The sequence below is a fragment of the Accumulibacter sp. genome (genome assembly GCF_029255145.1).
Lineage (GTDB): Bacteria > Pseudomonadota > Gammaproteobacteria > Burkholderiales > Rhodocyclaceae > Accumulibacter.
Genome location: NZ_JAPUVQ010000148.1, coordinates 57,672 through 114,360, shown reverse-complemented (window position 1 = coordinate 114,360; position 56,689 = coordinate 57,672). Strand labels below are relative to the sequence as shown.

Sequence of the window (56,689 nt, the reverse complement as noted above, 5' to 3'; positions counted from 1 at the left end):
GCTCGACTCCCTGGGAATTGCCTGCAGCATCGTCGAGAACGGTCGGATGGCCGTCGAGCGGGCCTTGCGCGAGTCTTTCGATGTCCTCCTGATGGACTGTCAGATGCCCGAAATGGACGGCTTCGAGGCGACCGCGCAGATCCGCGCCCGACAGCGCGATGGCCGGCTGGCGCGCGCGCTGCCGATCGTCGCGCTCACCGCCAATGCCGTTGAGGGCGACCGCGAGCGCTGCCTGGCCGCCGGCATGGACGACTACCTGAGCAAGCCTTTCACGCGCGAGCGCCTCGCCGCCACGCTGCAGCGCTGGCTGCCGCGGCAGACCGGGTCGCCACCGGCAAGGACTGCAGCGGCCCCGGCACTGGCTGCTCCAGGGCCCGGCGCGGCGAGCGCACCGACCACCGCCGGAGCGCTCAACCCGCGCGCACTCGATGCCATCCGCCATCTGCCGGGTGCCAATGGGGCCCTGCTGGTCAACAAGGTGATTGGCGCCTACCTGCTCGATGCGCCGGTACGGCTGGCGCAACTGCGCTCGGCCGCCGAGGCCGGCGATTACCTGACCTTGCGCAAGGCCGCGCATGCGATGAAGTCGAGCAGCGCCAATGTTGGCGCCGAGCAGCTGGCGGCGCTTTGCAAGGCACTGGAGACAATCGGCCGCGAGGACACCGTCGATGGCGCCGAATGCCTGCTGGACGAGGTAGAATCGCAGATTCCGCGGGTCCTTGCGGCGCTGCAAAATACTCTTGCCGGGAGTTCAGACAATGCCTTCGCCTGATGCATCCCGATGGCCAACCGTGCTGGTTGTCGATGACGACCAGGTGATGCGCTTGCTGGAACGGGAAGCGCTGTCCGGGTTCGAGTTCGAGGTGAACGAGGCTGCAACCGGCGAAGAGGCACTCGAGGTGCTGACCGGAGCAACGCCGGACCTGGCCCTGCTCGACGTCGACCTGCCGGGAGTGGACGGCTTCGAGGTCTGCCGACGCATTCGCCAGCGCTGGGACATGAGCGAGCTGCCGGTGATCATGGTCACCGGCATGGACGATCTGGAGTCGATCAACCGGGCCTACGAATCGGGCGCCAACGACTTCATTGCCAAGCCGATCAACTGGCCGATTCTCGGTCACCGGGCACGTTATGTGTTGCGCTCGGCGCAGGCTGCCCGGCGCTTGCTGGAGCTTGAGGAGAAACACGCGGCGATCGTGCAGGCCATCCCCGACATGATCTTTCTGATGGACCGCGAGGGCACCTACCTGGACTTCAAGGGCGGTTACGGTACGGCGCCGTATCTCGCGCCCGACGAATTTCTGGGTCGCAAGGCGGCGGCGGTGCTGCCCGCTGACGTCGCCGAGCTGCTGCTGGGGGGAATCGAGCGCGCACTGGCGCACGCGGAACTGCAGTCCATCGTCTATGAGTTGCCGATGGCCGACGGCATCCACCATTACGAAGCACGCATCGCGCCAAGTGGAGCCGGAAAGATCGTCAGCGTCGTACGCGACATCACCCTGCAGAAGATCAACGAAGAGAAAATCAGGCGCCTGGCGTACTTCGACACCCTGACCGGCATGCCGAACCGCGAAAACTTTCTCGAGAAGCTCGACCACGAGTTGCGTCGCGCCGGCCGGACCAACCGTCAGGTGGCCCTGCTGTTCCTTGACCTGGACGGTTTCAAACGGGTCAACGACACGCTCGGTCACGGCGCCGGCGACTATCTCCTGCAAGCTGTCGCCGCACGCCTGAAGGAGAAGCTGCGCACCGGCGACTTCGTCGCCCGACCGGCACTCGACGAAACGGGCATGCACTTCGCCCGCCTGGGCGGCGACGAGTTCACCGTCGTGCTCGCCGATCTGGAGGACACGCAGACCGTCCAGGCGGTGGCCAGGCGGCTGCAGACGCTGCTCGGCCACCCGTTCCGGATCGGCGACCAGGAGATCAACGTCACCGCCAGCATCGGCATTGCCATTTTCCCCAACGACGGCGAGGACGCCGCCGCGCTGCTCAAACACGCTGACACGGCGATGTATCACGCCAAGGAACAGGGGCGCAATAACTGGCAGCTGTACGACAAGACGCAGACCACCGAAACGATGGCCCGGATGGCACTCGAGAACGACATGCGCAAGGGACTCGAGCGCGACGAGTTTTACCTGCTCTACCAGCCACAGGTGCTGACCGAAGACGGGACGATCGTCGGCATAGAGGCCTTGATTCGCTGGCGGCATCCGGACCATGGGGTGGTCTCGCCAGCGCAGTTCATTCCGGTCGCCGAAGACAGCGGCCTGATCGTCGCCATCGGCGACTGGGTGCTGCGCAGCGCCTGCCAGCAGCTACGCAGATGGCAGGCGAATGGCGTGCACGCGCCACGCGTCGCGGTGAACGTTTCGGCCCGGCAGCTCCGCGCGCACGACTTCCTGGGAAGCGTCGCGGCAATCATTGCCGAGACCGGCATCGACGCCGGCCGACTCGAACTGGAATTGACCGAGAGCATCCTGATGGAGCCGGACACCCGACTGATCGACGGTCTTCATCGTCTGCGCGCCATGGGCGTGCATTTCTCGATCGACGACTTCGGCACCGGTTATTCGTCGCTGTCCTACGTCAAGCGCTTTCCGATCGGCATGTTGAAGATCGACCAGAGCTTCGTGCGTGGTTTGCCCGACAGCGCCGATGATGCAGGCATCACCACGGCGATCATCGCGATGGCGCACAGTCTCGGGCTGGACGTAATCGCCGAAGGCGTCGAAAGGCGCGAACAACTCGAATTCCTGCGGCAGGCAAACTGCCATAAGGCGCAAGGTTACCTGTTCGGCCGGCCGCTACCGCCTGACCAGATCGAGTCCCTGCTGCGCCGCGGCTGCATCGTATTACCCCCAACAAGCTGCGGGGAATGAAGTAAACTCAGGCCGGCACAGCACGCCGACAAGAACCAGCAAGCGAGGATGCGGATGAAGTACCGTCACAGCGTTGCCCAGAGCGCTGACTATTTGCGGATGGCCGTGAAACGGATGACGCAGCAGGACGCAGGTCTGCATCCGATCAGCTACGCCATCTGGTACGAATACGTGGCGAGCCTCAACCCGGAGCTGCAGGCGGCGATCGACCGGCGGCTCAAGGAACACGGCAAGCTGGACGACGAATCCACCTGCGCGCTGTTTCACAAGCACGTCGCCGAACTGGACGCGAAAACCGCGCTGCGCATCGGCGACAGCGTCAGTCATCTGGTCGACCAGGTGTCCGAATCGGCCGGCCACGCGGGCGATCAGGCGTCGCGCTTTGGCAGCTCGCTCGAGACCTGGATCGACACGCTCCTACCGCCAGACGGCGTGGCAGACCTGGCACCGGGCCTCCAGGACATCCTGCGTGGCACCCGTGCCATGCAGCAAGCGATCGGCACGCTGCAGGAGAAGCTGGACGACAGCAGCCGCCAGGCGCAGCAGCTCAAGGAAGAGGTCGCGCGCGCCCGCGAAGAGGCCTTGCTCGACGGGCTCACCGGCCTGGTCAACCGCAAGGGCTTCGATCATGCGATCACCGCTTGCCTGCAGCAGGAACCCACGCCGTTCCCCGGGCCGTGCCTGATGATGATCGATGTGGACCGCTTCAAGCGGATCAACGACACGCACGGGCACCTGTTCGGCGATCGGGTACTGGCGCGGATCGGCGAGATCCTCCGGGCCAACGTCAAGGGCAAGGACACTGCGGCGCGCTTCGGCGGCGAGGAATTCGCGGTCATCCTGCCCGAGACACCGCGCGGCGGCGCGCTCGGCCTGGCCGAGACACTGCGCGCGCTGGTCGCTGCCAGCCGCGTCACGAACGGTACCCGCGACGAACTGCTGATCGGCAACATCACCGTCTCGATCGGCGTCGCCGACCACGTTGCCGGCGAGTCGGCCACGGCGCTTGTCACCCGCGCCGATCGAGCGCTGTACGCCGCCAAGGCACAGGGCCGCAATCGGGTCGCTCTGGCGCCGCGCCCGCAGACTGAAGCGGCCAAGTGAGGCCACCCCGCGTCGCCTCCTTGGACGTTCGCCGTTCCGGCAGGGCTGGGTTCCACGCTTCCCGGCGGCAGACCAATCCCGGTCATTGACCGGCCCTGGCAAGGCGAATGGGTAAATTGCAGCGACAACTTGTTTACCCCTCTCGAAGATCGTATACTCGCGCGCGCCGGGCGCCCGCGAAACAGGCGCCATGCCCATCTCCGGGCCAGCGCCCGGCGCCATCGAGGATCCGCCAGGGATGAACGAAGACGACTTGATCCAGACGACCCTCGCCGATGATGGAGTCATTCAAATGGCAGGGCTGCTGCCACTGCTGATGCACGTCGGAGGCGGTGTCGGTTTCGGCGTCAAGGGGCTGGACGGACGCTACCGGTTGGCCAACCCGGTGATGGAACGACTACTCTGCCACGACGGCGGGACGCTGGCCGGGCGATCGGAGAGCGAGCTTCTGCCGGCTGCCCTGCAGGCGCCGCTGGAGCGTTGCGACCAGCGCATCCTGAGCGGCGCCGCGGTGGCGTCCGAGGAGCTCGACCTGCCGCTGGACGGGCACCCCGGGCACTACCTGTGGCTCAAACTGCCGGTCCTCGGGGCCGACCAGAAACTGCAGTCGATCGTCTCGCTGGTCTACGAATCCCCCCCACAGCAGGCGAGCAGGACGGTGCAGCAAACGCTCGACAGCCTGCGGCAGGCGAATCAGGAACTGCAGCGGGCGGTCGTCGAGCTGGAGCAGGTGGCGAGCACCGACAAGCTGACCGGAGCCTGGAACCGGCGGCGGCTGGAGGAATGCGTGGGCAGCGAAATGGGGCGCTTCGAGAGATACCAGCACCCCCTGAGCCTGCTGATCGTCGACATCGATTTCTTCAAGGCGATCAATGACCGCTACGGGCACGGCTGCGGCGATCTGGTGCTGCAGTCGCTGACCGGCCAGCTGCAGGGAATGCTCCGTGGCACCGACTCGCTGGCACGCTGGGGCGGCGAGGAATTCGTCGTCCTCTGCCCGGACACCAACCGCGCCACGGCTGCGACCCTCGCCGAGCGCTTGCGCGCTCGGATCGCCGAAGCCCGTTTTCCCGAGGTAGGCCAGCTGACCGTCAGCGTCGGCGTCGCCGAATGCGGCGCCGGCGAAACGTGGGCCGAATGGTTCCAGCGCGCCGATCAAGCCCTCTATAGCGCCAAGGCCGGCGGCCGCAATCAGGTCCAGCTGGCCCCCGAAGCGCGCGGCGCAGGCGACGCGAGCGAGAACTTCGCCGCCAATTTCGTGCAGTTGATTTGGCGATCGGCATACGAATGCGGCGACGAAGCGATCGATCGCGGTCACCGACTGCTCTTCGCAGATGCCAACGAACTGCTGTCGGCGATCCTTTCCGGACAGGCGCCGGAGCTGGTCAACCCGATGGTCGACCGGCTGCTCGGCGACCTGCTCGAACACTTCCGCGCTGAAGAGACGGTCTTCGTCGCCGCCGGCTATCCCGGCGCTACGCAGCATATCGCCGAGCACCGCGAACTCGTCGCCAGGGCGCTCGCCACGGCCGCGGCTTTTCGCGCCGGCACCCAGGGAGTTGGCGATGTCTTCAAGCTCCTGGCCCATGATGTGATCACCAGGCATCTGCTGAATAGCGACCGCCAGTTCTTTGACCACCTGCGGCGGCACCGGTCGACCGCCGCCTGAAGCGGTGACCAGCGAAGGTGAGAGAACCCCTGGCAGACAGCGCGCCGGACAGGCGGATTGCCCGGCGCGTCGATCGGCCGGAAGCTATTTGCCTACCGCCTCCTTGGCCTTGTCAGCAGCCTCCTTGGTGGCGTCGGCGGCCTTTACGACCATCTCCTTGCTGGCCTCCCTGGTCACCTCTACCGCCTCCTTGGTGGCTTCCATGGTCGCTGCCGAGGCATTGACCACGCTCTCTTTGGCCGCGCTAGCGGCATCCTTTGCCGCGGTCTTGGTCGCCTCCGCGGCGCTGCCGATGGCGGCTTCCGCTTTTTGCGCAGACTCCCTGGCCGCCTTGGCGGCCGAATCGTCCTTCTGACTGCACGCCGAGACGGTAATGGCCAGCAAGGCGGATAGAACGAGCAGGCGGTTGTTCATGATCTTGCACTCCGAGGTAGCGGTTGAACGGGAAAGCAGGAAGGAAGGAATGCGACGACGGACTTCGAGAAAACATCGCGCACTGGTGTTATCAGCGCATCACAACATATCGGCGACCCGGCGTAAAGCCGGCGGTCGGCCCGGATCGCGAACCCGCAATGCCGCCGTGCAGGCCGCGTCACGAGCCATCGCGGCCGACGGCACCGACCTCCCGCGACTCCCGGAGCAAACAGGATGAGTCTCGCCCCGGCGCTGAACCCAGCGCTCGCTTCGGCACTGCGCGAGCTGATCGCCTCCGATGCGGCGGACGACAGCGGCCCGGCAGCCGACATCGACACCGTCACCGAGATCGGTGGCGGCTCGATCTCGCGCGCATTGCTGGTCGGGGCCGGCAAGCGGCTCTGGTTCGTCAAGGTGAATGACGCCGATCTGGCCGAAATGTTCGCCGCCGAAGCCGACGGCCTACAGGCGCTGGCTGGTTGCTCCGCGCTGCGCGTGCCACGCGTCGTCGGCCATGGAGTCCGTGGCCGGCAGGCCTACCTGGTCCTGGAATACCTGCGTCTGCATCCGCTGCGCGAACCACGCGACGCCGCCGTCGCCGGGCGCGCGCTGGCCGAACTGCACCGCGTCCGCGGTACGCAATACGGCTGGCAGCGCGACAACTACATCGGCAGTACGCCGCAGGACAACACCTGGCACCAGTCCTGGTCAGCGTTTTTCTCCCGCCGGAGGCTGCTGCCGCAGCTGACGCTGGCCGGGCGTCATGGCGACCACGCCAGCCTGATCGGCGGCGGCGAGCGCCTGCTGGAAAAGCTGGATCTGCTGTTCGCCGGCTATCGCCCGACCGCGAGCCTGCTGCACGGCGACCTGTGGTACGGGAACGCGGCGACCGACGAGTCGGGCCGCCTGGCGCTGTTCGATCCAGCGGTGCATTTTGGCGACCGCGAGGCCGATCTGGCGATGACCGAGCTGTTCGGCGGTTTTCCGGACCGCTTCTACGCCGCCTACCGCGAGTCATGGCCGCTCGCCGACGGTTTCGCGCTGCGCAAGACGCTTTATCAGCTCTACCACGTGCTCAATCACCTGAATCTGTTTGGCAGCGGCTACCGCCGTCAGGCCGAAGCGATGATCGCCACGCTGCTGGCGGCGCTCGGCGGCTGATCACCGGCCAGTACAGAGATGCGCTGCCTGGCGACCGCGGTGCTGCCTGACCGCTGTACGCCGCCGCCGGCAAGGCCACTGGCCTCTGCTGCACGAGATTGACGATCGGGGCGCGAGGACCTACGCTTGCCAGCCGGCAGGCTGCCGCGACAACGCTTCCGGAGACACCCATGGACCAGGCGACAAACGACGCAAACCAGCGGGTCAGACATTTTCGGCAGATCCTGATGTGGCCCCTGCAACTGATGCCGCTGACCACCGGCGGGCCCTTTCAGAACCACAGCCAGCTGCTTGATCGGCCAGACCCGGACAACCCGTGGCGGGAACTGGTCGACGAATTCTGCGGCGACCCCGGGCAGTTTCACGAGCGCCACTACAGTGAGTTCGTCACCTTTCTGCCTTACGTCCAGCGCTTTCTCTACGGCGAAGTCGGCAGCCGGGAAGGAAGCAAGGTGCACTACGACGAGTCGCCGATCCGTATCTTCCGTCGCCATGACGTGGCCAAGGTGCGGATGCGCTACAAGGACAGCGACCAGCCGATCGATTTCGACATCGTGCACCTCGATCTCTATTTCTTCTACGACATCGAGGTCGTCATCCTGGTCGTCGAGATCTTCGGCAACGACCTCGAACTGCGGCGGGTACACGATACGCTGTACCGTTTCGGGCGCGCCTACCCGCCGTCCTGGGACGACGACGGCAGCGGCAGCCACTGCCTGCAGAGCGCCGAATGGATCGCGCATGATGGGCAGGTGCTGGCTGTTTCAGACTACGAGAAACGCCGCAAGTACCTCTCCTTCGTCTCCCGCTTCCGCGCCCCGTGCATCGCGTCGCACTGGGAATTCCTGCTCAGACCGCTAGTCCTGCACCACTCCGACGCGGACGGACTGGTCCGCTACCGGCAGATCGAGTACCACCGCATGCCGCTCCTGGCGTACCTGGCGATGGACGACCCGCGCGCCCTCAGCCGTGACGACTTCGCCCGCCTGGTGCTGGTGACCGGACCGGGGAAGCTTGGTGCCCCGCCCGCTGCCGGACTGCAGCTCGACGATTTCGAAGCCCGCTACTGCTACGACCGCTACTGGCACCCGCACGCCGAGCAGCCGGGCACCCGTCTGCTCTCCTGCGGCCATGCGGTGGTGATGCTTGGCAGCGCCCGCGACCCGTATTTCACCGAACTGGAGAACGGCCTGCTCGGGCAGTTTCGGCACCAGTTCTTCCTGCTGGCACTGATTCCGCACTTCCACAAGGCAGCCTTGCTGATGCTCTCCGATCGGCTGGTGACGGCGCTCAATCACCTCCGGATCGGCGACGCCGAATCGGTCAAGGACTTCAAGCGTGCGATCCGGCAGATCCTCGAAGTCTTCCTGCGCTTCACCCATCGCTACTGGTTCTACGAGATCTCCGACCAGGCGCAGGCCCGCGCGCTGTTTGCCATGACCAGAGCACACCTCGGCACCGAGCGCCTATACACCGAGTTGCGCGAGGAGATTCAGGACATGAGCCAGTATCTCGACAGCGACAGCTTGCGCCGGCAATCCAACACGGTGGTACGCCTGACCGTCGTCACCACCGCCGGCCTGATCGCGACAATTACCACCGGCGTTCTCGGGATGAACCTGCTCGACGCCGCGCAAGCCCCGTTCGGCGACCGGCTCGCCCTGTTCCTGCTGGTCGCCGTCCCGTCGGCACTGCTCACCGGCTTCGCCATCGCCAAGTCGAAACCGCTCGCCGATTTTCTCGAAGCGCTGTCCGACGAACGTCTCGCGCCGCGCGCCAAACTCGCCGCGCTGACCGCTGTCTGGCGCCGACCGCGCCCGCCCGGCAAGGACTGAGGAGCACGGGCGGATGGCGCTGCCGCGCTGCCCGGACAACCCGATAAACCTCTTCCGGACGGGTGTCTTTTCGCTGCCAAAGGTGTAGATTGTCGTTGTCACGACGCTGCCGACTACCCGGCAGACCCTGGGCGCGAGCCCCGGAGCGGGTACCGCGGCAGCCGACCCGGCTTCAGGAATCCCTTCTCGTGCGTATCCATACCCTAGCCGTCGAACAGTCGCTGGCCAGCCTCAACACCGCGGCCGCGGGCCTGAGCGCCAGCGAGGCGGCACGCCGCCTGGCCGAGTACGGTCCGAACCAGTTCGAGGAAGCCCGCCAGCAGCACCTGCTGCTCCGTTTCGGGCGGGAGTTCACCCACTTTTTCGCGATCATCCTGTGGGTCGGCGCCGGCCTTTCGTTCACCGCGGAGCATTTCGATCCCGGCCAGGGAATGGCGCGCCTCGGCGTGGCCATCGTTGGCGTGATCATCATCAACGGCATTTTCTCGTTCTGGCAGGAATACAAGGCGGAACGCGCCGTCGCCGCGCTGCGCCAGTTGTTGCCCCAGAAGGTGAAAGTGCTGCGCGACGCGGAAATCGTCGAGGTTGTGGCCAGCGATCTGGTGCCCGGCGACGTCGTCCTGATCGAAGAGGGTGATTTCATTGCCGCCGACTGCCGGCTGACCGAAGCCTTCGGCTTGCGCGTCAACCAGTCGACGGTGACCGGCGAATCGCTGGCCCAGACGCGCAACACCGAACCCAGCGGCGAAGAATCGCCACTGCACGCCAGGAACACGGTCCTCGCCGGCACCTCGGTCGTTTCGGGACAGGCGCGCGCGGTGGTGTACGCCACCGGCAAGCATACCGAGTTCGGCCGCATCGCCCAGCTGACACAGACCGCCGGCGAAACCAGCTCGCCACTCCAGCGCGAGATCGCGCGACTGTCGCGTCTGGTCGCCGGCTTGGCAACGGCAATGGGTGTGGTGCTATTCCTGGTCGGCCAGGCAATGGGCCTGCCACCCTGGGAAAACATGCTGTTCGCCATCGGGATCATCGTCGCCAACGTCCCGGAAGGGCTGCTGCCGACGGTTACCCTGTCGCTGGCGATGGCCACCCAGCGAATGGCCAAACGCCATGCGCTGGTGCGCCACCTGCCCGCCGTCGAGGCTCTCGGTTCGACGACGGTGATCTGCAGCGACAAGACCGGCACCCTGACCGAGAACCGGATGTCGGTACATCAACTCTGGATCGGCGGCGCGTTCATGCCACGCGCTGATCTGGCGACGCGAGCGCACGTGGTATCCGACCACCGCCAGTTGTTCGTCAACGCCGCGCTCTGCCACAACCTGAAGGATGTCGGCGAAGAAGGCCGGCAAGTGCTGCGCGGTGACCCGATGGAAATCGCGCTGGTCGACCTCGGCCGAGCGATGGCCGGCGATCTCGGCGCCCATCGCCGCGTTGATGAGATCCCGTTTGACACCGACCGCAAGCGCATGTCGGTGCTCTGCGAGACGCCGCAGGGCCGCATGCTCTACTGCAAGGGCGCTCTCGAGACGGTCCTCGCCGGCTGTCGGCAAATCCAGTTCGACGCCGGCCTGGCGCCACTCGACCCGGCCGCGCGCACCCGCCTGCTGGCGGCGCAGGACGACATGGCCAGTGCCGGCCTGCGTGTTCTCGCCTTCGCGCATCGCACGGTACCCGAGGGACAAGCCGCCGACGAGCAGGGAATGACCCTTGCCGGACTGATCGGCCTCGAAGACCCGCCACGCGCCGAGGTGCCCGAAGCGATCGCGCGCTGCGCGGCAGCCGGCATCCGGATCATCATGGTCACCGGCGACCATCCACGCACGGCGCTGGCCATCGCCCGCCAGATCGGCCTGGTCCACAGCGAGCGGCCGGTGGTGATCAGCGGCGGGCAACTGCGGCTGATGTCGCCGACCCAACTGCAACTGGCGCTCGACGCGCCCGAAATCCTCTTCGCCCGCGTCGCCGCCGAACAGAAAATGCGGATCGTCGAAGTCCTGAAGAAGAAGGGCGAGATCGTCGCCGTGACCGGCGACGGAGTCAATGACGCGCCGGCGCTGAAGGCCGCGCACATCGGCATCGCCATGGGAATCAACGGCACCGACGTGGCCAAGGCAGCCGCTGACCTGATCCTCCTTGACGACAACTTCGCCAGCATCGTTGCGGCGATCGAAGAAGGCCGTGCGGTGTTCGATAACATCCGCAAGTTCCTGACGTATATCCTCAGCTCGAACGTCCCCGAGATCGTTCCCTACCTCGCCTTCGTCCTGTTCCGGATCCCGCTGCCGCTGACCATCATCCAGATCCTGGCCGTCGACCTGGGTACCGACATGCTGCCCGCGCTGGCTCTGGGCGCCGAACGACCCGATCCAGGGGTGATGCAGCAGCCACCGCGCGCGCGCAGCGAACGGCTGCTGTCGTGGGGTCTGGTCGCCCGCGCCTACCTGTTCCTGGGAGTCCTCGAAGCGGCGGCGGCGATGGCCATCTATTTCTTCGTGCTCGACGCCGCCGGGTGGCAGTACGGCCAGCTCCTGGATCGCACCGACCCGCTCTATCTGCAGGCCACATCGGCCTGCCTGGCGACGATCGTCGTGATGCAGGTTATCAACGTCTACCTGTGCCGCCATCCGCGGCACTCGTCGCTGGCCGGCGGCTTCGCTGGCAATCGCCTGCTGCAGATCGGTATTGCATCCGAACTGGCGGTGATTCTGCTGATCCTCTACACGCCCGCCGGCAACTGGCTGTTCGGCACGGCGCCGATCGGCAGCACGCCCTGGCTGTTGGCGGCCGGCTGCGCGCTGCTGATGTGGTCGCTGGAAGAGCTGCGCAAGGCCTTCCGGCGGCGAGCGACGAGGGGCTGAGCGATGCCGCAAGCGCTGCCGCCGTTGATCAGAGCCCTGCTCGACCCGAGGCGTTATCCCGATCCGGCAACGCGGGTCGATCTTGTCGAGACGCATGCCTCGTGGCTGCTGCTGGCCGGCTCCTTTGCCTACAAGATAAAAAAACCCGTGCTCCTGCCCTTCCTCGATTACGGCACCCTCGGCCAACGGCGCGCCTGCTGCGAGGCCGAACTGCGTCTGAACCGCCGCTTTGCGCCGGACCTCTACCTGGCAGTGGTGGCCATCACCGGCTCCCCGGAAGACCCACAGCTCGGCGGCGCCGGCACCGCCATCGAGTTCGCCGTCCGGATGCGCCGCTTTGCCGAGTGCGGCCGGCTGGACCACCTGTGCGCCCGTCGCCAGCTCAACGCCGCACATGTTTCGGCCCTCGCCACCGCCATCGCCGATTTTCACCAGCACGCGGCAACGGCGCCGACGGCGACGCGCTTCGGTGAGCCGGAACAGGTTCTGGCACCGGCGCTGGCGAACTTCGCCGAGTTGCCGACGCTGCTGACGGGCAACGACGAGCGTATACGACTGGCGCAGCTGGGCGCATGGACGCGCAACGAATTCGACCGCCTGGAACCACGTTTCGCTGCCCGCAAAGCCAACGGGCGGGTACGCGAGTGCCACGGCGACCTGCACCTGGGCAACCTGGTGCTGATCGACGGCCGCGTGCGGCTGTTCGACTGCATCGAGTTCAGCGAAGAGCTGCGCTGGATCGACGTCGCCAGCGAAGTCGCCTTTACCTACATCGACCTGCTCGATCACGGCCAGCCCGGCCTGGCCGGCTGGCTGCTCAACGAGTGGCTCTCTGACTGCGGCGACTACGACGCGGTGCCTGTCTTGCGCTTCTACGCCGTCTATCGCGCGCTGGTGCGAGCCAAGGTGGCGGCGATCCTCGCCACGCAGACCGGCGGCAATCGCGACCGCGCGCGCCACTACCTCGCTCTCGCCGAACGGCTGGTGAATCCACCGCCAGAACGGCTGATCATCACCCACGGTGTCGCCGGCTGCGGCAAGAGCCGTGCGTCGCGGCGCCTGCTGCTGCACGACCCGGCGGCAGCGACGTTACGCCTGCGCTCCGACGTCGAACGCAAGCGCCTGTTCGAGCTGGCGACTTCGGCCAGCAGCGGCTCGCCGCTCGACGCCGGGATCTACGCCGCCGAGGCCAGCGAGCGCACCTATCGCCGCCTGCTCCAGCTGGCGCGGGACCTGCTCGCCGCCGGCTGGTCGGTGATCGTCGATGCCGCTTTCCTGCAAGGTGCCCGGCGCGACGCTTTTCGGGCGCTCGCCACGCAGCTGCGGGCCGCTTTCTTCATCGTCGCGCCACAGGCCACGCCAGCCGTGCTGCGGGCGCGCATTCGCGGCCGGCTGGCCAAGTGCGACGACCCATCCGAAGCGACTCTCGCGGTACTCGCCAAGCAACTGTCGGAGCGCGAACCGCTGCGCGCCGACGAACTCGACTTCCTCTTGCAGGAACAACAGTTGCCGCGCCCGGTAGCAGCACCGCTCGCAAGCCGGCAGTACCGAGGAGACGATGTAAGCCCCGACCATTGATTTGCCAGAGGGCGCTAGGCCGCAGAAAGTGTCGGAAAATTTTACACATGGCTTCGTTGAAACCATTGCGCCAATAATCATGGCTCTGCTTTAATGAAGGAAGAAGCAGGAACACAAGGCTGGCAAGCTTCTTGCGTTCGGCTTGATTGGCGGCGCCTGATCGATAAGAGCGGCTGCGGAGCGTCGGGGCACGGCAGCTTCGACAGGGTCTTGGTGTCGGGCGCGCCTCGTCGCTCCCCCGCAAACCGCTTGCGACGCGCGCTTCGGGAAAAGCACCCCGCAGCGCCCAGGGCATCAAGCGGGACGCCGGGAACTACGGCCGGCAAGGCGCCCGGGCTGGCCGGCGGCGGGTTTCAAGAGCTACTTGAATCGACTTGCAAGCCTCTGAAGGAATTAATGATTGACTACACGATCACGCCTGTCGGCAGGTTGGGCCATAGCTTTGAATCCCTATCCAAAAGGCTGCGCGGAGTGGGTTTCTCGCGTAGAATGAAAGCTTGCTTCGGCACCACGCGTCGTCGACACGGTCGGGGAGTGCTATGAATATTCTCAATAACTGGAAAACTCTGGAACTTGTCACCCGCGACGGCGAAACCTTGGTGTGCATCGAGGGAAGAGTGTACGGCAAGAACCCGCGGTTCCCATCCTCCTCACACATCAGAACGTCACCGATCACCGGCTACAGCTTTGAGTCCAATTCGATGGTGGTCATGACCAGACGTGGCTCGGAGTATCTCTTGGGCAAGGCCGATTCGTCAGAGGCCTTTGCCCAGCAGCGCCTGATGCGACGTCTGTCACGGCTGGGACAGAAGCCGGCAGCAAGTTTCAACGAACTCGATACGCAACTTACCGGCTACTCCGAGTACCGCCATAAAGCCGCTGCCAAGGAAAACTGAGGTGGCCATTCGGCAGGGCAGTTCCGCGCCCCTCTGACCGCTGGCCGAAGACGCCCGGCGGCGTCGCAGGTAGTCCGGCCCGAGTGCGCCTGCTCACAGCGTCACCAAGCGCTTGGCGCTGGCTTCGACATGACGCAGGCGCTGTCAAACCCGACAGCAGCCAGTGACGCGAAACCACCACCGCGTCGCAGCCCGTCGGGTCGTCCCTGCGCCATCGCCAGCCGACACCGCGGCCTCCAGTCAGCCCGAAAATGACGGTGGGGACCGAAGTCCCCACCGATAGCCATTCTGTTTATTGGACGGCTACATCCTCAGCAGGCCTTAGGCGGCCATTGCGAAACGCTCATCGTTGGCGTTTGTGGTTTTGCGCGGATTACGTCCGTCGCCTCTCGAGTCGCCTGCTCGCCATCTGTCACCCTGTCGAAACCGGTGCACCCCCGCAGTGGTGGAGGTGGCGGGAATCGAACCCGCGTCCAGAACGCTTCCGGTTTGCCGGAATTACGACCATGCTTGACATTATGGGCGTACCAAGCGGGAAATTCAAGGCCAGGATGGCGGGCAGCGCCGGAGAAAGGCCACCGCCCCAAGCAGCCCAATGACTGGCGATCTTGACCTGGGCGGCCGGTCGGTTCATGGAATCAGCGGGATCGTGCCATCGGCTCAAATCGGCGCGCTAGACCTGCATGTTCATCACATCCTGGTAGGCGGAGACGAGTTTGTTGCGTACCTGAATCATTTCCTGAAACGACAGGTTGGCCGTCTGCAGGGCGATCATCACCTCGTGCAAGTTCTCGGTACCCTTGCCGGCGGCAAAACTTGCCGCCATCGCTTCCGCCTGCTGCTGTGTCTGGCTGACCTGAGCAATCGAATTCTGCAACACCTGCGCAAAGTCCGTCCCACCCGCAGGTGTGCTCTGCGCCTCGACCACGCGACCGGCAGCGGCTGTCGAAGTCGCTCGCAGCACGCTCAGCACCTGCTCGATCCCTTTACTGTCCATTCTCGTCTCCACGCACTGTCTGATTTGGCCACGCAAGAACCGCGCCCGGCGGCCCGTCAATCGCGCGCCGAGGTCAGCCCTTCAAGAAGCCGTCCAGGCGATACTGTCTGAGCTTGTAACGCAAGGTTCGCTCGGACATTCCCAAGCGCTGCCCAGCCAAGGTTCGGGAACCACCCACCGCGGCCAGCGTTTCCAGAATATGCTCGCGCTCCACTTCGCGCATGTTGTCGCCTGTCCGCGGAACTGGCGGTGGCCGCGCCGCATCCGTCGCCGAAGCGGCCCTTGCCGGTTCGCGCGCCGCCGCCGGATCAACAGCTGCCGTTGCCGCGAGATGCAGGGCATCCAGATCGACGGCATCGCCAGCAGCGAGGATGACCGCGCGCTGCATGACGTTTTCCATCTCGCGCACATTGCCGGGCCAGCCGTACTGCCGCAGCGCCGCCTCGGCGGATGCCGACAGGCGCAAGCCAGGGCGACCGGCACGCGCCCCGTGTTCAGCCAGGAAGTGACGCGCTAGCGGCGCAATATCTTCGCGTCGCTGGCGCAAGGCCGGGATCAGCAGCGGAAAGACATTCAGGCGATAGAACAAATCCTCGCGAAACAGGCCTTTCGCTACGGCGTCGGCGATATCCCGATTCGACGTGGCGACGACACGGATATCGAGCAACACCGGTTTCTTGCCGCCGACCCGTTCGACTTCGCGTTCCTGCAGCACACGCAGCAGCTTGGCCTGCAGAACAAACGGCATTTCGGTGACCTCGTCGAGCAGCAGGGTCCCTTGCTGCGCCTGCTCGAACTTACCGGCCTGTGCGTGCTGGGCGCCGCTGAAAGCGCCCTTTTCATAACCGAACAGCGTCGCTTCGAGCAGACTGTCGGGAATGGCCGCGCAGTTGATGGCGACGAACGGCCCTTTTCGACGTGCCGAATGCTCATGAATGAAGCGCGCCACGACTTCCTTGCCGACACCGCTCTCGCCGGTCAGCAGGACTGTGCTGTCGCTCTGGGCGACCCGCTTGGCGAGCGCAAACAGATTGATGCTCACCGGATCACAGGCGATGATCCAATCGTCGTCGTGCGCGTCCGGCAGGCGGTAGCGCTGAACATGATCGAGCAGCGCCTTCGGCTCGAAGGGCTTGAGCAGGAAGTCGCAGGCGCCCGCGCGCATCGCTTCGACGGCGCGGTCGACATCCGCGAACGCGGTCATCAGGACCACCGGAAGGTGCGCAAAGCGGCTGCGAATTTCCTTCAGCAAGGCGATGCCATCGATTGGCAGCATGCGCACATCGCTGACCACCAGCGACACCGCGCGCCTGCCGAGAATCGCCAAAGCCTCGTCACCGCCGCCAGCTGGAATCACCGCCTGCCCCGCCAGTTCGAGGGTATCGCAAACCGCTTCCCGCAAGGCCGGGTCGTCTTCAACGATCAAAATGGGCAATCCTGGCGCCATCCGCTCCACACTTCCTCAATAGTCCCGATCTGCCACCATCTGTGCCGGCAGCACAATCACGAATTCGGACCCTTTGCCTGGTATCGAATTGAGCTCCATGCCACCTCCGTGGGCGCGCGCCACGCCCAGCGCGATCGCCAGACCGAGCCCTGTCCCGTAGCCGCTGGTGGTGAAGAACGGTTCGAAAACACGCTCCTGGATCGCGGGCGCAATGCCGGGACCGGTATCACGCACGCCGATTCGCAATTGCCCGCCGACCAGAGTCGCAGCGAGGGCTACTTCGCCGTTGGCCGCGCAGGCCTGCAGGGCGTTCTCGAGCAAATTCACCACGGCGCCGACCAAAGCCTTGCGGCTGCCGGTCACGGTCGCGTCGCCGGCATCGCAGGCCACCCGGAAAGAAACTCCCTTGTCGACAAACAAGGGTTCGACGGTCTGTGCTGCGTCGGCCAGAAGCAGCCTGGCCGGAGTGATATCGCGGCCGATGCTCTCACCGCGCGCAAACAGCAACACCTCCTGAATCAGCCGCTCAAGGCGCTTGAGCTGGGCGGTTGCCTTGCTGGCGAAGCGGACGCGCGCCGCATCGCCAATTTCCGCCTGGCCCAGGTTGGCGCTATAGAGCAAGGCCGCCGCCAGCGGGGTGCGCAACTGGTGCGCCAGCGACGCGGCCATCTCGCCCATCGCTGCCAGACGTTGACTACGCTCCAGATCCGACTTGAGGCCATGCGCCGCGGTGACGTCGTGGATCAGCAGGATTCGCCCGCCCGCCGAATCGAGCGGGCTCTCGACAATCGACAAGCGTCGCGAATCGAGTTGCCACTCGTCCGGCGCCTCGGTCGCCACCAGCCTGGCGTGCGCCAGTTTCGGCCAGCCTTCGCCAACCATCTCCTGGCCGAACATTTGTGCCGCTGCCGGGTTCGCCTCGCTGACGCAGGCCGCGCTGTCCACCACCACCACGCCCGCCGGCAAGGCCTTGAGCAACAAGGAAAGGCGTTCTGACAGCGCCTCTTTCTCCTCGAACTGCCGACGCAACTCGCCATTGGCGACCGCCAACTCGGCGGTCAGCGATTCGACGCGACCCTGAAGCCCCTGGTAGGACCGCGTCAGCGCCAGCGAAACCTGATTGAAGGCGTCGAAGGCGCGTTGCAGTTCCTGCGCCTTGAGTTCCTGGCCCGGCATTGGTACGACTTGGTTCATCGGATGGGAAGTCCCGTGCAGTTAACAGCTACAATAGCAGAGTAATTGTCATCATTTCTTGCCTTCCGCCTGCTTGATCGCAGGCCCACACCGTACCACGCGCATGGCGGCAGCCGGAACCGAAACCACAGAGACCACGGGCGCGGACAGTCCGCTCGATCGCGTTCGCGAGGCGCTGGCGCGCTTGAGCGACCGGCAGAAGGTGGTGCTGATGGTCTCTCTCGCAGCCGTCGTTGCGCTGCTCTTCGCCGCCGCCACGATGCTCAGGCAAGGTGAATTCAAGATACTTTTCTCGAATCTCGGCGAGCGCGACGGCGGCGCGATCATTGCCGCGCTCGAACAGATGAATGTTCCCTACCAGTTCAGCGACTCGGGCGGCGCGATCCTCGTTCCCTCCGGCAGGGTTCATGATGTGCGCCTCCGCCTCGCTTCGCAGGGACTACCCCGAGGTGGAGCGGTCGGCTTTGAGTTGATGGAGAGCCAGAAGTTCGGCATCAGCCAGTTTGCCGAGCAGGTCAACTACCAGCGCGGCCTGGAGGGCGAACTGTCGCGAACCATCCAGTCGATTGCCGCCATTCAGTCGGCGCGCGTGCATCTGGCCATTCCGAAGCCCAGCGTCTTCCTGCGCGAAGAGCTGAAGCCATCGGCATCGGTGCTGCTCCGCCTCTATCCTGGCCGCTCGCTGGATCCAGCCCAGATCGCCGGCATCCAGAATCTGATCGCCGCCAGCGTCCCGCAGTTGGCGGCGAGCAGCGTCACCCTGCTCGACCAGAGCGGCGCCCTGCTGTCGCAAATGAAGAGCAAGCTCATGGAAGCCGGCCTCGACCCAACCCAGGTGAAGTACATCCAGGAAGTCGAGGCGAGCATCATCAAGCGGGTGGAAGACATCCTGGCACCGATCGTCGGACCCGACAACGCGCGCGTCCAGATCGCTGCCGAGATCGATTTTTCGCAGAGCGAACAGACCGCCGAAACGCATCGGCCAAACACCACGCCGCCGGAGATCAGCATCCGCAGCCAGCAGACCAGCGAAACGGCAAGCACCAACCCGACGGCACAGGGCGTTCCCGGCGCCCTCAGCAATCAGCCGCCGGTGCCGGCCAGCGCCCCACTGACCCAGCCTGCGGTCGCGGGCGCCGGGGCAGTCGCTGCCCCGGGGCAACCGGTACCCGGGCAAATCAACGCCGCCGGGGTGCAGGCGCCAATCGGCAGCGTCGGCCAACCGCTGAGCACCAGCAAGAACGCCACGATCAACTACGAGGTCGACAAGACCATCCGCCACGTCAAGCAAGCGGTCGGGACCATCAAGCGCTTGTCCGGTGCGGTGGTAGTCAATCAGCGCAAGGAAGCCGGCAAGGACGGCAAGGCGGTCAACAAGCCACTGCCCGACGCGGAACTGAAGCAGATCAGCGATCTCGTCAAGGAGGCCATGGGGTTCAAGCAGGACCGCGGCGACACCATTTCGGTGGCCAACGCGCCGTTCACGGCCGTCGAAAAAGCGGACGAGTTGCCGCCATGGCGGGATCCCGAAATGGTCACCCTGGCCAAGGACCTGATCAAGTATGGTGCGATTGCTGGAATCATCGCCTACCTGCTGCTTGGCGTCGTCCGCCCGCTGCTGAAGACCATCGTGCAGCCTGAGCCGGAAGACGCAGGAGCAACTGTCGGCGGCACGATCGACGTCCTTGCCGGTGATGCAGAAGGCGGCGAAGGCGAAGGCGACGAGAAAGTGCCCACCGCCGCGATGCTGCTGGAGAAGAAACTGGCCGCCGCGCGCGCGCTGGCCGGGCAGGACCCACAGGCCGTGGCCAACATCATCAGGGAATGGATGGGCACCAATGCCCACTGACGACGGCGTCGAAAAAAGCGCCATTCTGCTCATCGCTCTCGGTGAGGATTATGCTGCCGAGGTACTCAAGCATCTGGGCCCGAAGGAAGTGCAGAAGCTGGGCCACGCCATGGCAGCGCTCAGATCGGTGCCGCGCACCCGGGTCGACGAAGTGCTCACCGACTTCCATACCACCGCCGAGCAATCCGCCGCGGTACATGTCGATACCGATGCCTATGTCCGCTCGGTGCTCACCAAAGCGCTCGGTGACGACAAGGCGTCCAACCTGATCTCGCGAATCCTGCAACCCGGCGACACCAATGGTATCGAAGGGCTCAAGTGGATGGATGCTCCCACGGTTGCCGACCTGATCAAGAACGAGCACCCCCAGATCATCGCCACGATTCTCGTTCACCTTGCCCATGACCACACCAGTGACATTCTTAACCAGTTTACGGAGCGGCTGCGCAACGACGTGGTCTTGCGGATCGCAACGCTCGAAGGCATCCAGCCCGAAGCCTTGAGGGAATTGAATGACGTGATGCTGCGTCTCCTTTCGGGTTCCGCCAGCGTCAAGCAGTCGGCGATGGGCGGGGTACGGACGGTGGCCGAAATACTCAACTTCATGGGCACCGCCAACGAAACTTCGGTGGTCGACTCGATCCGCGAGTACGATCCGGACCTGGCGCAGAAGATTCTCGACGAGATGTTCGTCTTCGAGAATCTCCTTGACCTTGATGACCGGGCGATCCAGCTCCTGCTGCGCGAAATACAGTCCGAATCGCTGATCCTGGCGATGAAGGGGGCCACCGAATCGCTGCGCGAGAAGATTTTCAAGAACATGTCGCAGCGCGCTTCGGAAATGCTGCGCGAAGACCTCGATTCGCGCGGCCCGGTACGCCTGTCGGAAGTCGAAGGCGAGCAGAAGGAGATCCTGAAGATCGTCCGCCGCCTGGCCGACGAGGGCCAGATCGTCCTCGGCGGCGCCGGTGGCGAGGAAATGGTCTGACCCCGCGACGATCATGAGCAACTGGATCCCAAAGGAGAAGCTGACCGCCTACCAACGCTGGGAGGTCGCCGCCTTCGATGAACAGCAGCAGGCAGCAGCCGACCCACGGCCGGCCGACCCGCCGACCGCGGAAGCGCCAGTCGACGTCGCGGCCGAGCCGGACGATAGCCAGCCGGAAGCAGCGGTGATCCTGCCCACCGCCGAAGAAATCGAGCGCATGCATCACGAGGCGCACGAGTCGGGCTTTGCCGCCGGCTACCAGGAGGGGATCGCCGCTGCACGAGCCTCGGCGACGGCGGTATCGACACTGCTGAACAACCTGCAGCAAGCGCTGGCCGAAATCGACCAGGGCGTTGCCGAGCAACTGCTGACGCTGGCAATGGAAGTCGCCAGCCAGGTCTTGCGTCAGAGTTTGCGCGTGCAACCGGAGCTGCTGTTGCCGGTCGTCAGAGAAGCGGTGAGCGCCCTGCACCACCATCATGGACAGCCTCTGCTGTTTGTTCATCCCGACGACGCCAGCCTGGTCCGCAGCCAGCTGGGTGATCAACTCGCGCACGTCAACTGGCGCATCGTCGAAGACGTCACACTGACAGCAGGCGGATGTCGGGTCGAACTGGGCGCCAGCGAGGTTGACGCGACCGTCGAGACGCGCTGGCGCCGGGTCATCGAAGGCATCGGCATCAGTCAGGAATGGCTCGAGAGCCGCGCCGCGGGCATGCCATCGGACGCCGGCGGAGCAGCCGATGAGTAACTCCCCAGCCAACCAGCACCTCGCTGCCTGGTGCCGCTTTCTCGATGCCTGCGGACACGCCGCCGGCCAGGTCAGTTCGCTGCTGCCGAGTGGCCACCTGACGCGGATCAACGGCCTGGTGATGGAGGCCACCGGGCTCCGTTTGCCGCTGGGGAGTTCATGCCGGATCATGCCTCCTGGCGGCTCGCCGATCGAAGCAGAGGTGGTCGGCTTCAACGGCGAACGGCTGTTCCTGATGCCGTCCGAGGACGTCTATGGCCTGCCGCCGGGAGCCCGAGTGGTCGCCCTCGAGACGCCGAAACAGCCACCGCGAATCGATCAGCCGCCGCCCGCACGCCGACGCTCGATCGACCGTGCGAAACTGGTGCCGGTCGGCGAGTCACTGCTCGGCCGCGTCCTCGATGGCGCCGGTCGCCCGCTCGACCGGCTTGGGCCGCTGAACGCAAGAGCGCTTCGTCCGCTCCAGAGCCGACCGGTCAACCCGATGTCGAGAGCACCGATCGAGCAAGCGCTCGACGTCGGCGTGCGCGCCATCAATTCCCTGCTCTGTGTCGGCCGCGGACAGCGAATGGGCCTTTTTGCCGGATCGGGCGTCGGCAAGAGCGTATTGCTCGGCATGATGGCCCGCTACACCGAAGCTGACGTGATCGTCGTCGGGCTGATCGGCGAGCGCGGTCGTGAAGTCAAGGAGTTCATCGAACAGATTCTCGGCGAGGAAGGCCTGCGCCGGTCGGTGGTCGTCGCCGCACCGGCCGACGTCAGCCCGTTGATGCGCCTGCAGGGCGCGGCCTACGCGACCTGCATCGCCGAATATTTTCGGGATCGCGGCCAGCACGTGCTGCTGATCATGGACTCGCTGACCCGCTACGCGATGGCGCAGCGCGAGATTGCGCTGGCCATCGGCGAACCGCCGGTCACCCGCGGCTACCCGCCTTCGGTCTTCGCCCGCCTGCCGCAACTGGTCGAACGCGCCGGCAACGGCCCGGACGGGGGCGGTTCGATCACCGGCTTTTACACCGTGCTCGCCGAGGGCGACGACCAGCAGGACCCGATCGCCGATTCGGCACGCGCCATCCTTGACGGCCATATCGTGCTGTCGCGGACGCTGGCCGACGCTGGTCACTATCCGGCGATCGATATCGAACAATCGATCTCGCGGGCGATGGTCAACCTGGTCAGCCCCGGGCATCTGGATCAGATTCGGCGATTCAAGAACCTCTTTTCGCGCTACCAGCGCTCGCGCGACCTGATCAGCGTCGGCGCCTACGCTGCTGGTTCCGACCCGCAACTCGACCAGGCCATCGCCTTCTATCCGAAATTCGAAGTATTGTTGCAGCAGAGCCTGGGCCAACGCGCCGACTTCGACAGTAGCGTCGCTCAACTGCACGCGTTGTTTTCCACAGGCTCCTGAGCGGCCACGCTGCAGAACGCAGTTGCCGTTTGTCCCACCGCGTATTGAGTATTGATCCGCCAGGTTCCCTGTGCCAAGACCCTTCACCCTGCAAGCCGTGCTCGACCTGATGCAGAATCGCAGCGATCAGGCGACGCAGGGCCTCGCACGCCTGATTGCCAGCGAACGCGACGCGAAGACCAGGCTAGGCATGCTGCAGCAGTATCGCGATGAGTACGACGAGCGCTTCCGGGAAGCGGCACAAGACGGATTGCGGCAGGCCGAATGGCGCAACTACCGCGAATTCCTGAACCGCCTTGACGAGGCCATCAAGCAGCAGACCGAGGCGGTCGCCCTGCAGCAGCAGCACACCGCCGCCGGCCAGGCCAACTGGCAGCAGCAACGGGCTCGACTGCAGGCCTTCGACGCACTCCTTGAACGCCATCGCAGCAGCGAAGCCAGACGCGAACTGCGTCAGGAACAAAAGGCTCAGGACGAGCTTGCGGCGCGCCGAACGGACGACGGGCACGAACCCTAGTGTGGTTTGGGCACGTTACTTGCTTGACCAACGATAGCACCTGCCGGAGCGCGTCGACCATGAGCATCGCCATCGTTTCAAGCTTCCCAAGACCGCAACTTCCGGACGCTTCCCCCGAGAGTGTCGCCGCCAGGCCGGTGGCCGCTGACGCGGCGAGCAGCGGCGCGGGCTTCGCCAGCCTGCTGCTCGGCCTGCAAGTCAAGGCGAATGAAGCTCCACCCGACAAAGATGCAGCTGCCGACCGCAAGACAGCGTTCGGCGAGGCCGGCCCGGAGGTCAGCGCCGCGCCGTTCCTGACCGCCCTCGACCCCACTCAGCGCACCCTGGCGAGTCCGTCAACGATTCCAGAGCGGCCGCTGGCGGGCGGACCAGACCTGCCCGGCCTGTCCGTGACGACGGTGCGAAACGAGCCGATCGTCGTACCGGGAAACCTCGCATTGCCGACTGATCCCCTCAACCTGAAAACCCGGACTGCCGACGAAAGAGGGTCGTCGACAGCGCAATCGCTCGACGCTGCCAGCAAAGCGGCAAACATTGGCCACGAGGCGGCAAAAGTTGCCGTCGCCGAGGTCGCCAGGCGAGGCTTTGAACGACCCGAGGCCATGACCCCGGAGCCGGTATCGCCGGCCAGCAGTTTGGCCACTCTCGCTACCGCGCCGCACGCCCAGCAGCCGGTCGCGACAGCGCCTGCGGACGGCCCGCAGAGCCTGCAGACACCGTTGCGCGACCCATCCTGGGCGGGCGATTTTGGCCAGAAACTGTTGTGGTTCGCAAGCCACGACAAGCAGCTGGCGCAGCTGACACTCAATCCGCCGCAGCTGGGATCGCTGGAGATCACCCTGCGGATCGACAAGGACAGCGCCAATGCCCACTTCGCCTCGGCCAATGCGGACGTTCGCGGGGCCATCGAGACGGCTCTCCCACGCCTGCGTGAAATGTTCGCCAGCGCGGGAATCGATCTGGGACAGGTCAGTGTTGGCAGCGAGTCCTTCCGACAGCCGGGCGAGGGGCAGAACCAGCCAGATCGCCCACCCCTCCAGGTCGTCGATGGGACTATACTTGCCAATGATTTCGCCAGCGGCCTTCTGGCGCAGACCATCGCCACGCAGCATGGCAGCGCGCTGATCGACATCTATGCGTAGCAGCTACCGCGTGCGTCGCTTGAAGCGCACGCCCGCCGAACACAAAACCAACCGACAAGCAAACAGGAGACAGCTGGCGTATGGCCAACGATGCGAAACCCGGAGCTGATAGTGGCCATGCTGCGCCAGCGAAAAGCAGCAAGAAGCTGCTGATCATCATCGTCGCCGTGCTGGTGCTGGTGCTCGGCGTCGGTGGCGTCGGCGCCTTCTTGCTCTTGAAACCAGCCGCGGAGTACGACGAGGAACACGGCGACTCTCCCGCTGAAAAAGCCAAGCCCGTCAAGAAGAAAAAGGCCGACCGCAACGCAGCGCCAATCTATGTCGCCCTCGACGCGTTCACCGTCAATCTGGTACCCGAAACCGGCGACCAGTTCCTGCAATTGATCCTTTCGGTCGAAGTGGAAGATAGTCAGACCGACGAGCAGCTCAAGCAGTACATGCCGAAGCTGCGCAACGACGTGACCCTGCTGCTGTCGAGCAAGAAAGCCTCGGAGCTGGTCACCATCAATGGCAAGCGTGCCTTGGCCGAGGAAATCAAGGAGCAGATGAACGGCGTTCTGGATCCCGCCGGCAAGGGGAAGAAGCGTGACTCGCCGATCAAGGAAGTGCTGTTCACTTCCTTCATCATTCAGTGAACGACCATGAGCGCCGATTTTCTCTCGCAGGATGAAGTCGACGCCCTGCTCAAGGGCGTTAGTGGCGAGGCCGACGAACCGGAGCCGGTTGAGGAGACTGCTGGCGGAGCGCGTCCTTACAACCTCGGAACGCAAGAGCGAATCGTCCGCGGGCGCATGCCCACCCTCGAGCTGGTCAATGAGCGCTTTGCTCGTTACCTGCGTATCGGCCTCTTCAACTACATGCATCGCGCCACCGAGATCTCGGTGGGCGCCATACGAGTCCAGAAGTACAGCGAGTTCACCCGCAACCTGGTGGTGCCGACCAACCTCAATCTGGTCTCGGCCAAGTCGCTGCGCGGCACCGCCTTGTTCGTCTTCGACCCCAGCCTGGTTTTTCTGGTGGTCGACAACATGTTCGGTGGCGATGGTCGCTTTCACACCCGCGTCGAAGGCCGGGACTTCACGGCGACCGAGCAAAGGATCATCCAGGGCCTGCTGGCGGTCGTGTTTACCGAATACTCGCGCTCCTGGAAGCCGGTATATGAGATGACGTTCGAGTACATCCGGTCGGAGATGAATTCGCAATTCGCGAACATCGCGACGCCGTCCGAAATTGTCATCTCGACGACTTTTTCACTGGAATTCGGCGGCTCGAGTGCCGACATGCACATCTGTTTCCCGTACTCGATGATCGAACCGATCCGTGACCTCCTGTACAGCGCCATGCAGAGTGATCAACTGTCAACCGACCGACGCTGGATCATCATGCTACGCAAACAACTGAAGAACGCCGAGGTGGAGATCACCGCCAAGCTGGCGACCACCAGCGTCACGCTTCGCCAGATCCTGAAGATGAAAGTCGGCGATGTCATTCCGCTCGACATCCCCGAAAAAATTATCGCCATGGTCGACGATGTACCGGTGATGGAATGCCGCTACGGACAGCAGGATGGGCAATACGCACTCAAGGTCGACCGCTTCATGGCGGCCGACAACGAGGAAGCCCCTGCCGGAGAACGCAATGGATAAAGACGAAGACGATTTCGCGACCGCCGCTGGCGACAGCAGCGCCGATGACGACTGGGCTGCGGCAATGGCCGAACAGGCGATGGCCGAAGCGACACCCGCGGCCGGCGCCCAGGCTGCGAACATCTTCCCGAGTTTCGACGACCCCGGCAACAAGTCATCGCTGATCAACGAGTTGGACATGATCCTGGATATCCCGGTCCAGATCGCCGTCGAACTCGGCCGCACCAAGATCACCATCAAGAATCTCCTGCAACTGGCCCATGGCTCGGTCGTTGAACTCGACGCGATGGCTGGCGAACCGATGAGCGTGTTTGTCAATGGCACGCTGATCGCCCAGGGCGAGGTGGTGGTGGTCAACGACAAGTTCGGGATTCGTCTGACCGATATCATTACCCCCTCCGAGCGGGCTCGCAAGATCGGCCATTGAGCTGCCCTGCCGTCCAGGAATCCGCCCACGGCCCGTTCGACCCGCTCGGACGTTTGATCTTCCTCGCGCTTGCTTTAAGATAGCGACCAGCCCACAGAGCTGGCCCATTCTCTTGCGTCGACACCTCAAATCCATCGGTTCCGGTCCTGCACGTAGCTCGTGCAGTCTACTGTGCGCCCTATTTTCGAGCAGCGCCGCAGCGCAGGCCGCAGTCATCGAAACGCCCGGCGTGTCGGCGGCGGCAATGCTGCAAACGGTTCTCGCGCTGGCGCTGGTGGTCGCAATCCTGTTTCTTGCCGCGTACTTTCTGCGCAGACTCAATGGTGGCCGTGGCTTCGGCAGCAGCGGCCCGCTGCGCGTCGTCGGCGGTTTGATGATCGGCACCAGGGAACGCATCGTTCTCGTCGAGATCGAGGATACCTGGATCGTCGTCGGCCTGGTTCCGGGTCAGATCCGGACCCTGCACACGCTGCCGAAGGGCGATCTGCCACGAACCGGCGACAGCGAGCGGACTTTCGCCCAGTGGCTGAAACAGATTGCCGAGCGGAAGAATGAAGGCAGTTAGGCTCGCCCGCTGCCTGCTCGTACTCGCCTTGCTCGCTCCCCTTGCGGCCTGGGCGCAGGCTGGCGGCTTGCCGGCGCTGACCAGCACCCCCGGCGCGGGCGGCAGTCAGACCTACACGCTATCGATTCAGACGCTGCTGACGCTGACGGCGCTGACCTTCATCCCGGCAGCGCTGCTGATGATGACCAGCTTCACGCGCATCATCATCGTCCTTTCGCTGCTGCGACACGCGCTGGGAACGCAGACCTCGCCGCCCACCCAGGTACTGGTCGGCCTGTCGCTGTTCCTGACCTTCTTCATCATGTCGCCGGTGCTCGACAGCATCTACAGCGAGGCCTATCTGCCCCTGTCGGAAAACAGGATTACCTACCTTCAGGCGATCGAGCGCGGCGCCGTGCCGCTGCGCAAGTTCATGCTCAAGCAAACCCGCGAATCCGATATCGCCCTCTTCGCGCGGATGGCCAACGCGCCCCGCTTCGCGTCCGCCGACGACATTCCGATGCGTCTGCTGATCCCCGCTTTCGTGACCAGCGAGTTGAAGACGGGCTTTCAGATCGGCTTCATCATCTTCATCCCCTTCCTGATCGTCGACATGGTCGTCGCCAGCGTCCTGATGTCGATGGGCATGATGATGATGTCGCCGGTGATGATTGCCCTGCCCTTCAAGCTGATGCTGTTCGTGCTGGTCGATGGCTGGCATCTGATCCTCGGCTCCCTGGTGGCGAGCTTTGGCGCATGACGCCCGAACTGGTCATGGATGTCGGGCGGCAAGCGGTCGAGATGACCTTGCTGCTGTCCGGGCCCCTGCTGCTGGCGGCGCTGCTGATCGGTCTGGTCGTCAGCATCTTTCAGGCTGCGACCCAGATCAACGAGCAGACCCTGTCCTTCATTCCCAAGCTGGTGGGCGTATTCCTGACCCTTCTGCTGGCCGGCCCGTGGATGCTCGAGATGATGGTCGAATACGTCAGGCGACTGTTTGAAAGCATCCCGCTGCTGGTTGGCTAAGCGAACGAACGAGCGATGATCAGCCTGACGGCGGCGGAGATCAATGCCTGGGTGGTGGCGTTTTTCTTCCCGCTGGCTCGGGTTCTGGCGGTTCTGGTCAGCGCGCCGCCGTTCAGCAATCCGGCTCTTCCGGTACGCGTCCGGCTGATCCTCGGACTGGCGATCACCCTCGCCATTTCACCGATCCTGCCAGCGATGCCGGCGATCGACCCGGCGTCGGCAGCGGGCCTGCTGCTCCTGGCCCAGCAACTGACCATCGGATTCGCCATGGGTTTCGCGGTACGGCTGGTGTTCAGCGCGGCTGACATGGCGGGGACCATGATCGGCCTGCAGATGGGTCTTGGTTTTGCCACCTCGTACGATCCGCAGAGCGCCGGCCAGACGCCAGTTATTTCCGAGTTCGTCGGACTCGTGGCGCTGCTGGCATTCATGGCCATCAACGGCCACCTGATGCTGATCGCCACCCTGACCCACAGCTTCACCGCCTTGCCCGTCGGCGGCACGCAGCTGGCATCCGGGAGTTGGTGGAACCTGAGTAGTGCGGCGGCGATCATTTTCTCCTCCGGCTTGCTGCTGGCGCTGCCAATCCTGGTCGCGCTGCTGGTCACCAACCTGGCCCTGGCCATCCTGAGCCGTGCCGCGCCGCAACTCAACCTGATCGTGATCGGCTTTCCGCTGACCATCACCCTGGGCTTCGTCGCCTTGATGGTTGCCCTGCCGTACCTGAGCGTACCCCTGCAGCAACTGTTCGAATACGGCCTCGAGTCGATGCTCGGAAACTTCTCGCCAGCGCGGCCTTAAGGTTGCCCGTCAGGGTCCGCGCGGACCAGCCGAAACATGCCTTCCGCAAACCGATGGGTAAATGGCGTACTCGATTCGATCCCCTCCGAGTAATCGAGAATCCGGTAGCCAAGAAAACCCAGCTGACGCTGCAACTGCAGTGCCCGCCGCTTGAGAATCAAGCCCGATTCGCCGTCGCCGCCAACGCGGAAGCTCTTGGCACGCATCGAAAGCAGGTAGGTGTCCGTGGCGACGACCCTTTCCTCAATGGTCCAGTTGGGCGCCAGCGGGTCGTAGATGACATAGGCGGCGACTGCCGCGGCAGCGGCCAGACCGAGATTGGCGGCCGGACCGGTGTAGTGGTCGGCCGCGTAGCCGACCGCTCCGGCGAGGGCGATACCCTTGACCGGCTCGACGGTGAGCGTCGGATCAGGCGGCTGCCCGTACCTGTACGCGGGGCCGCCGGCATCGGCGTGCTGCCGCTCGTCCCGGCTGCCCGTGGCACACGCCGCCAGCAGCGCGATCAGTGCGCAGGCGCCGACGCCGCGCGTCGCGATCATTGCCAACGTAACCATCTTCGCCAGTCAAAGGTAGTTGAAGAGACTCAGGCCGCTGATCGTGACAAAAGACTTCTGCGCCGCTTCGAGACCGAGCTGCTGCCTGGTGAAGTCGGAAATGGCTTTCGCATAATCGAGATCCTGAAGATCCGACAAGGTCTGCTGGTACTGGACATCGAGCGCCGCGGAGTTGTTGCTCAGGCTGTCCAGCTCCTGCAGGTGCGCGCCGACCGTCGATTGAACGCGACTGACGTTGAGCAGCACCTGGTCGAGGTTGGTCAAGTGCGCCGACAACCGTCCGGAGAACTCGGTCCTGGCCGCGCCCGAAGCCAGCGGTGAACGCAGCAGGCCGATCAGTTCGTCGATGGTCTGAAACGCGCTCTTGTTGACGCTCGGCTTGATCGTGAACGTGTCACCCGCGGCCGGCTGCCCGCTGATCACCACTTGCGCACCAAAGTCGATCGCCGGCACCGTGGTGACCAGCGGAATCGCCTGCCCGGGCACGAATGGCACCAGCTCACCGACGGCCTTCGGTGGCAACGGCGCACTCGGCGCGGCCGGCGTAGAGGCATCGAACAACTGGTAACTGCTGCTCCCGGCCGCAGATGAAAAAACGATCTGCAGACTGTGATTGCTGCTCCCCTGCCAGGGGAAGGCCGTGTTCAGCGCATTCTGCCACTTCTGGTTATCGACCACCGAACCGGCTTCGACAATCCCGCTTCCCTGGTTGGCGAAGCCGCTGCCACTACCGCCGGCGGCGGTCGAGAAACTGCCGTTTCCCTCCCGGATGTTCATGAACAGGTCGCTGCCGGCGACGTTGCTGGCCATCCGCTGAGACGACGTCACCTGCAGCAGGTGCTGGCCATCGTCACCGAAGTAGGCCAACGACGACGGCTCCCCCGGTGCGGCCGCAGCGCTCCGCGCGAAAGGCGTCGTCCCGCTCTGGTAGCCCGAAAAAAGGTAATTCCCGTCGGCGCCTCGGCTATTGGCAATCCCCAGCATCTGGTCAAGGCGTGCCTCGAGCTCGCTGGCAATCGCCTGCCGATCACTGTCCCCGAGTACAGTATTACCGGCCTGGACGACCCGGCTGCGGACGCCCTGCAGGACATCGCTCAAAGCGCTCAGCTGACTATCAACCAGGCCAAGCCGGTCACTGGCGTTGTTCTGATTGCGCGCGTACTGCGAATTCGCGTCCTGGGCCTGGGTGACCAGCAGGGCTCTGGCAGAGGCCACCGGATCGTCCGCCGGGGTCAGCATCCGACGGCCGCTGGCCATCTGATTCTGCGACTTCACCAGCTGACTCTGGTTACGCTCCATGCCCCGCATTGCAGAATCGTAGATTTGACTGGTACTGATACGCATCTGAGTCTCCTGGCTAGCGCCCTAATGCGAGGATGGTGTCGAACAGACTGGTGCCGATCTCCAGAGCTTTGGCCGAGGCTTGATAGGCCTGCTGGTAGCGGATCAGGTTGGCCGCCTCTTCATCGAGATTGACCCCGGAGAGGGAGTCCCGGCTGGCGCGCGCCTGTTCCAGCAGCGCCGTTTGCGCGTCGGCGGAAACCTGTACCTGGTGGGTCCGGCTGCCGGTCGTGCTGACCAGCTGCGCGTACGCCTGCTGGAACGTTTCGGCCTTGCCCGACATCGTCGCCTGCGTCTGAAGCTGGGCCAGCGCCAGCGCGTTACGCCCATCGCCGGTGGCCCCGACGTTTGGAAGAATCAAAAACGTATCGCCGTTGTTCGGCAAGCCGGTGATCGCGACGCTGAAGCCGGTGGGCGGACTACTGACCACCGAGCCGACCAGGGTCACCGTCGCGCCACTCTTATAGGCCACGCCATCGGTGGGCGCGCCAATCAGCACCGGCACACCACCGTCGATCGAAACCTGTGAGCCGACCGGAAAGTTGCGCAGTTCTCCGGCCTGATACACCAGGCTGATGGGCATCGTCGCCAAGGCTGCCGGATAGCCCGGTCCGGCGCTACCCGCTGACACCTTTGCGGCGCCGCTATTGGCGCTCCCCACCGAGGTAGCGATTGGCCCGGCGGCCGTAATCAGGCGCGGGTCGGCGAGCACCGTGGAATTCACTGAAATGTTGCTGGCGGCGTTGCGCGTCGGCTGGATGCGATAGCTCGAACCCGCCACCAGCGGGCCGGCAGCAAGCGAGAACCCCTGCGGGTCATTGGCCAGTTGCGCATTGATCACGGCAACGTCTACCCCCGGCCCTGCCCACTGCTTGCCGTCGGACAGGCGCTTGAGGGTGACGCTGCTCCCGTCCGAGACGAGTTGATAGTCACTGCTGCCGAGGTCGGTGTAGTAGTTGCCATTGAACGGCGGCGGCTCAACAAAAGCAGCGCTAACCACCGGACTGCCCGGCGGGTTGTTGGTGTTGGCAATTACCGCCGGGGCCTGAACCGAGAACAGTTCTGGCGCAAAACTCGTTGGTGGCGACGAAAGCAGCGACTGGCCAAGAAGATCCTGACCGAGCGCGCTTTGCGCGTTGTAGTTCAGCGCCAGCGAGGCAGCGTTACGACCCAGATCATTGCTGGCCTGATCGAGCGACTCGCGGCGAAACTGCAGCAAGCCGCCGAGACTGCCGCCGGTGAGCAAAGCCTCGGGCATCTCCTGGACACCTGCCGCGGTTCTCAGGCCTACTGTCAGGCGGGAAGGATCGGCGGACGACGGCGTCGTCGTCAGTTCGATCGCCTGCGGGCCGACCACCAATTGCTGGCCGCTACCGATGAACAGGTTATAGCTGCCGTCGCCATTTTTGGTCGTTCTGGTCTTGGTCAGCGTGTTCAAAGCCGCCACCAGCTGGTCGCGAGTGTCCAGAAGATCGTTGGCCGGCTGGCCGGTGGAAGCCTCGGCGACACCAATCTGCTGGTTCAGCGAGGCGATCTGTTCGGCGTAGGCATTGATACCGCTGACCGTGGCCTTTATTTCCGCATTGACGCCGCCGTACATCTCGGCGAGCTGATCGCCGAGCGAGCGATAGCGCGCGCTGAGCGACTGCGCCGAGGAAATCATCGCCTGGCGGCTCGAAAGCTGCGAAGGATCGGTCGCGACATCCTGAACTTTGGCGAAGAAATCCTGCAGCGCCGGCGACAGCCCGGTGCTCGGATCGGCCAGCATGTTGTTGATCTGGTTGATTTGCGCGTAGTAGCTGTCCAGTTCGCTGGCAGTGCTCTGCGTACGATCGACCTGGTCGGTCAGAAAGCGGCTGTACATCCTTTGGATGGTCGCCACGTGCGTGCCCTGGCCAACAAAGCCGGCACCGGTCAACAACGGCGGATTGGTCGCCTGAACGCTGCGCTGCCGCGTAAACCCGACCGTGTTGACGTTCGCTATATTGTGTCCACTGGTCTGCAATCCGAGCTGAGCGGCCTGCAAACCGCTGACACTGGTACCGATGATCCCTGTGCCCATGGCCGAAGTTTCCTGTTCGATTACTCTGTAAACGGCGGCTTGGCCCAAATATTAAGGCGTAATGCCGAATCGTCGTCTCGCCACTAAGTGGCCAGGGCCTGCCGCAAGCTGGCGCCACCGATGATGCGCGCGATCTTCTCGGCGTACATCGGGTCGGTCGCGTAACCCGCCTGCTGCAGGGAGCGCGCAAACTGTGCGCCATCCTGCTGACCGATAACCCCGGCAAAACGCGGTTTGCTGCGCAGCAGGTTGGCATAGTCGCGAAAGGCCTCGGCGTACGACGCGTAGACCCGGAACTTCGCCCGCTCCGGCTGCGCGACGCCGTCGACGAACTCACTGGTCTGCACGTCGACGGTTGGTCCGGACCAGCTACGCCCCGCCTTGACGCCAAACAGGTTGAAGCTCGGCGAGCCATCGCTGGCCTTGATCTCGTGCTTCCCCCACCCACTCTCGAGGGCCGAATGGGCAACCAGAAAACGGGGGGGCACGCCGGTGGCCGCTGCGGCCTCGACGGCATGTGGCCAGACGCGATCAACAAACTCACGGGGTCCGGTGGGCACGGCGCTTGCCGATCCGGCCACGGCCGCGGCCCCGGGCAACGCTCCGGCCCTGGCCGAAGCCGGTACGCCGCGCAGTGAACCGGCGCCGGCAAGCTGTGCGGCGGCAGTGACCGCGTCCTGCGAACGCTGCGACGGCTGCACAGCTTCGAGCGACGAACCCGCCCCCTCGTCGGCCCGGTTGCCCTTGGTCGATCGCCCCAGCTGCTGCTCGATCAGGCCGGCGAAACCAAGCGGCATTTGCGGCGAGAGATTCAAGGCCATTTGCTGATCGCCGATGGCGGTAAACAAACGGCTCTGCTCGCTGTCCAGCAGGCCCGTACTGGCCGTCGCGTCGCGCATGCTTTTCAGCATCAGGTGCAACAGCATGCCCTCAAATTGTTGCGCCGCCTGTTTCAGCCCGCCTTGCCGGTCCTGGCTGAGGGTGGTACGCAGATCGCTGGCCGCGGCAGGGTCGAGAACCAGGCGATTGGTGGCAAGATCGATTGACTTCACGGGCGTCGTTCTGTGCTAGGCATTTCGTCGGTCGGCCGCTCAGATGATCTCGAGGTCAGCGCGCAAGGCACCCGCAGCCTTCATCGACTGCAGGATCGACAGCAGATCCTGCGGCCCGGCGCCGAGCGCGTTGATCGCCTTGACCACCTCGGCGAGATTCACGCCCGCTTTCAACTGCATCAGCGAACCGCCACCCTGCTTGATATCGATCTCGCTCTGCGTGGTCGTCACCGTCTGCCCAGCGGCCAGCGGATTCGGCTGACTGACTTTCTGTTCGGTGTTGATCACCACCGAGAGACTGCCATGGGCAATCGCGCACGATTCGATGGTCACCGTCTGGTTCATGACCACCGAACCGGTGCGTGGATTGATGATCACTTTCGCCATGCCCTTCGTCGGGCGCACCTCGAGCGCCTCGAGCCGCCCCAGGAACGCCACCCGGTCGTTGGCGTCCATCGGCGCGACGACTTGAATCCGCCGTCCGTCGAGAGCCTGCGCCGTGCCCGGCCCGATCTCGCGGTTGATCACCTCGACCACCCGCTGGGTGGTGCCAAAATCGGTCGTCGCCATCTCGTAGTGGATGAACGGACCCTGGCCCAGGGCCGTCGGAACCTCGCGTTCGACGGTGGCACCGCCGACGATCCGGCCGGCGAGCAAGTGGTTGACCACCACCTTGCTGCCGCCGGCTGACGCCCCGGCGCCGCCAACCAGCAGGTTACCCTGCGCCTGCGCGTAGATCTGACCGTCGGCGCCTTTCAAGGGGGTCATCACCAGCGTCCCGCCGCGCAGGCTCTTGGCGTTGCCCATCGACGATACGGTCACGTCGATTTGCTGGCCAGTCCTGGCAAAGGGCGGGAAGTTGGCGGTCACCATCACCGCCGCAACGTTCTTGAGCTGCAGCGACTGGGTGGTCGCCAGGGTGGTGCCGAGTTGCGCCAGCATGTTGATGATGCCCTGGGTGGTAAACGGCGTCTGCGTCGTCTGGTCGCCGGTGCCGTCGAGGCCAACGACAATCCCGTAGCCGACCAGCTGGTTGTTGCGGACGCCCTGCACCGACGCCAGATCCTTGATCCGCTCCGCGGCCGCCGGCAGGCTCGACAAGGCCAACAAGGCAAGGCCGGCCAGAATGGCCGTGCGGCGCAAGAAGCTGCCAGCTCGACGGTCGATGATCAGAAGCACTTCATGCTCTCCTCAGAATGGCAGGACCGTCAGGAAGAATCGTGCCAGCCAGCCCATAACTTGCGCCTCGCTGATGGTACCGCTTTCCTTGTACTCGATTCGTGCATCGGCAATCTGCGATGAGGGAATGGTATTGGCGGCATTGACGAAATACGGATTGACGATTCCGGAAAGACGGATGTACTCCTGTCCGTGACCGATCGCCACCTGCTTCTCGCCGGAGACCAGCAGATTGCCGTTTGGCAGCACCTCGATCACGGTCACCGTAATGAAGCCGGTGAACACGTTGTTGGCGGCGGCATCGCCCTTGCCGGCAGCGACGTTGCTGCTGCTGGCGTTCAATTCGGCCGGCCTAAACCAGTTTGCCGGCGAACCGACGAACGGCCCGGCGGAGGCGCTGATGCTGCCGGTCTTGGAAACGTTGGTATTGGACTTGGTCGCCGCGGTGGTGTTCTCGGTGATCGATACGGTGATCGTGTCGCCGACGTAGCGGGCGCGTCGGTCTTCGAACAGCGTTCGCGATGCGCCAGCCTGATAAATGCTGCCGGTGGCCGCGAGATTGGCAGCGAGCGCGTCGCTCCGCTGCTGCGGACGCGCGGTCATCGGCTGATGGATGTTGGTCGGCGGCACGGTCGTGCAGCCGCCGACCAGGAGCAGCACGGGAATCGCCAGCAGGGACTTGTTGACGGGCCTGCGTATGCTCATGGTCAGCCTCCTACAACTGGGTCAGGCGTGCCAACATCTGGTCTGAGGTCGACACCACCTTGGAGTTCAGTTCGTAGGCACGTTGCGTCTGGATCATGTTCACCAGTTCCTGCGCCACATTGACGTTGGACGCCTCGACGTAGTTCTGGATGACCAGCCCGGAACCATTCGTCCCCGGCGTATTGGGGGTAGGCGTACCGCTCGACGCCGTTTCCAGGAAGAGATTGTCGCCAACCGCCTGCAGACCGCCGTTGTTGATGAACGTGGCGACTTGGATGGTGCCGATCTGCACCGTCGCCGTGGTCCCCGGCTGGGTGATGCTGACCACCCCGTCGGTGCCGACAGTCACCGTCAGCGCATTCTGGGGAATGGTGATCGCCGGCTGCAGGGGATAGCCGCTGGTGGTCACCATCTGCCCCTGGTTGTCCTTCTGAAACGATCCGTCGCGGGTATAGGCCGTGGTCCCGTCGGGCAGCAGGACCTGGAAGAAACCCGCGCCGTCGATCGCCATGTCGAGCGCGTTGCCGGTCTGTTGCAGGGACCCCTGCGTGAAAATTCGGCCGGTCGAGACCGGCGTCACACCCAGGCCGATCTGCAGCCCATCGGGGACCTGCGTGGTTTGCGACGACTGCGCCCCGGGCTGCCGCAGGGTCTGGTAGAGCAGGTCGGCAAAGATCCCGCGCGCCTGCTTGAAGCCATTGGTGCTGACGTTCGCCAGATTGTTGGCGATGATGTCGATCTGCACCTGTTGGGCGTTGAGGCCGGTACTGGCGGTCCACAGCGAGCGCATCATTCGGCATTCATCCTATCAACGGTTCATCGTCAGCAGCTGCGTGGCCGTACGCGCATTGGCGTCGGCGGTCTGCAGCATCTTGATCTGCATTTCGAACTGGCGCGCCAGGCTGATCATCCGCACCATCGCGTCGACCGGATTCGCATTACTCCCCTCGAGCGCTTCCGGCGTCAGCTTGACATTCTCGTCGGCCAGAGCCGGCAGACCGTTCTGAGTGCGAAACAGCCCATCGTCACTGCGTACCATTTCGCTCTCCGGCGGATTGACGAGCTTGATCCGGCCGACCACGTTGGCGTTGTTGATCGCCCCGGCGCCGACGCGCGGGATGCTCGATACCGTCCCGTCGGCGCCAATGGCGATGTTGTTGTCAGGCGGCAGCGCGATTGGCCCCCCCTCGCCCAGCACGTTCAAGCCGCCGCTGGTCTGCAGCACACCATTGGCGTCGGTTCTGAGATTGCCGGAGCGGGTATAGGCCTCGCGCCCGTCACCGCCCTGCACGGCAATCCAGCCAGTACCCTGGACCGCGACGTCGAGCGGCCGACCGGTGACTGTCACCGGCCCCTGATCGAAGACATTGGCCACCGAGGCGTCGGCGGCGAAAGCGCGCGTCGGCGCCCCCTCGCCAAGTACCGGCACGGCACGGAATCGATGCTCCATCGCGCGATAGCCGGTGGTCGTCGCATTGGCCAGGTTCTGGGCGACGCCGGCTTGTTGCAGGAAAACCTGCTTGGCCCCGCTCATCGCCGTATAAATCAGCCGGTCCATGGTCCGTCCGCAGCCAAGCTGTCCAGGTCAGCCATTAGCGCAGGTTGACCAAGGTCTGCATGATCTGATCCTGGGTCTTGATCGTTTGTGCGTTGGCCTGGTAATTACGCTGGGCAGTGATCATCGCCACCAGCTCATTGGTCAGGTCGACGTTCGAATCCTCGACGGCGGCAGACTGGACGACCCCGCGACTTCCGGATGCCGGCGTTCCGATCAACTCGGGTCCCGACAGCGACGTCGAGCGCCACTGATTGTTGCCCAGATTCAGCAGTCCGTTCGGGTCGGTGAAGGTGGCCAGCACCACCTGCCCCATGTTTCGCGTCTGGCCATTGCTGTAGCGCCCCTGCACCACGCCATCGATGCCGACGCCGACACTCACCAGACTGCCCGAGGCAAAGCCGCCCTGGGTCAGGCTGTCGACGTTCGATTCGCTGCCGTACTGAGTGGTGCCGGTGAAATCCATAGTCCCCGGCGACCACGGTGAGACGGCACCGCTGCTCAGGGTCCACGATGGCAGTGTCTGCAAGGCCGACGCCGGATTCAAGGCACCCGAAGTATCGAAGGCCAGATTCCCGACCGGCCCCGGCGTTAGCGGATCAGCGCCGTCGAGCGTCGCGTAGAGCGTCCACTCGCCGCCGGCGGGCGCGCTCGGCGCGTTGAGAACGTAGAAGGTGCTCAGGTTGTGCACCACCCCGAGGGTGTCGAAGACGGTCAGTGCGGTCGAGAAGTTGTACGTTTCCGGATTGGCCGGATTGAACGGTGACAAGGCGGGAACGGTGTCGCGCGAATCAAGATTGATCACCGCGGCAATGTCTCCCGACAGTGGGTCGCTGGTGGCACGCGGGGGAATCTGGCTGGCGGTCAGTTGCAACTCCACCGGATTGGAGGGCGCTATCTGACCACTCGCAGTGACCGGATAGCCGGTCAGGCGCAGCGTCTGGTCATTGATGATATAGCCCTGATTGTCAATGTGAAACTGGCCGTTGCGCGTGTAACTTATCGCCCCGCCCTGACTCATGCGAAAAAAACCGCCGCCATTGATCGCCAGATCAAGCGGATTGTTCGTGGTCGTCAGATTGCCCTGGGTGAACTGCTGCTGAATCGCCGAAACGGTGACCCCAATGCCGACCTGCGAAGCGCCCACCAGACCCAGCGACGCCGCGTAGAGATCCGCGAAATGCGCAGTGGCACCCTTGAAACCGACGGTACTCGAGTTGGCCACATTATTGCCGATCACGTCCAGCGCCGAAGACGCCGCGTCGAGACCACTCAAACCCTGTTGGAAACTCATTGTTGCCCCCTGCTCTAGAGAATCTGCCGAACCTTGCTGAAATCCACCCGTCCCAGACCGCCGAGGTCGAGTTGGAAACCGCCCTTGTCCCTGACCAAAGCAGAAACCGTGCCAATCTGCAAGGCTTCTGCCGCCACCTTTTCACCACCGCGAACGGCGTCGACCTTGAAGCTGTAGGTACCCGGCGGCGCGTCGGCGCCGGCATCGGTCTTGCCGTCCCAAGTGAAAGCGAAGCTGCCGGCATCGCGCGCGCCAAGCGTTTGCGATTGCACCACGCCACCGCCGCCGCCAAGGATGGTCAGCGTCAGATTGTCTGCAGGCTCGGCGAGGCTGACCCCGGCGCTGGCCTGGCCATTGGCCAGAACCAGCCCGGAACCGCCGACCAGAACGCTCTTGCCGATCAAGGCGGCAGCTTGCACCGCCTGACCATCGTTATAGGTGCTCAGCAAGGTCGCCAGCGTCGTGTTCAGCCTTTCGATTCCGGTTACCGTGTTGATTTGCGAAATCTGGGTGGTTACCGCGGCGTTGTCGAGTGGATTGAGCGGATCCTGATTCTTGAGCTGCGTGACCAGCAGCTTGAGAAAACGATTCTGTACTTCCTCACTGGTCGACACCAGGTCGTTTGTCCCCGACCTGGACTTCGCGTTGAGCGAAGCCAGGATGTCGCTGTTTGCGCTGCTAGCGCTGCTTGCTTGTACGGCGGCCATCAGATTCTCCTAAATTTTTTTTCCTACTGGCCAAGTGCCAGCGTCTTGAGCAGCAACTGCTTGGCGGTGTTCATCACTTCGGCGTTGGTCTGGTAGGCCCGCGAAGCCGAAATCATGTTGGTCATTTCATCGACCACGCTGACGTTAGGCATGGTCACGTAGCCTTGCTCGTCCGCTGCCGGATTGCGCGGGTCATAGACCAGGCGACCCGGACTGCTGTCCTCGACCACCTGCACCACCCGTACCCCCTGCGCCGCTGGACTGCCCATCGCCGTGGCGGCGAACACCACCTGTTTCGCGCGGTAAGGCTTGCCATCGGAGCTGATCACGCTATCGGCGTTGGCCAGGTTGCTGGCGACAGCGTTGAGGCGCATCGCCTGCGCGGTCATCGCGCTACCGGCCACCTGGAAGACACTGGAGAGGCTCATGCTTATTGTCCCTGGATGGCCGTCTGGAGCGTTCTGATCCGGCCCGAGAGGAAAGTCAGCCCGGCCTCATAGAAGAACGCGTTTTCCGCGAACTGAGCACGTTCGACGTCCATATCCACCGTGTTGCCGTCGGCGCTTGCTTGCGTCGGCTGGCGATACATCAGGGTCACCGGTGACGTACCAGCCGCCCCTGGTGTATGGCGCGGAGAAGTCGTGGCCAGTTGAAGACTGCCACCGCTGCGGCCGCTAACGGCATTCTGCAGGGCCGCGCTGAAGTCGAAGTCCCTCGCCTGGTAGTGCGGCGTATCGGCGTTGGCGATATTCCCGGCCAGCACCTGTTGCCGATTGGCGCGCAAACTCAGAGCCTGGTGCTGGAAAAGAAGCGCATTCTGAATCTTGCTGATCACGGTGGCCTCATGTTAGAGCGTGCTGATGTACAGCCTCTCGAAGCAAGAGACGTACCACCTTCAAGCCAGCGTTGCCGCGAATCGATCGGCGGGCGCGGGAGTTGACTGCGAGACCCGCTTTTGCCGGTTCTCCGGCAAATATTGCCGGCCGCGTCGCCGGCCCGGGCCTGCCGGGGCCGCTTCGCCCAGGCGGCAAAATCAGGCAGAATGGCAGCATGTGCATTCCTCTCGTCGGCAAACCCCGTGACCTGCTGCTGTATCTGCTCGCCGTTTTCCTCGCGGCTGTCAGCGCGAGCGCGTTCGCCCAGGCTTCGCTGTCCGCTGCACTCGATCAATACCTGCGCATCCAGACGCAGGGCTTGCCAGGAAAGGCGAGCTACATCATCGGTCGTCTCGACCAGCAAGCACAGGCGACACCGTGCAGCGCTTTCGAGCCGTTCCTGCCGCAGGGAAGCCGACTCTGGGGACGAACGACGGTCGGCGTACGCTGCCTCGCCCCCACGGTCTGGACAGTGTATGTGCCGGTGCAGATCAGGGTCGCCGGCAACTACCTGGTTACCGCGCGGCAGCTGAGTCCGGGCCAGGTTGTCAGCGCCGCCGACGTGATCACGCAAAGTGGCGATCTTGGCACGCTCCCGACAAGCATCGTGACCGACCCGGCGCAGGCGATCGGCATGACGGTCAGAAACGGCGTCGCCGCCGGTCAGCCGCTGCGCAGCGACTTGCTGACCGCCCCGTGGGCTGTGCAGCAGGGACAAAGCGTCAAGTTGCTTTCCAGTGGGGCCGGTTTTACCGTCAGCAACGAGGGCAAAGCACTTAACAATGCCACCGACGGACAGGTTGCGCAGGTCAGAACGTCGTCCGGACAGGTGGTCAGCGGCGTCGCGCGCCTCGGTGGCATTGTCGAGGTGGCGTATTGATCGATCACCGGCGTCCTGCACAAAAAATGTTAAAGTCTTGCCGTTTTTCGCCGATAGTTGAGGTGAGAACAACCGTTCAAGGAACACCACCGTGAAAATCGACAGCACAACCCCCACTGGCGGCGCGGTCAGCGGCAGTAACGAGCCGCGTAGTCGTGCCAGCGCCAGCGCCCCGCTACCCAGCCCCGCCACAGAAGTTCATCTGAGTGAATTGGCCGGACAACTGCAGTCTTCTGGGGAAACGCCGGCGTTTGACGCGACCCGGGTTTCCGAGATCACGCAGGCCATCGCCGAAGGTCGATTCACGATCAACGCGGACACCATTGCCGAACGCCTGATTGCCTCGGCCAGCGAACTCATCGCTTCGCAACCGAAGGCCTGAGGGCCGGCCTGAGGGGGCGCATGATGGCCACCACCAGCAGCGACTTCCTGCCGACCGTCAACTCCGAAGTCGCAGCGCTAGGGACTTTCATTGCGCTGCTCGAGAGTGAGCAGCGGATGCTGATCGCAGGCGAAGTCGATGGCCTGCTAGAACTGGTAGGGCAGAAAAACGGGCTGGCCGCTGAACTCGCAGCTCTCGCCTCGCGACGCACTCGTTTGCTGGCCGCCAGCGGTCTGGCCAGCGACCGCGCCGGAGTGCTCGCCTGGTTTGACGCCTACCCTGGCGAAACGCGTGCGCGCACCGCCTGGGCGTCGCTGCTGACCCTCGCCAACCAGGCGCGCGAACTCAATCGAGTGAATGGCGAACTGATCCAGGTGCGTATGCAAAGCAACGCGCAGGCCCTCGAAATCCTCCTGAGCAGCAACACCTCAGCCAGTCTATACGGCCCGGACGGCCAAAGTACGCCAGTCGGCTGCGGCCGCATCAGCGACAGCGCGTAGCCGCCCGCCCCGCTAGCGGGCGGGCAGCGGCGCCGCCGGGGGCGCTTCGCCGGGCTCCACGGCCTGCCCCTGCAGATTGACTTCGGTTCCCGTTTCGGGGATTTCCGAGTCGATCAGGATCGACACCCGACGATTCCGCGCCCTTCCGTCGGCCAGCACATTCGGCTCCACCGGGCGGGTATCGGCGTAGCCAATCGCGGTCAGGCGCCGCGGGGCGATTCCAGCAGCGGCGAACAAGCGCAAGACGGTGGTCGCACGCACGGCTGACAACTCCCAGTTCGAGGGGAACTGCGGGTTGCTGATCGGAACGTCGTCGGTATGACCCTCGATGGTGATCGGAAAATCGGCGGCAACCAGCACCTCGGCGACCGACTGCATGGCTTTCGCCAGCTGCGGCTGAAGGAGCGCCTGGCCAGGCGAAAACAGGATACTGTCGTTGATCTCGATGGTCACGCCGCGACTGGTTTCGAGGACGCGCACCTTTCCCTGCTCGACCAGCGGCGCCATCACCGCAAGAATATCCTTGGCGACGTTGCGCATTTTTTCGCGCTGTTTCTGCCGGACCGGCTCCTGCGTCCTGCTCGCCAGGCTGGGCTTTTCCACCGGTACCGGTACCGGCGTCGGCATCACCAGCGGCAGCTGGCCAGCACTGTTGACCGGAACATTGCGAAAAGCGCTGACCATGGAATCGCTGAGAATCCGATACTTGCCCTCATTGACCGACGACAGCGCGTACATCACGACAAAGAAGGCAAACAGCAGCGTTATGAAATCGGCGTACGACACCAGCCAGCGTTCGTGATTGTCATGCTCGTCTTCGCGCCTTCGACGGGCCATGGTCAGAAGATATAGCCCTGGAGGCGGCTCTCAATGATGCGCGGGTTGTCGCCATTGGCAATTCCGACCAGCCCATCGACGATCATTTCACGCTGCACGACCAGGCGATTGATGTGCGCCTTCAGTTTGTTGGCCATCGGCAGGTAGACCAGGTTGGCGAGTCCGACACCGTAGATGGTGGCGACGAACGCCACCGCGATGCCGGCACCCAGTTTGGACGGATCGGAAAGATTCTCCATCACCTGGATCAAGCCCATCACCGCGCCCAGGATTCCGATGGTCGGCGAGTAACCGCCGGCGGCCTCCCAGATTCTTGCCGACAGCTTCATTTCCTGGTCGAAAGTGTTGATCTCGACCTCGAGCACCTCCCGCAGCCGCTCGGGTTCGGCGCCGTCGACCAACAGTTGCAGCCCCCTGCGAATGAAATCATCCTTGAGCTCGTTGACCACCCCGTCGAGCGCCAGCAGCCCCTCGCGCCGCGACACCTGGCTCCAGCCGGAGACCTGCTGGATCAATTGCAGCGAATCGACCACCGGCGGCCGCCAGATCCATCTCGCCATCCGGATGCCGCGCACGAAAGTGGCATACGGACTCTGCAACATGACCGCGCCAAGCGTGCCGCCGACGACAATCAGCAGCGCCGTCGGCTGCGACAGCGACCCGAGGTGCCCGCCCTCGAGAAGCTGTCCGCCGACGATCGCCACGAAGCCGATCAGCAAGCCGAGAACACTGATCCTATCCATCGCCGACGCCGGCTTTCTTCGGCTGCCTGGCAGCGCCGCCATGCAAGCGAACGCGCAGTCTCATCACCGCCTGGCTGTGCAGCTGGCAGACCCGTGATTCGGTAACTCCCATGACCTCGCCAATCTCGCGAAGATTCAGATCCTGCTCGTAGTACAGGGCCATCATCAGCTTTTCGCGCTCCGGAAGGCCCGCGACGGCCTGCGCCAGCGCCTTGCGGACATGTTCACCCTCGAACAGCTTGGCCGGGTCAGCGTCGTCTTCGACGCGATGCCGCTCAAGGAAATCGTCGCCATCGTCGGCCACCAAGTCTTCGAGATATACGAGCTGATGCCCGCGCGCATCCTGCAGCATCTTCTGATAGTCGGCAAGCGTCATGCCCAGAGAATCGGCAAGCTCCCTTTCGGTCGGCGCCCGGCCATGCTCCTGCTCGAGTTGCGCAATCGCACTTTCGATGAGCCGACAGCCGCGCCGCAAACTGCGCGGCAACCAGTCGTTCTCACGCAGACCGTCGAGCATGGCGCCACGCACGCGCTGCGCCGCATACACTTCAAACTGAGCCCCGGCCCCCGCCTCGAAACGGCCAATCGCGTCGAGCAGACCGAGCATCCCGTTCTGCACCAGATCGTCGAGCTGTACACTGGCCGGCAGGCGAGCCATCAGGTGGCAAGCGATGCGCTTGACCATCGGCGCGAAGTGCCGGACGAGCTGCTCCTTGTTGATCTGACCAGCAGCGTTATACATGCGTCTCGGGGGGGGGGGGGAGCTATCAGGCGTAGATAGCCGTTGGGTCTATACGTTGGCTCAAGTGTAGCAGTTGTTGCACGAAATGTTCGAGGCCGCCGACATCGTTGTCGGCCGTCGGCCAGCCGAGCAGGTCGCCGGCAACGGCCTGGTAGGCGATCGCCGCCGGCGAATCCGGAAACAGCCCGATAACCGCCTGACACAGCCGGGAAGCCTGCCGCAGATGCTCGTCGAGCGGTACGTAGCCAGCATAATCGAGACGAGCCAACCGGCGACTATGGGTCACTTCGGCGATATTGTCATGAACCGCCTGCGCCTCGCTGGCGGTCCTGGCCTTGTTTACCAGAATCCGGAAATGCTTGCGTGAGTAAGCCAGGCTGACCTTCTTGATCAGTGCGTAAGCCTCGGTGATCGAAGCGCCATTCGGCGCGACGACGATCACCGCCTCCTGCGCGGCAAGACCCAGGGGTGAAAAACCCAGCGGGTGATCGAGCGAGGCATCGACCAGAACGACATCGGCCGGGCGACCGATGTCGCCAAGGCTCTCCAGCAGGATCCGCTGCTCGGCAGCACTCAGACTGGCAAGCTGGCCGACCACCCGGGCCGCAGGCAGTACCCGCACCCCGGGCGCTACCGGCACGATGACCTCCGAGAGGGCTTTTTCCCGATCAATCACCTGCTGGAGATCGTGCCGTGCCCTGGCGCCGAAGTACGCGGCGACGTTGTCGCCCGTATTCTCGTCCACCACCAGCACGTCCCGACCCTGACGCGCCAGTGCAGCGGCCAGATTGGCCACCGCGACGCTCTTGCCGACACCGACACTACCGGCAACAAAGGTCACCACCCGCAGTTGCGGACGGCCAAATAGGCGCCGCAGTCCGGCTGCCTGATCGCCGCGAAAATCAGCCACGATGACCTCCCGCAGAAATGTTTCCGGACGGCGTCGTGCAAGCGGCGCTGGCCATCAGCAGGCCCGGCTCGACGCCGTCCAGGCGATGTGGCGAACTCTCCGGCAAGTCCTTGAACGCCCGGTGCAGGAGATAGGGGCGATTCGGCAGGTGCAGATCCTCGGGCACCCGCTGCCCGTTCGAGACGTAGTACAGGCGCAGGCGATGACGAATGATCACATCGAGCGACGACGCCAGACTCGCCGCTTCGTCGACCTTGGTGAGAATGCAGCCCGCAAGATGCTGCAGGCCGCTGTACGCCCTGACCACATCATCGAGCGTATCCCCCCGGCTGGTCGCCGACAGCAGCAACAACGACTTGACGTCGTTGTCGCCGAACATCGCCACCTGCTCGCTGACCAGGCGATCACGCTGGCTCATCCCCATGGTGTCGATCAGCACCATATGGGTGTGCCGCAAGTCCTTCAGCGTCGCCCGCAGGTCGTCCGCATCCTTGGCCAGGTGCACCGACACGCCCAGGATACGGCCGTAGATTCGCAACTGCTCGTGGGCGCCAATCCGATAACCATCGGTGGTCACCAGAGCGAGTTTCCGGGCGCCGTGGCGCAGCACACAGCGTGCGGCCAGCTTGGCGGTGGTGGTCGTCTTGCCGACTCCGGTTGGCCCGACCAGCGCGTAGATACCACCGCGGTCGACAATGTCGGTCTCGCTGCTGGTGGTAAGCATACCGCGGTCGGCGCCACCCTTGACCCAGGCCAGTGCGTTCCCGGCATCGAGATCGTGCGGCAGATCAGCCAGCAACTCGCGGGCAAATTGCGGCGAAAACCCGGCATCGAGCATCTGGCGGAGCATCTCCGTCTTGACCGGTGCCGCGCGTGTCGACTCGCCCCAGGCAAAGCCGGCCAGTTGTCGTTCGACCATCCGTCGCAGGCTGCGAATCTCGTCCATCACCGCGGCGGGAACCACCTCCGCCGGCGCAGCGCCCCGCGGCTGCGGCCGCTGCGGCTCGACCTGCGGCATCGGTCGTGCTGCCAGCGGCGCCGATGGACGAAGCGGCGGCGGACTGGCTGGCGCCGACGCCTTGGCCAGCGCCGGCGCTGGCGGCTGCGCCAGCGCCGGCCCGCGCCCGCCGGTCGCTTCGACTGGCGGCGCCACTGCCGCCTCCTTGTTGCGAGGCGGCGCCTGACGCTCGGCCGTCGGGACCATCATCTCCATGTCGCGAGCCGCCACCGCCATGATCTCGACGCCTCCCGGAATACCGCGATTGGACAGAATGATCGCGTCCGGTCCCAGAGTCTCCTTGACCTTGCGCAAGGCATCGCGCGCGGTCGCGGCGATGAATTTCCTGACGTTCATACCCTGCCTCCAATGATAGAGGTAACCTTAATGATCCTGTTCTCAGGCACCTCGCCGTGGGCGAGAACCTTCAGCTGCGAGATGCTGCGACGCAGAAAGCGGGACAAGAGCGTGCGCAGGTTGCCCGGAACCAGCAGAACGGTCGGCAATCCGACGTCTTCCTGACGCTGCGCCGCCGCCACCGTTTCTCGGACCAGCGTATCGGCCAGGCCTGGCTCGATCGCGGCACCATCGCCACCACCGGCGACGGCCTGCGAGAGGATACGTTCCAGTTGCGGGTCGAGCGACATCACCTGCATTTCGGCAGCCCCCGGAAACAGCTCCTGGACAATCGCGCGACCCAGCGCAATCCGCAGCTGCGCGGTCAGTATTTCCGGATCCTGCGAACGCGGCGCGGCATCGGCCAGCGTTTCGATGATTGTGCGCATGTCACGAAGATGGACGCCCTCCTCGAGCAGGTTGCGCAGCACTTTCTGGAAGACCCCCAGCGGCAGTACCTTGGGCACCACGTCCTCGACCAGTTTGGGCATCTCCTTGGCCAGATGATCGAGCAGCGCCTGCGTCTCCTGCCGCCCGAGCAGCTCGGCGGCGTGCGAGAGAATCAGCTGATTGAGATGCGTCGCGGTCACCGTGCTGGCGTCTACGACGGTATAGCCGTAGGCCTGCGCCTGGTCGCGCAGGCTCGCGTCGATCCACACCGCCGGCAGACCGTAGGCGGGGTCCTTGGTGACCGTTCCCGGAACTTGCCCGGCGACCCGACCCGGGTTAATCGCCAGCAGGTTGCCCGGAAATGCTTCTCCCTCGCCGATCTCGACGCCTTTCAGCAGGATCTTGTAGGCATTCGGTTTCAGTTCCAGATTGTCGCGAATATGTACCGGCGACACCAGGAACCCCACCTCCTGCGCGAACTTCTTGCGGATGCCGCGAATACGCCGCAGCAACTCGCCGTCCTGCGCCTTGTCGACCAGCGGAATCAGCCGATAGCCGACTTCCAGGCCGAGCACGTCGAGCGCCGTGACGTCGGCCCAGCTGGCCTCCTGGCCTTCGCGTGCGGCTAACGGTGCCGCAGCCACCGGCAGTGGCGCCGCTGCGCGCTGGCTGTTCTCGAGGCGCCAGGCGAGCGCCGCCAGAACGCCGGCCAGCAATAGGAAAACGAAGTTCGGCATGCCGGGGATCAGGCCCAGCAAACCGATGATCCCGGCGGTCAGGAGCAGCAGCTTGGGATTCTTGAACACCTGCGAGACGAACTGCTGCGAAACATCCTGATCGTCGCCGACGCGGGTCACGACCATGCCCGCGGCAATCGAAATGATCAGCGCCGGAATCTGCGCCACCAGACCATCACCGATGGTCAGCAGCGTATAGGTCTTGGCGGCGGTGGCAATGTCCAGATCGTGCTGGAGGACGCCGACGAAGAGCCCGCCGATAACGTTGATCAGCATGATCAGGATGCCGGCGACCGCGTCGCCACGAACGAACTTCGACGCACCGTCCATCGAGCCGAAGAAATCGGCCTCCTCGGCGATCGTCGCCCGGCGCTTGCGCGCGTCGTCCTCGCCGATCAGCCCGGCGTTGAGGTCCGCATCGATCGCCATCTGCTTGCCCGGCATGGCGTCGAGCGTGAAGCGTGCGGCGACCTCGGCGACCCGGCCGGCACCCTTGGTGATGACCACGAAGTTGATGATCACCAGGATCGTGAACACCACCAGTCCAACCGCGTAATTACCGCCGACCAGAAAATGTCCGAAGGCTTCGATGACTTTCCCGGCCGCGCCCGGACCATTGTGACCGTCAAGCAGAACGACGCGTGTGGATGCAACGTTGAGCGACAGGCGCAACAACGTGGTGACCAGCAGCACCGTCGGAAAAACCGAGAAATCCAGCGGTTTCATCACGCTCATGGCAACCAGCATGACGATTACCGAAATGGCGATGTTGAAGGTGAAAAAGAGATCCAGCGCAAAAGGTGGCAAGGGCAAGACCATCATTGCCAGGATCGCCAGAATCAACACCGGGCCGGCCAGTTGCCGCTGGCCAAAACGAGCGAAGAGATCCTGTAGCGCGACGACGCCGGCGTTAGCCATTCAGCGCCTCCGGGACGAGTTCGACCGGGACCGAAATGTCGCGTGGCGGTAGTGGATAGCTGCCACCCTCTGCACGCCAGCTGTGCAGCTGATAGACATAGGCCAGCACCTCGGCGACGGCCGCGTACAGAGCGGCGGGTATTTCCTGGTCGAAGTCCACGTGCCGATAGAGCGCGCGTGCCAGCGGCGCTGCCTCGACCATCGGAACACCGTTCTCGGCACCCACCTCGCGGATTTTGAGGGCCAGCTCGCCCATTCCCTTGGCCAGCAGTTTCGGTGCCCCCATGCCGCTCTGGTAGGCCAGCGCCACCGCGTAGTGACTGGGGTTGGTGACGATCACGTCGGCGGCAGGGACGGCGGCCATCATCCGTTTGCGGGCCGCCTGACGCTGCAACTGGCGGATGCGATTCTTGACCTCCGGGTTGCCTTCCAGCTCCTTGCCTTCCTGCTTGACTTCCTGACGGCTCATTTTGAGCTTGTCGTGGTGCTGCCAGATCTGGAAAGGGACATCCACCGCGACGATCAGCAGCATCGCCGAAACGATCGCCAGAAAACTGAAAGCGAGCAAGTGACCGGCCGCCGCCAGACCGGCTTCGATCGATTGGGCGAACATCGCCAGCAGATCGCCACTCTCGTTCCACAGAACCCAGGCCGCAACGCCACCAATCAGCGACGACTTGACCACCGCCTTGAGCAGTTCGACCAGTCCGTTCCAGGAAACGAGGCGCGCCAGGCCCTGGAGCGGATTCAGGCGACCCAGATCGGGCTGCAGAGCCTTGGGAGAGAAGTTCCAGCTACCGACAAAAAACGGCGAGAGCAGCGCCGCAGCAATCAGGGCCCCGAACAGCGGCGCGAAAGACAGCAGGGCATCGATCGAGATATCGGCCAGTCGAACCAGGATCAGCGCAGGCTCACGCGCCAGCGCCTGGTCGACCAGCAAGCCGCGGCGGAAGATCCCGGAAACGCGCTGCACCATCCACGGGCCGACCAGCCAGAACGCCGCCGCAGCAACAATCAGGATCAGGAAGGTGCCGACCTCCCGCGAGCGCGGGACCTGCCCCTCCTCGCGCGCCTGTTCGAGGCGTCTCGATGAGGCGGCTTCGGTTTTTTCGAGGTCACTTTCCTCTGCCATTTCGAGTTTCCAGTGGAATCGTGGCTATTATAGGAAAAAACTTTAATAAATAGAGCGGTATGTGATCTTATTTAGGCCAATTCTTGGATAGTGGCGGATGCGCAACAGTTGTCGCAGGGGCGCAAAAACAAACAGGGGGCCGTAGCCCCCTGCGACAAGTTCCCGCTGCGCGATCAGCTGAAGAACTCCAGTGCCCGTGAGGGCGCATTGCGCTGATCGCGGTCTGCTTGCGCGGTCAGATCGGCGAGCAATTCCTTCATATCCAGAATCAGCACGATTTGCCCATTCGATAGCGTCGTCACTCCGGCAACCCCGCGCGGCCGGAAATCGTCAAGCGCCTTGATCACGGCGTCGTCACGGCCGGCGAAGTTGTCTACCGCGAGAATGAAGCTGCGCTCCGCGGTCTGCATCAGGACGCCGTACTCGGGTCGCTGCACCTGCGGCCAGCCAAGCAACCGCGAGAGGGCAATCACCGGCAGGATTTCACCTCGTACGACAACCGTCTCCTTGCCGCCAACCTCCTGCATCCGCTCGTGGTCGATCGGCAGGATTTCCCTGACCATGGCCAGCGGCAAGGCAAACGGCTGCTCACCCAGGAGCACCAGCAGAACCGGCAGGATCGCCAGGGTCAAGGGCAGCGAAATGATGAATACCGAGCCCTTGCCCAGTTCGGAGCGGATTTCGATCGAACCGTTGAGTTTCTGGATGTTGGTCTTCACCACATCCATCCCGACGCCACGGCCCGATACCGCCGAGGCCTGCGCCATGGTCGAGAAACCGGGCAGAAAGATCAGATTCAGGCTCTGCCGATCGTCAAGGGTATTGGCCTCCTCTTCGCTGATGATGTTCTTTTCGATCGCTTTTGCCCTGATCCGCTCAGGGTTCATGCCACGACCATCGTCAGCAATGATCAAGACGATGTGGTCGCCTTCCTGACGCGCCTCGAGACGGACCACGCTCTTCGCCTGCTTGCCGGCCAACTGCCGCTGCTCTGGCGACTCCACACCGTGATCGACCGCGTTGCGAATGAGGTGCACCAACGGATCAGCCAGATCCTCGATCATCGTCTTGTCGACTTCCGTTTCTTCGCCGACCAGCGCCAGTTCAACGTCCTTGCCAAGCTGCCGCGCCAGATCGCGCGCGATTCGCGGGTACTTCTGGAACAGCCGGCCAATTGGCTGCATCCGTGTCTTCATCACCGAATTCTGCAAGTCGGAGACCAGCAGGTCGAGTTGGCTGACTGCCTGGTCGAGCGCCTGCAGCGTCTCGGTGTCGTTTCTACCGGCGAGAATGTCCGCCCGCAGACTGGTGAGCCGGTTCTTGGTCAGCCCGATCTCGCCAGACAGGTTGAGCACTTGATCCAGGCGCGCGGTATCCACCCGGATCGTCGTCTCGCGAGCGGCGCCCTTCTCTTCCGCACGGCGACCGGATGTGGCGCCACTCACCGCAGCGCCCGGCTTGTCTGTCGCGCGACGCCCTTCTGGCGGGAAATGCGGCTGCAGCTTGGCTACATCGACGGCCTTAGCTGGCTCGGTTGACGCCGCCGGTACGGCGGGCGCGCCGGACGTAGTCACCGGCGCTGGCGCTACCGTCTGGCCGACCACGGCCTGATGCAGCGCCTGCCAGTCCGGACCCGCCGCCGACTGCTGGGCGGCAGCCAACTCTGCAGCAAGCGCTGCGCCAGGGCTCCCGACGACTTCATCGACCAGTGCAGCGCGCAGGGCGGCCGTCACTTCGGGCGGAGCAGGGGCCGGTTGCCGCCCCTGCGCGATCTCGCCAAACATGTTGCGAACGCCCTGGGTCGCCGCCATGATGGTATCCATCAACCCCGGTGTCAGCTTTCGCTCGGCGTTGCGCAGCTTGTCGAAAAGATTCTCGGTCAGGTGACAGAGCGTCACCAGTTCGACCGCATTGAGAAAACCGGCACCGCCCTTGATGGTGTGGAAGCCACGGAAAATGTCGTTGAGCAAGCGGGCGTCGCCGGGGCTCCTCTCAAGATCAACGAGCTTGTTGTCCACATCCGACAGCAGATCACCGGCTTCCTGCAGGAAATCCTGCAGCAGGTCTTCCATCCCGGCAAATTCACTCATCCTGGACCTCCTAGAATCCCAGACTTCCGAGCAGGTCGTCGACCTGCTGCTGTGTGGCGACGACGTCGCTGCGCCCCTCGGCGTTGATCACCGGCCCGTTGAGCAGGCTCATCACCGATTCGGTCCGCCGCTCCCCGGGCATGGTCTCGATCAGCACCCCCATCAGTTGCGCCTCGAGTTCCTGCGCCACGGCGATGATCTTCTTGATCACCTGCCCGGTAAGATCCTGGAAATCCTGCGCCATCATGATTTCGAGCAACTGCGCCTTGGTTGCTTCGGTCTTCCGCGGCAAACCTTGTTTGAGGAAAGAACGCGTTTCTTCGGCGAGGCGCTTGAACTCGTCAACGCCCATCTGATTGGCATACAGCGCATCCCACTTCGCCGCCAGCGCAGCCGAACCCGCCTCCAGTTCGTCCTGCAGCGGGTTGGCAATGTCGGTTGCGTTCAGCACCCTGCAGGCGGCCTGCTCGGTGAGGTTGGCGATATACGTAAGCCGATCCCTGGTGTCCGGAATTCCGGCTACGGCAGTCTCGAGAATGGCGTGGTAGCCGAGTTCGCCGAGCGTGTCGTGCAACTGCCTGGCCATCTGGCCAACGCGTTGAAACACCCGGTCGTTGCCGGCCGGCCCAGGCTCTGGTGCGTCCTCCGCGGGTGCCGCGGCGTCGGTGCGCTGAGCGGCAACCACGGCCTCGAACAGGGCCTGCAACTCGTCGCTGTCGTCGACCTCGCCCTCGACCTCGCGCAATTGCTGCATCAACGATGCCTTGACCGGCGCTGGCGCGGCAGGCGCTGCCGGAGAGGCTCCCGCAGCAATACTGTCGAACAGGTCTTCGAGCTCCTTCGAGTCACCCGAGGTGTTGGCGTCGCTCATCTCAGCCACCCATCTTGTCAAAGATCTTCTGCAGCTTCTCGGCCAGCGTCGCTGCCGTAAAGGGCTTTACGATGTAGCCGCTGGCACCAGCCTGTGCCGCGGCGATGATGTTTTCCTTCTTGGCCTCGGCGGTGATCATCATCACCGGCAGGTGCTTGAGTGCCGGCGCGCTGCGAATCGCCTTCAGCAACTGCAGACCGTCCATATTCGGCATGTTCCAGTCGGTAACGACGAACTCGAACCCCCCTGCCTGCAGCTTCTGAAGCGCGATCGCGCCGTCCTCGGCCTCGTCTACGTTCGAGAAACCCAGTTCCTTGAGGAGATTTCTGACGATACGGCGCATCGTCGAGAAATCGTCCACCACCAGAATTCTCATCTTCGGATCAGCCATGCTTGACTCCTGGTTGTTCTCTCAGCGCTCGAGCAACGGGCGCAGCGTATCGGCAAGTGCTTCGGCGTCGAATTTGGCAACGTAAGCATCGACGCCGACGGCCGCACCCATCGCCCGATTGGCCTCGGACGACAAAGACGAGTGCATGACCACCGGAATGCCGGAAAAACGCGTATCGCTCTTGATGTTCTTGGTAAGGACGTAGCCATCCATCTCCGGCATCTCGGCGTCAACCAGAATCAGGCGGAACTCGTCGCGCACACCTCTGCCGGTCTGACTGGAGTGCGCGGCAATTCCCTGCAGGCGGCTCCACGCCTCGGCACCATTGGTGGCATGCTTGTGCCTGACGCCCAGCTTATCAAGGACCTCGGCGATCTTCCGCCGGGCGACGATCGAATCGTCGGCGAAAAATACGCCCACGTCCTCGCCGACGTTGGCCGGCTGGATATCGACGATGATCGCCTCGCCGAAAGCGTTGGCCAGAATCTGTTCGACATCGAGAATCGACACCAGCTTGCCGTCTTCGAGTTCGGTGATCGCTGTAATCAGGCCCTGATTGGTCGACAGAACGCTTTCCGGCGCTTTGACCTTCTCCCAGTCGACCCGAATGATCCGATCCACTTCGTGCACCAGAAAGCCGAGCGTCCGCTTGGAGTACTCGGCGACCATCATCGTCTTGCCGTGCTCGAGCGGCTGATCCTTGTGGTCGAGGAAGGAGATCAGCGACAACACCGGGATGACGTTGCCGCGCAGGGAAATCAGCCCTTCGACCCCGCGCGGCATGTTCGGGGTCCTGGTGATGTGCGGCGTGCGCCCGACTTCACGCACTTTGAAGACGTTGATCCCGAAGGTCTCGCGCGTGCCAAGCGAGAACAGCAGGATCTCCATCTTGTTGGACCCGGCCAGCCGGGTCCTCGCGTCAACGCCCTCGAGCAGGTTTTTTCTTTCTGCCACATCCATCGTATCGCTCCAGAGAGATCGCGAAATCAGGTCAACGGCAGCGCCGGGAGCGGACCCAGCAGCCGTCGCGCCAGCGTCTCGGACAAGCGCTGCGGCTCGAATTTGGGCACGTACTCGTCGACCCCGACGGACTTGCCCAACTGCTGGTTCGACATCCCCGACAGCGAGGAATGCATGATCACCGGTACACCGGCAAAGCGGGGGTCGGACTTGATCTTCTTGGTCAGGATGTAGCCATCCATTTCCGGCATCTCGATATCGGTCAACACCAGACTGATCAGGTCGGTGACCTCCTGGCCCGCCGACAGCGCGTAGGCCGCTGTTTTCGCGAGTTCGTCCCAGGCTTCGAGGCCATTGATCGACGCCACGTACTTGACCCCCATTGCGTCGAGCGTCCGCTCGATCTGCTTGCGTGCGACCGCCGAGTCGTCAGCGAAGAACACCGTCAATTCGGGTTTCCCCAGCGGCTTGATACTGCGGAAGACGACCTCGTCGTCGTATTTCGTCGTCTCCGAAAGGATCTTTTCGACGTCCATCAACATCACCAGACGACCGTCCGACAACTCGGTCACCGCGGTCACCAGGCCACCCATTTCGGCCATCAGCATCGCCGGCGGCACCCGCATCTGGCTCCAGTCGAGGCGGAGAATGGTATCCACCGCCTCGACCAGGAAACCCTGGGTATGACCGGCGTACTCGGTGACGATCATGATCGAGCGCGGCGTCTGGGTGTCGATGCGGGCGTAGCGGGCCAGATCGACCACCGGCACCAGCACTCCGCGCAGACTGACCATTCCCTCGACCGATGCGGGCATTTCCGGCGCGGCGGTAATCGGCGGCGTACGCATCACCTCGCGGACCTTGAAGACATTGATGCCAAAGGTCTCCTGCCGCCCGGTACGCGCATCGGTACCGAGCGAGAACAACAGGATCTCCAGCTTGTTGGTCCCCGCCAGCTTGGTGCGGGCGTCGATATTCTTCAATAGGTCGGACATTGTTCTTTCCTTCGCGCACGGACCAGTACCAGCCTTGCCGCGGACACCTCAATTCAATCGGCGCGGCCGAGTGGTGATCGACCACCGACTGCGGACACCGCGTCCCGGGTCAGACCTCGGTCTTGTAACCAATACGGAAACCACCCCAGTGACGGCCCTTGACGGTAATCGGCGCCGAGATGTCGTGCATCACCTCGCCGGTGTCGCGCCGGTAGGTCTGCAGGAGGAAAGGCTGCTCGTGCGTGCCGGTGCGTTTGCCCACCGGGTCGTCGAAAATCCGCTTGGTACGGTTGTTTACGAAATCGACCTTCTCGTCTCCAGTCAGCGGCTGCGAAAACTTGCGGTTGTGGGTTGGCACATAGCAGTTGCGATCGATACAAATCGCGTACACCGCCCACTTGCATTGCTCCAATACGCTCTCCTGCAGGGGCGCCACGTTCTGATCGGTGAAATCGTCGAAACGCGTCTTGAACTTTTGCGGCCGGGTGTTGGCGATCGGCTGGTGGCGATCGTCGAACAGGTCCTCGATCCTGATCTTGCCGGCAGCGATCGCTCTTTCGAAAAGCTGCCCGACGCTGAGCGCTGCCTGCTTGACGATGTCGGGCATTCTGCTGTGCGTCGCCAGCGCTTGGTCGCCCAACGCGCCAAGCTTGAAGACGTTGCTGATTTCCCGGAGATTCTCGGCCAGGCATTCCACGTGGTCGACCGCCACCAGCGTCTCGGCAGCAACACCGTTGTTGGTGTCAGCCATGTCCTTGATCCGGCGCACGTGGTCGGCGATCCGCTGCCCGGTGCGACTCTGCTGGGCGACGGCCGCGGCGATCGACTCGACCTTCTCCATCGTCGCGCGGGCGCCGCTGTTGATCCGTTCCAGCGACTCCGCTGCCTGCTGTGCAAGTTCCGCGCCATTCCGGGCCTGGCCGCTACCGGCCTCGATACTCGCAATCGCACTCTGCGTCTCGCCCTGAATCGCTGAAATCATCTGGCTGATTTCTCCCGTCGCGTGTGACGTGCGTTCGGCGAGCTTGCGCACCTCGTCAGCGACCACCGCGAACCCGCGTCCCTGATCACCCGCACGCGCCGCCTCGATCGCCGCATTGAGCGCCAGCAGATTGGTCTGGTCGGCGATTTCGCGAATCGTCTGGACGATGCCGCTGATCGCCTTTGAACGATCGCCAAGAGCGCACACCACTTTCGCCGACTGGGTCACCGAGGCGGCAATCTGCTCCATCTCTGCCGACGCGCTATGGACGATCCGCATCCCTTCGGTGGACAAGTTGTTCGAGGTTTCCGAAATGGTCGCCGTTTCGCTGGCGCTCTGACTGACCTGATTCATGTTCTCGGTCAA

At 64.0% G+C, this 56,689-nt stretch carries 54 protein-coding genes and 1 other RNA gene (2 of these 55 only partly in view); 25 read left to right on the top strand and 30 right to left on the bottom strand.

The window, feature by feature from the left end:
- The 4 genes from Q1L50_RS19290 to Q1L50_RS19275 all read left to right on the top strand — a co-directional run.
- Positions 1-772 carry the 3' portion of a response regulator gene (locus tag Q1L50_RS19290; RefSeq protein ID WP_300341907.1) on the top strand. The gene continues 2,075 nt to the left of window position 1, outside the view, so the window shows 772 of its 2,847 coding nt (coding positions 2,076-2,847); its start codon lies beyond the left edge, outside the window; the stop codon is at positions 770-772.
- On the top strand, positions 759-2,885 hold the full coding sequence (locus tag Q1L50_RS19285; RefSeq protein WP_300341905.1) for an EAL domain-containing protein: 2,127 nt from the start codon (positions 759-761) through the stop codon (positions 2,883-2,885). The genes Q1L50_RS19290 and Q1L50_RS19285 overlap by 14 nt, the downstream gene beginning before the upstream one ends.
- A gap of 54 nt (positions 2,886-2,939) precedes the next feature.
- Positions 2,940-3,989, top strand: a complete 1,050-nt coding sequence (locus Q1L50_RS19280) for a GGDEF domain-containing protein (RefSeq protein ID WP_300341903.1) — start codon at positions 2,940-2,942, stop codon at positions 3,987-3,989.
- Between the two features lie 190 nt (positions 3,990-4,179).
- Positions 4,180-5,658 carry a diguanylate cyclase gene (locus tag Q1L50_RS19275; protein WP_300341901.1) on the top strand — a complete coding sequence of 493 codons (1,479 nt, stop codon included), beginning with the start codon at positions 4,180-4,182 and terminating at the stop codon, positions 5,656-5,658.
- An 84-nt stretch (positions 5,659-5,742) separates the two neighbouring features.
- Here the strand turns inward: Q1L50_RS19275 and Q1L50_RS19270 are convergent, their stop codons facing one another.
- Positions 5,743-6,072, bottom strand: coding sequence for a hypothetical protein (locus tag Q1L50_RS19270; protein ID WP_300341900.1), 330 nt, complete (start codon positions 6,070-6,072; stop codon positions 5,743-5,745).
- A gap of 234 nt (positions 6,073-6,306) precedes the next feature.
- On the opposite strand from Q1L50_RS19270, the gene Q1L50_RS19265 reads away from it, so the two are divergent.
- The 5 genes from Q1L50_RS19265 to Q1L50_RS19245 all read left to right on the top strand — a co-directional run bounded on the left by Q1L50_RS19265 (position 6,307) and on the right by Q1L50_RS19245 (position 14,406).
- A complete protein-coding gene (locus Q1L50_RS19265) occupies positions 6,307-7,233 on the top strand; it encodes a fructosamine kinase family protein (RefSeq protein ID WP_300341898.1) in 927 nt (308 codons plus the stop codon).
- A gap of 170 nt (positions 7,234-7,403) precedes the next feature.
- Positions 7,404-9,068, top strand: coding sequence for a hypothetical protein (locus tag Q1L50_RS19260; RefSeq protein ID WP_300341897.1), 1,665 nt, complete (start codon positions 7,404-7,406; stop codon positions 9,066-9,068).
- A gap of 188 nt (positions 9,069-9,256) precedes the next feature.
- Complete coding sequence (locus Q1L50_RS19255) at positions 9,257-11,932, top strand: cation-transporting P-type ATPase (protein ID WP_300341895.1); 2,676 nt, start codon at positions 9,257-9,259, stop codon at positions 11,930-11,932.
- A 3-nt stretch (positions 11,933-11,935) separates the two neighbouring features.
- Positions 11,936-13,510 (top strand): bifunctional aminoglycoside phosphotransferase/ATP-binding protein, encoded by a 1,575-nt coding sequence (locus tag Q1L50_RS19250; protein ID WP_300341894.1) that lies wholly within the window; start codon positions 11,936-11,938, stop codon positions 13,508-13,510.
- Between the two features lie 539 nt (positions 13,511-14,049).
- Entirely contained in the window at positions 14,050-14,406 is a 357-nt protein-coding gene (locus Q1L50_RS19245; protein WP_300341892.1) for a hypothetical protein, read from the top strand.
- A gap of 252 nt (positions 14,407-14,658) precedes the next feature.
- Here the strand turns inward: Q1L50_RS19245 and ssrA are convergent.
- The 4 genes from ssrA to Q1L50_RS19225 form a co-directional block, all read right to left on the bottom strand.
- Positions 14,659-14,964, bottom strand: a transfer-messenger RNA (tmRNA) gene (gene ssrA / locus Q1L50_RS19240).
- 115 nt (positions 14,965-15,079) lie between these two features.
- The gene (gene fliE, locus Q1L50_RS19235; RefSeq protein WP_300341890.1) at positions 15,080-15,403 is read right to left on the bottom strand and encodes a flagellar hook-basal body complex protein FliE; all 324 of its coding nucleotides are present in this window, start codon (positions 15,401-15,403) and stop codon (positions 15,080-15,082) included.
- Between the two features lie 73 nt (positions 15,404-15,476).
- Positions 15,477-16,850: a sigma-54 dependent transcriptional regulator gene (locus Q1L50_RS19230; protein ID WP_300341888.1), complete on the bottom strand. Its 1,374-nt coding sequence runs from the start codon at positions 16,848-16,850 to the stop codon at positions 15,477-15,479.
- A gap of 15 nt (positions 16,851-16,865) precedes the next feature.
- Positions 16,866-18,044: an ATP-binding protein gene (locus tag Q1L50_RS19225; protein ID WP_300341886.1), complete on the bottom strand. Its 1,179-nt coding sequence runs from the start codon at positions 18,042-18,044 to the stop codon at positions 16,866-16,868.
- 103 nt (positions 18,045-18,147) lie between these two features.
- Between Q1L50_RS19225 and fliF the strand changes: the two genes are divergently transcribed.
- The 13 genes from fliF (at position 18,148) to fliR (ending at position 29,146) form a co-directional block, all read left to right on the top strand.
- Positions 18,148-19,893, top strand: coding sequence for a flagellar basal-body MS-ring/collar protein FliF (gene fliF / locus Q1L50_RS19220; RefSeq protein WP_300341884.1), 1,746 nt, complete (start codon positions 18,148-18,150; stop codon positions 19,891-19,893).
- On the top strand, positions 19,883-20,881 hold the full coding sequence (gene fliG, locus Q1L50_RS19215) for a flagellar motor switch protein FliG (protein WP_300341882.1): 999 nt from the start codon (positions 19,883-19,885) through the stop codon (positions 20,879-20,881). The genes fliF and fliG overlap by 11 nt, the downstream gene beginning before the upstream one ends.
- Positions 20,882-20,894: 13 nt before the next feature.
- Positions 20,895-21,632: a flagellar assembly protein FliH gene (locus Q1L50_RS19210; protein WP_300341880.1), complete on the top strand. Its 738-nt coding sequence runs from the start codon at positions 20,895-20,897 to the stop codon at positions 21,630-21,632.
- Positions 21,625-23,043 carry a flagellar protein export ATPase FliI gene (gene fliI, locus Q1L50_RS19205; RefSeq protein ID WP_300341878.1) on the top strand — a complete coding sequence of 473 codons (1,419 nt, stop codon included), beginning with the start codon at positions 21,625-21,627 and terminating at the stop codon, positions 23,041-23,043. The genes Q1L50_RS19210 and fliI overlap by 8 nt, the downstream gene beginning before the upstream one ends.
- Positions 23,044-23,113: 70 nt before the next feature.
- Positions 23,114-23,560 (top strand): flagellar export protein FliJ, encoded by a 447-nt coding sequence (gene fliJ, locus Q1L50_RS19200; RefSeq protein ID WP_300341877.1) that lies wholly within the window; start codon positions 23,114-23,116, stop codon positions 23,558-23,560.
- Between the two features lie 59 nt (positions 23,561-23,619).
- Positions 23,620-24,702: a flagellar hook-length control protein FliK gene (locus tag Q1L50_RS19195; RefSeq protein WP_300341875.1), complete on the top strand. Its 1,083-nt coding sequence runs from the start codon at positions 23,620-23,622 to the stop codon at positions 24,700-24,702.
- A gap of 80 nt (positions 24,703-24,782) precedes the next feature.
- The gene (locus tag Q1L50_RS19190; RefSeq protein ID WP_300341873.1) at positions 24,783-25,337 is read left to right on the top strand and encodes a flagellar basal body-associated FliL family protein; all 555 of its coding nucleotides are present in this window, start codon (positions 24,783-24,785) and stop codon (positions 25,335-25,337) included.
- A 6-nt stretch (positions 25,338-25,343) separates the two neighbouring features.
- Positions 25,344-26,348 carry a flagellar motor switch protein FliM gene (gene fliM / locus Q1L50_RS19185; RefSeq protein WP_300341871.1) on the top strand — a complete coding sequence of 335 codons (1,005 nt, stop codon included), beginning with the start codon at positions 25,344-25,346 and terminating at the stop codon, positions 26,346-26,348.
- On the top strand, positions 26,341-26,775 hold the full coding sequence (fliN, locus tag Q1L50_RS19180) for a flagellar motor switch protein FliN (protein ID WP_300341869.1): 435 nt from the start codon (positions 26,341-26,343) through the stop codon (positions 26,773-26,775). The genes fliM and fliN overlap by 8 nt, the downstream gene beginning before the upstream one ends.
- A gap of 244 nt (positions 26,776-27,019) precedes the next feature.
- Complete coding sequence (fliO, locus tag Q1L50_RS19175; RefSeq protein WP_300341867.1) at positions 27,020-27,340, top strand: flagellar biosynthetic protein FliO; 321 nt, start codon at positions 27,020-27,022, stop codon at positions 27,338-27,340.
- Positions 27,327-28,079: a flagellar type III secretion system pore protein FliP gene (gene fliP / locus Q1L50_RS19170; protein WP_300341865.1), complete on the top strand. Its 753-nt coding sequence runs from the start codon at positions 27,327-27,329 to the stop codon at positions 28,077-28,079. Before fliO ends, fliP begins: the two co-directional genes overlap by 14 nt.
- Positions 28,076-28,345, top strand: coding sequence for a flagellar biosynthesis protein FliQ (fliQ, locus tag Q1L50_RS19165; RefSeq protein WP_300341863.1), 270 nt, complete (start codon positions 28,076-28,078; stop codon positions 28,343-28,345). Before fliP ends, fliQ begins: the two co-directional genes overlap by 4 nt.
- A gap of 15 nt (positions 28,346-28,360) precedes the next feature.
- The gene (gene fliR / locus Q1L50_RS19160; protein WP_300341861.1) at positions 28,361-29,146 is read left to right on the top strand and encodes a flagellar biosynthetic protein FliR; all 786 of its coding nucleotides are present in this window, start codon (positions 28,361-28,363) and stop codon (positions 29,144-29,146) included.
- Here the strand turns inward: fliR and Q1L50_RS19155 are convergent.
- From Q1L50_RS19155 to flgB, 12 genes are all read right to left on the bottom strand, one after another.
- On the bottom strand, positions 29,143-29,685 hold the full coding sequence (locus Q1L50_RS19155; protein WP_300341859.1) for a hypothetical protein: 543 nt from the start codon (positions 29,683-29,685) through the stop codon (positions 29,143-29,145). The genes fliR and Q1L50_RS19155 overlap by 4 nt on opposite strands.
- Before the next feature lie 24 nt (positions 29,686-29,709).
- The gene (flgL, locus tag Q1L50_RS19150; RefSeq protein WP_300341857.1) at positions 29,710-31,044 is read right to left on the bottom strand and encodes a flagellar hook-associated protein FlgL; all 1,335 of its coding nucleotides are present in this window, start codon (positions 31,042-31,044) and stop codon (positions 29,710-29,712) included.
- 13 nt (positions 31,045-31,057) lie between these two features.
- Positions 31,058-33,103, bottom strand: a complete 2,046-nt coding sequence (gene flgK, locus Q1L50_RS19145) for a flagellar hook-associated protein FlgK (RefSeq protein ID WP_300341855.1) — start codon at positions 33,101-33,103, stop codon at positions 31,058-31,060.
- Between the two features lie 83 nt (positions 33,104-33,186).
- Positions 33,187-34,155, bottom strand: coding sequence for a flagellar assembly peptidoglycan hydrolase FlgJ (gene flgJ / locus Q1L50_RS19140; protein ID WP_300341853.1), 969 nt, complete (start codon positions 34,153-34,155; stop codon positions 33,187-33,189).
- Between the two features lie 39 nt (positions 34,156-34,194).
- A complete protein-coding gene (locus Q1L50_RS19135) occupies positions 34,195-35,283 on the bottom strand; it encodes a flagellar basal body P-ring protein FlgI (protein ID WP_300341941.1) in 1,089 nt (362 codons plus the stop codon).
- Between the two features lie 63 nt (positions 35,284-35,346).
- Positions 35,347-36,039, bottom strand: a complete 693-nt coding sequence (locus tag Q1L50_RS19130; protein ID WP_300341851.1) for a flagellar basal body L-ring protein FlgH — start codon at positions 36,037-36,039, stop codon at positions 35,347-35,349.
- Between the two features lie 10 nt (positions 36,040-36,049).
- Positions 36,050-36,832: a flagellar basal-body rod protein FlgG gene (gene flgG / locus Q1L50_RS19125; RefSeq protein WP_300341849.1), complete on the bottom strand. Its 783-nt coding sequence runs from the start codon at positions 36,830-36,832 to the stop codon at positions 36,050-36,052.
- A 15-nt stretch (positions 36,833-36,847) separates the two neighbouring features.
- Entirely contained in the window at positions 36,848-37,597 is a 750-nt protein-coding gene (locus Q1L50_RS19120) for a flagellar basal body rod protein FlgF (protein WP_300341847.1), read from the bottom strand.
- A gap of 34 nt (positions 37,598-37,631) precedes the next feature.
- On the bottom strand, positions 37,632-38,888 hold the full coding sequence (gene flgE / locus Q1L50_RS19115) for a flagellar hook protein FlgE (protein WP_300341845.1): 1,257 nt from the start codon (positions 38,886-38,888) through the stop codon (positions 37,632-37,634).
- Between the two features lie 14 nt (positions 38,889-38,902).
- Positions 38,903-39,595: a flagellar hook assembly protein FlgD gene (locus tag Q1L50_RS19110; protein WP_300341843.1), complete on the bottom strand. Its 693-nt coding sequence runs from the start codon at positions 39,593-39,595 to the stop codon at positions 38,903-38,905.
- A gap of 23 nt (positions 39,596-39,618) precedes the next feature.
- Positions 39,619-40,023, bottom strand: a complete 405-nt coding sequence (flgC, locus tag Q1L50_RS19105; RefSeq protein ID WP_300341841.1) for a flagellar basal body rod protein FlgC — start codon at positions 40,021-40,023, stop codon at positions 39,619-39,621.
- Positions 40,024-40,025: 2 nt separating this feature from the next.
- Entirely contained in the window at positions 40,026-40,430 is a 405-nt protein-coding gene (flgB, locus tag Q1L50_RS19100) for a flagellar basal body rod protein FlgB (RefSeq protein ID WP_300341839.1), read from the bottom strand.
- A 215-nt stretch (positions 40,431-40,645) separates the two neighbouring features.
- Here flgB and flgA point away from each other — a divergent pair, with 215 nt between their 5' ends.
- From flgA to Q1L50_RS19085, 3 genes are all read left to right on the top strand, one after another.
- Entirely contained in the window at positions 40,646-41,350 is a 705-nt protein-coding gene (gene flgA, locus Q1L50_RS19095; protein ID WP_300341837.1) for a flagellar basal body P-ring formation chaperone FlgA, read from the top strand.
- Positions 41,351-41,441: 91 nt separating this feature from the next.
- On the top strand, positions 41,442-41,732 hold the full coding sequence (gene flgM, locus Q1L50_RS19090) for a flagellar biosynthesis anti-sigma factor FlgM (RefSeq protein WP_300341836.1): 291 nt from the start codon (positions 41,442-41,444) through the stop codon (positions 41,730-41,732).
- 20 nt (positions 41,733-41,752) lie between these two features.
- Positions 41,753-42,232 (top strand): flagella synthesis protein FlgN, encoded by a 480-nt coding sequence (locus Q1L50_RS19085; RefSeq protein ID WP_300341834.1) that lies wholly within the window; start codon positions 41,753-41,755, stop codon positions 42,230-42,232.
- 12 nt (positions 42,233-42,244) lie between these two features.
- Here the strand turns inward: Q1L50_RS19085 and motD are convergent, their stop codons facing one another.
- The 13 genes from motD to Q1L50_RS19020 all read right to left on the bottom strand — a co-directional run.
- Positions 42,245-43,069, bottom strand: coding sequence for a flagellar motor protein MotD (gene motD, locus Q1L50_RS19080; RefSeq protein WP_300341832.1), 825 nt, complete (start codon positions 43,067-43,069; stop codon positions 42,245-42,247).
- A gap of 2 nt (positions 43,070-43,071) precedes the next feature.
- Positions 43,072-43,812 (bottom strand): flagellar motor protein, encoded by a 741-nt coding sequence (locus Q1L50_RS19075; RefSeq protein ID WP_300341830.1) that lies wholly within the window; start codon positions 43,810-43,812, stop codon positions 43,072-43,074.
- Positions 43,805-44,554: an RNA polymerase sigma factor FliA gene (locus Q1L50_RS19070; protein ID WP_300341829.1), complete on the bottom strand. Its 750-nt coding sequence runs from the start codon at positions 44,552-44,554 to the stop codon at positions 43,805-43,807. Before Q1L50_RS19070 ends, Q1L50_RS19075 begins: the two co-directional genes overlap by 8 nt.
- Positions 44,555-44,579: 25 nt before the next feature.
- Positions 44,580-45,464 (bottom strand): AAA family ATPase, encoded by an 885-nt coding sequence (locus tag Q1L50_RS19065; RefSeq protein ID WP_300341827.1) that lies wholly within the window; start codon positions 45,462-45,464, stop codon positions 44,580-44,582.
- Positions 45,457-46,818, bottom strand: a complete 1,362-nt coding sequence (gene flhF / locus Q1L50_RS19060) for a flagellar biosynthesis protein FlhF (protein WP_300341826.1) — start codon at positions 46,816-46,818, stop codon at positions 45,457-45,459. The genes Q1L50_RS19065 and flhF overlap by 8 nt, the downstream gene beginning before the upstream one ends.
- Positions 46,815-48,902, bottom strand: coding sequence for a flagellar biosynthesis protein FlhA (gene flhA / locus Q1L50_RS19055; RefSeq protein WP_300341824.1), 2,088 nt, complete (start codon positions 48,900-48,902; stop codon positions 46,815-46,817). Before flhA ends, flhF begins: the two co-directional genes overlap by 4 nt.
- A complete protein-coding gene (gene flhB / locus Q1L50_RS19050; RefSeq protein ID WP_300341822.1) occupies positions 48,895-50,034 on the bottom strand; it encodes a flagellar biosynthesis protein FlhB in 1,140 nt (379 codons plus the stop codon). Before flhB ends, flhA begins: the two co-directional genes overlap by 8 nt.
- 173 nt (positions 50,035-50,207) lie before the next feature.
- Positions 50,208-52,124, bottom strand: coding sequence for a chemotaxis protein CheA (locus Q1L50_RS19045; RefSeq protein WP_300341821.1), 1,917 nt, complete (start codon positions 52,122-52,124; stop codon positions 50,208-50,210).
- A gap of 10 nt (positions 52,125-52,134) precedes the next feature.
- On the bottom strand, positions 52,135-52,995 hold the full coding sequence (cheZ, locus tag Q1L50_RS19040) for a protein phosphatase CheZ (RefSeq protein WP_300341819.1): 861 nt from the start codon (positions 52,993-52,995) through the stop codon (positions 52,135-52,137).
- A gap of 1 nt (position 52,996) precedes the next feature.
- The gene (cheY, locus tag Q1L50_RS19035) at positions 52,997-53,386 is read right to left on the bottom strand and encodes a chemotaxis response regulator CheY (protein WP_295507459.1); all 390 of its coding nucleotides are present in this window, start codon (positions 53,384-53,386) and stop codon (positions 52,997-52,999) included.
- A gap of 21 nt (positions 53,387-53,407) precedes the next feature.
- Positions 53,408-54,346 carry a chemotaxis protein gene (locus tag Q1L50_RS19030; RefSeq protein ID WP_300341816.1) on the bottom strand — a complete coding sequence of 313 codons (939 nt, stop codon included), beginning with the start codon at positions 54,344-54,346 and terminating at the stop codon, positions 53,408-53,410.
- A gap of 26 nt (positions 54,347-54,372) precedes the next feature.
- Positions 54,373-55,341 (bottom strand): chemotaxis protein, encoded by a 969-nt coding sequence (locus Q1L50_RS19025; protein WP_300341815.1) that lies wholly within the window; start codon positions 55,339-55,341, stop codon positions 54,373-54,375.
- Positions 55,342-55,450: 109 nt separating this feature from the next.
- Positions 55,451-56,689 carry the 3' portion of a methyl-accepting chemotaxis protein gene (locus Q1L50_RS19020; protein ID WP_300341813.1) on the bottom strand. 426 nt of this gene lie beyond the right edge of the window, so only the last 1,239 of its 1,665 coding nucleotides appear in the window; its start codon lies off the right edge, out of view; the stop codon is at positions 55,451-55,453.

What these genes read in the sequence shown, in the direction of transcription:
- Q1L50_RS19285 (WP_300341905.1), top strand. Translation starts at nt 759, where the DNA reads ATGCCTTCGCCTGATGCATCCCGATGGCCAACCGTGCTGGTTGTCGAT.
- Q1L50_RS19280 (WP_300341903.1), top strand. Translation starts at nt 2,940, where the DNA reads ATGAAGTACCGTCACAGCGTTGCCCAGAGCGCTGACTATTTGCGGATG.
- Q1L50_RS19275 (WP_300341901.1), top strand. Translation starts at nt 4,180, where the DNA reads ATGCCCATCTCCGGGCCAGCGCCCGGCGCCATCGAGGATCCGCCAGGG.
- Q1L50_RS19270 (WP_300341900.1), bottom strand. Translation starts at nt 6,072, where the DNA reads ATGAACAACCGCCTGCTCGTTCTATCCGCCTTGCTGGCCATTACCGTC.
- Q1L50_RS19265 (WP_300341898.1), top strand. Translation starts at nt 6,307, where the DNA reads ATGAGTCTCGCCCCGGCGCTGAACCCAGCGCTCGCTTCGGCACTGCGC.
- Q1L50_RS19260 (WP_300341897.1), top strand. Translation starts at nt 7,404, where the DNA reads ATGGACCAGGCGACAAACGACGCAAACCAGCGGGTCAGACATTTTCGG.
- Q1L50_RS19250 (WP_300341894.1), top strand. Translation starts at nt 11,936, where the DNA reads ATGCCGCAAGCGCTGCCGCCGTTGATCAGAGCCCTGCTCGACCCGAGG.
- Q1L50_RS19245 (WP_300341892.1), top strand. Translation starts at nt 14,050, where the DNA reads ATGAATATTCTCAATAACTGGAAAACTCTGGAACTTGTCACCCGCGAC.
- fliE (WP_300341890.1), bottom strand. Translation starts at nt 15,403, where the DNA reads ATGGACAGTAAAGGGATCGAGCAGGTGCTGAGCGTGCTGCGAGCGACT.
- Q1L50_RS19230 (WP_300341888.1), bottom strand. Translation starts at nt 16,850, where the DNA reads ATGGCGCCAGGATTGCCCATTTTGATCGTTGAAGACGACCCGGCCTTG.
- Q1L50_RS19225 (WP_300341886.1), bottom strand. Translation starts at nt 18,044, where the DNA reads ATGAACCAAGTCGTACCAATGCCGGGCCAGGAACTCAAGGCGCAGGAA.
- fliF (WP_300341884.1), top strand. Translation starts at nt 18,148, where the DNA reads ATGGCGGCAGCCGGAACCGAAACCACAGAGACCACGGGCGCGGACAGT.
- fliG (WP_300341882.1), top strand. Translation starts at nt 19,883, where the DNA reads ATGCCCACTGACGACGGCGTCGAAAAAAGCGCCATTCTGCTCATCGCT.
- Q1L50_RS19210 (WP_300341880.1), top strand. Translation starts at nt 20,895, where the DNA reads ATGAGCAACTGGATCCCAAAGGAGAAGCTGACCGCCTACCAACGCTGG.
- fliI (WP_300341878.1), top strand. Translation starts at nt 21,625, where the DNA reads ATGAGTAACTCCCCAGCCAACCAGCACCTCGCTGCCTGGTGCCGCTTT.
- Q1L50_RS19195 (WP_300341875.1), top strand. Translation starts at nt 23,620, where the DNA reads ATGAGCATCGCCATCGTTTCAAGCTTCCCAAGACCGCAACTTCCGGAC.
- Q1L50_RS19190 (WP_300341873.1), top strand. Translation starts at nt 24,783, where the DNA reads ATGGCCAACGATGCGAAACCCGGAGCTGATAGTGGCCATGCTGCGCCA.
- fliM (WP_300341871.1), top strand. Translation starts at nt 25,344, where the DNA reads ATGAGCGCCGATTTTCTCTCGCAGGATGAAGTCGACGCCCTGCTCAAG.
- fliN (WP_300341869.1), top strand. Translation starts at nt 26,341, where the DNA reads ATGGATAAAGACGAAGACGATTTCGCGACCGCCGCTGGCGACAGCAGC.
- fliO (WP_300341867.1), top strand. Translation starts at nt 27,020, where the DNA reads ATGCTGCAAACGGTTCTCGCGCTGGCGCTGGTGGTCGCAATCCTGTTT.
- fliP (WP_300341865.1), top strand. Translation starts at nt 27,327, where the DNA reads ATGAAGGCAGTTAGGCTCGCCCGCTGCCTGCTCGTACTCGCCTTGCTC.
- fliQ (WP_300341863.1), top strand. Translation starts at nt 28,076, where the DNA reads ATGACGCCCGAACTGGTCATGGATGTCGGGCGGCAAGCGGTCGAGATG.
- fliR (WP_300341861.1), top strand. Translation starts at nt 28,361, where the DNA reads ATGATCAGCCTGACGGCGGCGGAGATCAATGCCTGGGTGGTGGCGTTT.
- Q1L50_RS19155 (WP_300341859.1), bottom strand. Translation starts at nt 29,685, where the DNA reads ATGATCGCGACGCGCGGCGTCGGCGCCTGCGCACTGATCGCGCTGCTG.
- flgL (WP_300341857.1), bottom strand. Translation starts at nt 31,044, where the DNA reads ATGCGTATCAGTACCAGTCAAATCTACGATTCTGCAATGCGGGGCATG.
- flgK (WP_300341855.1), bottom strand. Translation starts at nt 33,103, where the DNA reads ATGGGCACAGGGATCATCGGTACCAGTGTCAGCGGTTTGCAGGCCGCT.
- Q1L50_RS19130 (WP_300341851.1), bottom strand. Translation starts at nt 36,039, where the DNA reads ATGAGCATACGCAGGCCCGTCAACAAGTCCCTGCTGGCGATTCCCGTG.
- flgG (WP_300341849.1), bottom strand. Translation starts at nt 36,832, where the DNA reads ATGATGCGCTCGCTGTGGACCGCCAGTACCGGCCTCAACGCCCAACAG.
- Q1L50_RS19120 (WP_300341847.1), bottom strand. Translation starts at nt 37,597, where the DNA reads ATGGACCGGCTGATTTATACGGCGATGAGCGGGGCCAAGCAGGTTTTC.
- flgE (WP_300341845.1), bottom strand. Translation starts at nt 38,888, where the DNA reads ATGAGTTTCCAACAGGGTTTGAGTGGTCTCGACGCGGCGTCTTCGGCG.
- Q1L50_RS19110 (WP_300341843.1), bottom strand. Translation starts at nt 39,595, where the DNA reads ATGGCCGCCGTACAAGCAAGCAGCGCTAGCAGCGCAAACAGCGACATC.
- flgC (WP_300341841.1), bottom strand. Translation starts at nt 40,023, where the DNA reads ATGAGCCTCTCCAGTGTCTTCCAGGTGGCCGGTAGCGCGATGACCGCG.
- flgA (WP_300341837.1), top strand. Translation starts at nt 40,646, where the DNA reads ATGTGCATTCCTCTCGTCGGCAAACCCCGTGACCTGCTGCTGTATCTG.
- Q1L50_RS19085 (WP_300341834.1), top strand. Translation starts at nt 41,753, where the DNA reads ATGATGGCCACCACCAGCAGCGACTTCCTGCCGACCGTCAACTCCGAA.
- motD (WP_300341832.1), bottom strand. Translation starts at nt 43,069, where the DNA reads ATGGCCCGTCGAAGGCGCGAAGACGAGCATGACAATCACGAACGCTGG.
- Q1L50_RS19075 (WP_300341830.1), bottom strand. Translation starts at nt 43,812, where the DNA reads ATGGATAGGATCAGTGTTCTCGGCTTGCTGATCGGCTTCGTGGCGATC.
- Q1L50_RS19070 (WP_300341829.1), bottom strand. Translation starts at nt 44,554, where the DNA reads ATGTATAACGCTGCTGGTCAGATCAACAAGGAGCAGCTCGTCCGGCAC.
- flhF (WP_300341826.1), bottom strand. Translation starts at nt 46,818, where the DNA reads ATGAACGTCAGGAAATTCATCGCCGCGACCGCGCGCGATGCCTTGCGC.
- flhA (WP_300341824.1), bottom strand. Translation starts at nt 48,902, where the DNA reads ATGGCTAACGCCGGCGTCGTCGCGCTACAGGATCTCTTCGCTCGTTTT.
- flhB (WP_300341822.1), bottom strand. Translation starts at nt 50,034, where the DNA reads ATGGCAGAGGAAAGTGACCTCGAAAAAACCGAAGCCGCCTCATCGAGA.
- Q1L50_RS19045 (WP_300341821.1), bottom strand. Translation starts at nt 52,124, where the DNA reads ATGAGTGAATTTGCCGGGATGGAAGACCTGCTGCAGGATTTCCTGCAG.
- cheZ (WP_300341819.1), bottom strand. Translation starts at nt 52,995, where the DNA reads ATGAGCGACGCCAACACCTCGGGTGACTCGAAGGAGCTCGAAGACCTG.
- cheY (WP_295507459.1), bottom strand. Translation starts at nt 53,386, where the DNA reads ATGGCTGATCCGAAGATGAGAATTCTGGTGGTGGACGATTTCTCGACG.
- Q1L50_RS19030 (WP_300341816.1), bottom strand. Translation starts at nt 54,346, where the DNA reads ATGGATGTGGCAGAAAGAAAAAACCTGCTCGAGGGCGTTGACGCGAGG.
- Q1L50_RS19025 (WP_300341815.1), bottom strand. Translation starts at nt 55,341, where the DNA reads ATGTCCGACCTATTGAAGAATATCGACGCCCGCACCAAGCTGGCGGGG.